The organism is Aeromonas aquatica (assembly GCF_000764655.1).
In the GTDB taxonomy this organism is placed as follows: Bacteria; Pseudomonadota; Gammaproteobacteria; order Enterobacterales; family Aeromonadaceae; genus Aeromonas; species Aeromonas aquatica.
The window spans coordinates 1-56043 of the sequence record NZ_JRGL01000128.1 but is presented as its reverse complement, the minus strand read 5'-3'; the positions used below and the strand labels follow the sequence as shown (position 1 = coordinate 56043).

At 62.5% G+C, this 56043-nt stretch carries 54 protein-coding genes (1 of these 54 only partly in view); 33 read left to right on the top strand and 21 right to left on the bottom strand.

Annotated elements, in window-relative coordinates; all coding sequences use genetic code 11:
* From LG30_RS0117180 to yejK, 5 genes are all read right to left on the bottom strand, one after another.
* Positions 1-869, bottom strand: partial view of an ABC transporter ATP-binding protein gene (locus LG30_RS0117180; protein WP_033131922.1) — the 5' portion only. Its footprint begins 268 nt before the window's first position; 869 of the gene's 1137 nt are visible here — the first part of the coding sequence; the start codon lies at positions 867-869; the stop codon falls past the left edge of the window.
* Between the two features lie 69 nt (positions 870-938).
* On the bottom strand, positions 939-1829 hold the full coding sequence (gene malG / locus LG30_RS0117175; protein ID WP_033131921.1) for a maltose ABC transporter permease MalG: 891 nt from the start codon (positions 1827-1829) through the stop codon (positions 939-941).
* Between the two features lie 12 nt (positions 1830-1841).
* Positions 1842-3494, bottom strand: coding sequence for a maltose ABC transporter permease MalF (gene malF, locus LG30_RS0117170; protein WP_033131920.1), 1653 nt, complete (start codon positions 3492-3494; stop codon positions 1842-1844).
* A 71-nt stretch (positions 3495-3565) separates the two neighbouring features.
* Positions 3566-4747 carry a maltose/maltodextrin ABC transporter substrate-binding protein MalE gene (gene malE, locus LG30_RS0117165; RefSeq protein WP_033131919.1) on the bottom strand — a complete coding sequence of 394 codons (1182 nt, stop codon included), beginning with the start codon at positions 4745-4747 and terminating at the stop codon, positions 3566-3568.
* Between the two features lie 395 nt (positions 4748-5142).
* Entirely contained in the window at positions 5143-6192 is a 1050-nt protein-coding gene (gene yejK, locus LG30_RS0117160) for a nucleoid-associated protein YejK (protein WP_033131918.1), read from the bottom strand.
* Positions 6193-6265: 73 nt separating this feature from the next.
* On the opposite strand from yejK, the gene LG30_RS0117155 reads away from it, so the two are divergent.
* The 10 genes from LG30_RS0117155 to hdfR all read left to right on the top strand — a co-directional run bounded on the left by LG30_RS0117155 (position 6266) and on the right by hdfR (position 19511).
* Complete coding sequence (locus LG30_RS0117155; RefSeq protein WP_011705556.1) at positions 6266-6493, top strand: YejL family protein; 228 nt, start codon at positions 6266-6268, stop codon at positions 6491-6493.
* 43 nt (positions 6494-6536) lie between these two features.
* Positions 6537-8384 carry a DUF3413 domain-containing protein gene (locus LG30_RS0117150; protein ID WP_033131917.1) on the top strand — a complete coding sequence of 616 codons (1848 nt, stop codon included), beginning with the start codon at positions 6537-6539 and terminating at the stop codon, positions 8382-8384.
* Between the two features lie 283 nt (positions 8385-8667).
* The gene (locus LG30_RS0117145) at positions 8668-10833 is read left to right on the top strand and encodes a TonB-dependent hemoglobin/transferrin/lactoferrin family receptor (protein ID WP_033131916.1); all 2166 of its coding nucleotides are present in this window, start codon (positions 8668-8670) and stop codon (positions 10831-10833) included.
* Positions 10833-12872 (top strand): prolyl oligopeptidase family serine peptidase, encoded by a 2040-nt coding sequence (locus tag LG30_RS0117140; RefSeq protein ID WP_033131915.1) that lies wholly within the window; start codon positions 10833-10835, stop codon positions 12870-12872. The genes LG30_RS0117145 and LG30_RS0117140 overlap by 1 nt, the downstream gene beginning before the upstream one ends.
* 35 nt (positions 12873-12907) lie before the next feature.
* Complete coding sequence (locus tag LG30_RS0117135) at positions 12908-15322, top strand: proprotein convertase P-domain-containing protein (protein ID WP_033131914.1); 2415 nt, start codon at positions 12908-12910, stop codon at positions 15320-15322.
* 79 nt (positions 15323-15401) lie between these two features.
* The gene (locus LG30_RS0117130) at positions 15402-16760 is read left to right on the top strand and encodes an Lcl domain-containing protein (RefSeq protein WP_081966233.1); all 1359 of its coding nucleotides are present in this window, start codon (positions 15402-15404) and stop codon (positions 16758-16760) included.
* Positions 16757-17314, top strand: coding sequence for an Lcl C-terminal domain-containing protein (locus tag LG30_RS0117125; RefSeq protein ID WP_033131912.1), 558 nt, complete (start codon positions 16757-16759; stop codon positions 17312-17314). The genes LG30_RS0117130 and LG30_RS0117125 overlap by 4 nt, the downstream gene beginning before the upstream one ends.
* A gap of 180 nt (positions 17315-17494) precedes the next feature.
* Positions 17495-17977: a serine protease inhibitor ecotin gene (gene eco / locus LG30_RS0117120; RefSeq protein ID WP_033131911.1), complete on the top strand. Its 483-nt coding sequence runs from the start codon at positions 17495-17497 to the stop codon at positions 17975-17977.
* 293 nt (positions 17978-18270) lie between these two features.
* Complete coding sequence (locus LG30_RS0117115; RefSeq protein WP_033131910.1) at positions 18271-18636, top strand: MaoP family protein; 366 nt, start codon at positions 18271-18273, stop codon at positions 18634-18636.
* Complete coding sequence (gene hdfR, locus LG30_RS0117110; RefSeq protein WP_033131909.1) at positions 18636-19511, top strand: HTH-type transcriptional regulator HdfR; 876 nt, start codon at positions 18636-18638, stop codon at positions 19509-19511. The genes LG30_RS0117115 and hdfR overlap by 1 nt, the downstream gene beginning before the upstream one ends.
* A 120-nt stretch (positions 19512-19631) precedes the next feature.
* On the opposite strand, the gene tyrA is transcribed toward hdfR, so the two are convergent.
* The 6 genes from tyrA to glpT form a co-directional block, all read right to left on the bottom strand.
* A complete protein-coding gene (gene tyrA, locus LG30_RS0117105) occupies positions 19632-20771 on the bottom strand; it encodes a bifunctional chorismate mutase/prephenate dehydrogenase (protein WP_033131908.1) in 1140 nt (379 codons plus the stop codon).
* Positions 20772-20900: 129 nt separating this feature from the next.
* The gene (locus tag LG30_RS0117100; protein ID WP_033131907.1) at positions 20901-21974 is read right to left on the bottom strand and encodes a 3-deoxy-7-phosphoheptulonate synthase; all 1074 of its coding nucleotides are present in this window, start codon (positions 21972-21974) and stop codon (positions 20901-20903) included.
* 350 nt (positions 21975-22324) lie between these two features.
* A complete protein-coding gene (gene glpQ / locus LG30_RS0117095; protein WP_033131906.1) occupies positions 22325-23404 on the bottom strand; it encodes a glycerophosphodiester phosphodiesterase in 1080 nt (359 codons plus the stop codon).
* An 89-nt stretch (positions 23405-23493) separates the two neighbouring features.
* Complete coding sequence (gene glpD, locus LG30_RS0117090) at positions 23494-24981, bottom strand: glycerol-3-phosphate dehydrogenase (RefSeq protein WP_033131905.1); 1488 nt, start codon at positions 24979-24981, stop codon at positions 23494-23496.
* Positions 24982-25289: 308 nt separating this feature from the next.
* On the bottom strand, positions 25290-26048 hold the full coding sequence (locus LG30_RS0117085; RefSeq protein WP_033131904.1) for a DeoR/GlpR family transcriptional regulator: 759 nt from the start codon (positions 26046-26048) through the stop codon (positions 25290-25292).
* Positions 26049-26148: 100 nt separating this feature from the next.
* A complete protein-coding gene (gene glpT, locus LG30_RS0117080) occupies positions 26149-27507 on the bottom strand; it encodes a glycerol-3-phosphate transporter (RefSeq protein WP_033131903.1) in 1359 nt (452 codons plus the stop codon).
* A 489-nt stretch (positions 27508-27996) separates the two neighbouring features.
* Here glpT and LG30_RS0117075 point away from each other — a divergent pair, with 489 nt between their 5' ends.
* Positions 27997-28845 carry an MIP/aquaporin family protein gene (locus tag LG30_RS0117075; RefSeq protein ID WP_033131902.1) on the top strand — a complete coding sequence of 283 codons (849 nt, stop codon included), beginning with the start codon at positions 27997-27999 and terminating at the stop codon, positions 28843-28845.
* Positions 28846-28874: 29 nt separating this feature from the next.
* Positions 28875-30377, top strand: a complete 1503-nt coding sequence (gene glpK, locus LG30_RS0117070) for a glycerol kinase GlpK (RefSeq protein ID WP_033131901.1) — start codon at positions 28875-28877, stop codon at positions 30375-30377.
* Positions 30378-30495: 118 nt separating this feature from the next.
* On the opposite strand, the gene LG30_RS0117065 is transcribed toward glpK, so the two are convergent.
* The gene (locus LG30_RS0117065) at positions 30496-31398 is read right to left on the bottom strand and encodes a LysR substrate-binding domain-containing protein (protein WP_033131900.1); all 903 of its coding nucleotides are present in this window, start codon (positions 31396-31398) and stop codon (positions 30496-30498) included.
* A gap of 256 nt (positions 31399-31654) precedes the next feature.
* Here LG30_RS0117065 and LG30_RS0117060 point away from each other — a divergent pair, with 256 nt between their 5' ends.
* The 7 genes from LG30_RS0117060 (at position 31655) to LG30_RS0117035 (ending at position 36703) form a co-directional block, all read left to right on the top strand.
* The gene (locus LG30_RS0117060) at positions 31655-32002 is read left to right on the top strand and encodes a GFA family protein (RefSeq protein ID WP_033131899.1); all 348 of its coding nucleotides are present in this window, start codon (positions 31655-31657) and stop codon (positions 32000-32002) included.
* Between the two features lie 238 nt (positions 32003-32240).
* A complete protein-coding gene (locus tag LG30_RS0117055; RefSeq protein WP_033131898.1) occupies positions 32241-32630 on the top strand; it encodes a DUF6404 family protein in 390 nt (129 codons plus the stop codon).
* Between the two features lie 42 nt (positions 32631-32672).
* Positions 32673-33038: a VOC family protein gene (locus LG30_RS0117050; RefSeq protein WP_033131897.1), complete on the top strand. Its 366-nt coding sequence runs from the start codon at positions 32673-32675 to the stop codon at positions 33036-33038.
* A 282-nt stretch (positions 33039-33320) separates the two neighbouring features.
* Positions 33321-33911, top strand: coding sequence for a HEPN domain-containing protein (locus LG30_RS21675; protein WP_081966231.1), 591 nt, complete (start codon positions 33321-33323; stop codon positions 33909-33911).
* Between the two features lie 178 nt (positions 33912-34089).
* A complete protein-coding gene (locus LG30_RS0117045; RefSeq protein ID WP_033131896.1) occupies positions 34090-34380 on the top strand; it encodes a putative quinol monooxygenase in 291 nt (96 codons plus the stop codon).
* A gap of 109 nt (positions 34381-34489) precedes the next feature.
* Complete coding sequence (gene dkgB / locus LG30_RS0117040; RefSeq protein ID WP_033131895.1) at positions 34490-35293, top strand: 2,5-didehydrogluconate reductase DkgB; 804 nt, start codon at positions 34490-34492, stop codon at positions 35291-35293.
* Between the two features lie 237 nt (positions 35294-35530).
* Positions 35531-36703 carry an MFS transporter gene (locus LG30_RS0117035; RefSeq protein WP_033131894.1) on the top strand — a complete coding sequence of 391 codons (1173 nt, stop codon included), beginning with the start codon at positions 35531-35533 and terminating at the stop codon, positions 36701-36703.
* A 61-nt stretch (positions 36704-36764) separates the two neighbouring features.
* Here LG30_RS0117035 and cydX read toward each other — a convergent pair whose 3' ends face one another.
* The 3 genes from cydX to LG30_RS0117020 are packed head-to-tail and all read right to left on the bottom strand — an operon-like array spanning position 36765 to position 39605.
* Positions 36765-36878, bottom strand: coding sequence for a cytochrome bd-I oxidase subunit CydX (gene cydX, locus LG30_RS0117030; RefSeq protein WP_005310033.1), 114 nt, complete (start codon positions 36876-36878; stop codon positions 36765-36767).
* A 28-nt stretch (positions 36879-36906) separates the two neighbouring features.
* A complete protein-coding gene (cydB, locus tag LG30_RS0117025) occupies positions 36907-38034 on the bottom strand; it encodes a cytochrome d ubiquinol oxidase subunit II (protein WP_033131893.1) in 1128 nt (375 codons plus the stop codon).
* Positions 38034-39605, bottom strand: coding sequence for a cytochrome ubiquinol oxidase subunit I (locus tag LG30_RS0117020; RefSeq protein WP_033131892.1), 1572 nt, complete (start codon positions 39603-39605; stop codon positions 38034-38036). The genes cydB and LG30_RS0117020 overlap by 1 nt, the downstream gene beginning before the upstream one ends.
* Before the next feature lie 120 nt (positions 39606-39725).
* On the opposite strand from LG30_RS0117020, the gene LG30_RS0117015 reads away from it, so the two are divergent.
* From LG30_RS0117015 to LG30_RS0116995, 5 genes are all read left to right on the top strand, one after another.
* Positions 39726-41141 (top strand): aminotransferase-like domain-containing protein, encoded by a 1416-nt coding sequence (locus tag LG30_RS0117015; RefSeq protein WP_033131891.1) that lies wholly within the window; start codon positions 39726-39728, stop codon positions 41139-41141.
* A 144-nt stretch (positions 41142-41285) separates the two neighbouring features.
* Positions 41286-42107 (top strand): extracellular solute-binding protein, encoded by an 822-nt coding sequence (locus tag LG30_RS0117010; RefSeq protein WP_033131890.1) that lies wholly within the window; start codon positions 41286-41288, stop codon positions 42105-42107.
* A gap of 31 nt (positions 42108-42138) precedes the next feature.
* Positions 42139-42558, top strand: coding sequence for a COG4315 family predicted lipoprotein (locus LG30_RS0117005; protein WP_033131889.1), 420 nt, complete (start codon positions 42139-42141; stop codon positions 42556-42558).
* Between the two features lie 7 nt (positions 42559-42565).
* Positions 42566-43096, top strand: coding sequence for an RNA polymerase sigma factor (locus LG30_RS0117000; protein ID WP_033131888.1), 531 nt, complete (start codon positions 42566-42568; stop codon positions 43094-43096).
* A complete protein-coding gene (locus tag LG30_RS0116995; protein ID WP_033131887.1) occupies positions 43081-43785 on the top strand; it encodes a hypothetical protein in 705 nt (234 codons plus the stop codon). The genes LG30_RS0117000 and LG30_RS0116995 overlap by 16 nt, the downstream gene beginning before the upstream one ends.
* A gap of 79 nt (positions 43786-43864) precedes the next feature.
* On the opposite strand, the gene LG30_RS0116990 is transcribed toward LG30_RS0116995, so the two are convergent.
* Both LG30_RS0116990 and LG30_RS0116985 read right to left on the bottom strand, forming a co-directional pair.
* Complete coding sequence (locus LG30_RS0116990; RefSeq protein WP_033131886.1) at positions 43865-44323, bottom strand: GNAT family N-acetyltransferase; 459 nt, start codon at positions 44321-44323, stop codon at positions 43865-43867.
* A 172-nt stretch (positions 44324-44495) separates the two neighbouring features.
* Positions 44496-45146, bottom strand: coding sequence for a tellurite resistance TerB family protein (locus LG30_RS0116985; RefSeq protein ID WP_033131885.1), 651 nt, complete (start codon positions 45144-45146; stop codon positions 44496-44498).
* A gap of 60 nt (positions 45147-45206) precedes the next feature.
* On the opposite strand from LG30_RS0116985, the gene LG30_RS0116980 reads away from it, so the two are divergent.
* From LG30_RS0116980 to LG30_RS0116960, 6 genes are all read left to right on the top strand, one after another.
* The gene (locus tag LG30_RS0116980; protein ID WP_033131884.1) at positions 45207-46058 is read left to right on the top strand and encodes a DMT family transporter; all 852 of its coding nucleotides are present in this window, start codon (positions 45207-45209) and stop codon (positions 46056-46058) included.
* Entirely contained in the window at positions 46055-46354 is a 300-nt protein-coding gene (locus LG30_RS0116975; RefSeq protein ID WP_033131883.1) for a hypothetical protein, read from the top strand. The genes LG30_RS0116980 and LG30_RS0116975 overlap by 4 nt, the downstream gene beginning before the upstream one ends.
* Positions 46355-46374: 20 nt before the next feature.
* Positions 46375-46845, top strand: a complete 471-nt coding sequence (locus LG30_RS0116970) for an acyl-CoA thioesterase (protein ID WP_033131882.1) — start codon at positions 46375-46377, stop codon at positions 46843-46845.
* A gap of 93 nt (positions 46846-46938) precedes the next feature.
* Entirely contained in the window at positions 46939-47094 is a 156-nt protein-coding gene (gene rsmS / locus LG30_RS21670) for a pleiotropic regulatory protein RsmS (RefSeq protein ID WP_081966229.1), read from the top strand.
* Between the two features lie 34 nt (positions 47095-47128).
* A complete protein-coding gene (locus LG30_RS0116965; RefSeq protein ID WP_033131881.1) occupies positions 47129-47596 on the top strand; it encodes a GyrI-like domain-containing protein in 468 nt (155 codons plus the stop codon).
* 118 nt (positions 47597-47714) lie between these two features.
* Positions 47715-48914, top strand: a complete 1200-nt coding sequence (locus LG30_RS0116960; RefSeq protein ID WP_033131880.1) for an MFS transporter — start codon at positions 47715-47717, stop codon at positions 48912-48914.
* 24 nt (positions 48915-48938) lie between these two features.
* Here the strand turns inward: LG30_RS0116960 and LG30_RS0116955 are convergent, their stop codons facing one another.
* Positions 48939-49781, bottom strand: coding sequence for a LysR family transcriptional regulator (locus LG30_RS0116955; RefSeq protein ID WP_033131939.1), 843 nt, complete (start codon positions 49779-49781; stop codon positions 48939-48941).
* Positions 49782-49905: 124 nt separating this feature from the next.
* Between LG30_RS0116955 and LG30_RS0116950 the strand changes: the two genes are divergently transcribed.
* Both LG30_RS0116950 and LG30_RS0116945 read left to right on the top strand, forming a co-directional pair.
* The gene (locus LG30_RS0116950) at positions 49906-50415 is read left to right on the top strand and encodes a nucleoside deaminase (RefSeq protein WP_033131879.1); all 510 of its coding nucleotides are present in this window, start codon (positions 49906-49908) and stop codon (positions 50413-50415) included.
* Positions 50408-51634, top strand: a complete 1227-nt coding sequence (locus LG30_RS0116945) for a cyanate transporter (RefSeq protein ID WP_033131878.1) — start codon at positions 50408-50410, stop codon at positions 51632-51634. Before LG30_RS0116950 ends, LG30_RS0116945 begins: the two co-directional genes overlap by 8 nt.
* 43 nt (positions 51635-51677) lie before the next feature.
* Here the strand turns inward: LG30_RS0116945 and rluF are convergent, their stop codons facing one another.
* The gene (gene rluF, locus LG30_RS0116940) at positions 51678-52685 is read right to left on the bottom strand and encodes a 23S rRNA pseudouridine(2604) synthase RluF (RefSeq protein WP_033131877.1); all 1008 of its coding nucleotides are present in this window, start codon (positions 52683-52685) and stop codon (positions 51678-51680) included.
* A 614-nt stretch (positions 52686-53299) separates the two neighbouring features.
* On the opposite strand from rluF, the gene gdhA reads away from it, so the two are divergent.
* Positions 53300-54646, top strand: coding sequence for an NADP-specific glutamate dehydrogenase (gene gdhA / locus LG30_RS0116935; protein WP_033131876.1), 1347 nt, complete (start codon positions 53300-53302; stop codon positions 54644-54646).
* Between the two features lie 139 nt (positions 54647-54785).
* Here the strand turns inward: gdhA and LG30_RS0116930 are convergent, their stop codons facing one another.
* Positions 54786-55154, bottom strand: coding sequence for a VOC family protein (locus LG30_RS0116930; protein WP_033131875.1), 369 nt, complete (start codon positions 55152-55154; stop codon positions 54786-54788).
* A 115-nt stretch (positions 55155-55269) separates the two neighbouring features.
* Positions 55270-55737 carry a hypothetical protein gene (locus tag LG30_RS0116925; RefSeq protein WP_033131874.1) on the bottom strand — a complete coding sequence of 156 codons (468 nt, stop codon included), beginning with the start codon at positions 55735-55737 and terminating at the stop codon, positions 55270-55272.
* Positions 55738-56043 lie beyond the last annotated feature (306 nt).

The window sequence follows — 56043 nt, the reverse complement described above, 5'->3', positions numbered from 1 at the left end:
AGCTCGACCTTGTCACCGACCGCGCCGCTGCGGGCATCGATCCGGGCACGCACGGTGTCACCTGAGGTCAGCCGAACCACACACTCCTGCTCGCCTATCTCCTGCAGCTCGCCCGCCAGGAAGTTCATCTTGGGAGAGCCGATGAAGCCCGCCACGAACTTGTTGTCCGGGTTGTGGTAGAGATCGAGTGGCGTACCGAACTGCTCCAGGTTGGTCTCGGCCTCGCCCTTGAGCGGGCTCAGCACCACGATGCGGTTGGCCAGGGTCATGGCCTCCACCTGATCGTGGGTCACGTAGATAATGGTGGAGTTGAGCTCCTTGTGCAGCTTGGCGATCTCGATGCGCATCTTGACCCGCAGCGCGGCATCCAGGTTCGACAAGGGTTCGTCGAACAGGAACACCTGCGGCTGCTGCACGATGGAGCGACCTATGGCCACCCGCTGGCGCTGGCCACCGGAGAGCGCCTTGGGCTTTCTGTCCAGCAGCGGCTCCAGCCCCAGGATCTCGGCGGCGCGCATCACCCGCTTGTGGATGTTCTCCTTGTCCATCTTCTTGAGCTTGAGGCCGAAGGCCATGTTCTCGTAGATGTTCATGTGCGGGTAGAGGGCGTAGGACTGGAACACCATGCCGACGTTGCGCTCCACCGGTGGCACGTCGTTCATGTAGCGGCCGCCTATGGTCAGCTCACCGCTGGTGATGTCCTCCAGGCCCGCGATCATCCGCAGCAGGGTGGACTTGCCACAACCGGACGGGCCGACGAAGACGATGAACTCCCCTTCCTTGATGGCCAGGTTGATGTTGCGCAGCGTGTCCTTGTGGACCGCCGGATCGTAGTTCTTGCGAACGTTGTTGAGTACTACTTCAGCCATGACGAGCTCCGCTCTTGAATCTTTGCAAATCGTGATGGCGGGGGGAGCGCACTCCCCCGGCCACAAACCTTAACCTTTGACGCCACCGGCGGTGAGACCGCCGACCAGCCAGCGCTGGGCGAGCAGGAACACCACTGTGATGGGCAGACCCGACAGCACGGCGGCGGCCGCGAAGTCACCCCACAGATAGTTCTGCGGATAGAGGTATTGCTGGGCACCGACCGCCAGGGTCAGGTTGTTCACATCCTGCAGCAGGATGGAGGCCACGGGCACCTCGGTGATGGTGCCGATGAAGGCCAGGATGAACACCACCGCCAGGATGGGCACCGACAGGGGCAGCAGGATCAGGCGGAAAGCCTGCCACGGGGTGGCGCCGTCGATGGCCGCCGCCTCCTCCAGGGAGGAGTCGATGGTCTCGAAGTAGCCCTTGATGGTCCAGACGTGCAGCGCTATGCCGCCCATGTAGGCCAGGATCAGGCCGCCGTGGGTGTTGAGACCCAGCCAGGGGATGTAGTCACCAATCTTGTTGAACAGCGCATAGATGGCCACCAGGGCCAGCACCGCCGGGAACATCTGGAAGATCAGCATCCCCTGCAGAATGGTCTGCTTGCCACGGAACCGCAGGCGGGCAAACGCATAGGCACAGGTGGTCGACAGCGCCACTATCATCACGGCGGTGATGCCGGCGATCTTGATGGAGTTCCACAGCCAGGTCAGCACCGGGAAGGGTGGCGGCGTGATGCTGCCATCGGCGTTGGTGATGGACATGCCAAGGGCCAGCTTCCAGTGATCCAGGGTCGGATCGGAGGGGATGATCTCCCCCACCGAGAAGTTGCCGTTACGAAACGAGATGGCGATGACCATGATCACCGGGAAGATGATCAGTGCGAGGAAGCCCCACATGACCAGGTGGGTTGCCCACACCCGGTATTTGACTGACTTGGGTTGTACGATTGCCATTGAGAAGCCTCCTTACTGTTGCTTGTCGGCTTTGGACAATTTCAGGTTGAGCAGTGCGAGCGCGCCGACGATCAGGAAGATGGCGGTGGCGATGGCACTGGCCAGACCGTAGTCCTGACCACCCGAGCCCTGGAACGCGATCCGGTAGGTATAGTTCACCAGCAGATCCGTGGTCCCGGCCGGGGTACTGGCCCCTATGATGTCCGGTGCCCCGTTGGTCAACAACTGGATGAGTACGAAGTTGTTGAAGTTGAACGCAAAGGATGCGATCAGCAGCGGCGTGAGCGGCTTCATCAACAGCGGTACCGTGATCTTGAAGAAGTTCTGTACCGGACCCGCACCGTCCATGGCCGACGCCTCGTAGAGGTCCTCCGGGATCGCCTTGAGCAGCCCCATGCAGAGGATCATCATGTAGGGGTAGCCGAGCCAGGTGTTGACGATGAGGATCATCACCTTGGCCAGGAAGGGGGTGGTGTACCAGTCCGGCTTGATGCCGAACGCCGCTTCCAGGAACAGGTTGATCTCACCGAAGTTCTGGTTGAACAAGCCCTTGAACACCAGGATGGAGATAAACGCTGGTATGGCATAGGGCAGGATCAGCATGACCCGGTAGAAACCGCGCCCCCTGACCTGATCCCACTGCACCAGACAGGCCATCACGGTGCCGATGGCCAGGGTGAAGAACACCGAGCAGGCGGAGAAGATCACGGTCCAGACGAAGATCTGCATGAAGGGACCCTGGATACCCGGGTCTGTCATGATGCGGACGAAGTTCTTCCAGCCCACGCTCACCACGAAACCGGGGGCCATGCCCTTGCCGACGAACTCGCCATTGGCATCGATGTACTGGTAGAAGCCGGTGTCACCGTTGGGCAGCATCAGCTCGCCGCTCTGGTTGTCGCGCAGCAGGTTGCTGTCCTTGATCACCACGCCGGACGGCAGCACGGCGCCATCCGCCAGCTGGGTGTAGAGAGGTTTTTGCGCCGCAAACTTGCGCAGGCTGCTCATGGTCAGGTGGATGTTGCCTTCCGGCAGCACCAGATCCAGCGCAGTGAGATGAGTGCGATGATCGACGATGGCGCGAATGGGGGCCGCCTGGCCGATGGATGCCCCGTTCAGGGGTTGCAACTGGACAACCTGCGCCTCGTCACGGACCTTGCCCTCACGGACGGCCAGGGCATGCGCCTTGTTGTTCAGCAGACTAAGGGGCTGGCTGATGAAGGACTGGTCATCCTGTTGCAGCAACAGCTGGAACTGATTGTTCTCGCCGCCAAGCAGGGTGAAATCGAATTCACCGCCCGCCACCTTGTAGATCTTTTTAAGATGGAATTCCCGCGCCTGCTCGAGGGAGAGCAGGTTGGCACCCGAGTAGTTGGTGAAGGCGATGCCGATCGTGTAGGCAAGAGGGAAGATGATGAACACCACCATGCCAGCCACACCGGGGAAAATATAGCGGTGGGCATAGGTCTTCTTGTTCATGAAGACATACAGACCGACGGAGACCACCACCAGATCGAGCAGGGCGAACACCCACTCACCGCTGGCATACATCATCACGGCAGCATAGCCGTTGAGAATGGCGACCAGGGCAGCGAGGGTCCACTTAAGCCAGGTGTGCTTATCCTTCGGACCGGCATAGGATTCGATAGAAGGTACTACTTCCATGCCAATTAACCTTTATTACGCCAAGAGAGATTGGAGAGAGTGGGAGGCCCGAAGGCCTCCCTGGTGCATGCTTACTGAACGATACGCTTGGCAGCGGTATCCAGGGCTTCGTCAACGCTCTGACGGCCGGAGGTGACGTTCTTGAGGGCTGTTTCGAAGGAGGACCAGAAACGGCTCATCTCAGGCACGGACGGCATCGGCTCGCCATTCTGGGCGTTCTGCATGGTGGCCTTGATGTTGGCGTCGGATTCCAGGGTCTTCTGGAAGGATTTCAACGCCACGGCGCCCAGCGGTTTGTCGGCATTCACCGGCGCCAGGCCAGCATCGGTCAGCAGGTAGTTCTCGAGGAACTCGACAGCCAGATCCTTGTTCGGGCTGGCGGCGTTGATGGTCGCGCCCAGCACGCCAACGAAGGCCTTGGCCGGCTTGCCATTCAGGGTCGGCAGCGGCGCTACGCCGTACTTGATGCCGCTCTTGTCCAGGTTGCTCCAGGCCCAGGGACCGTTGATCATCATGGCCACTTCGCCCTTGTTGAACTTGGCATCCATGACACCGTAGTCGATGCCCTTCTCCAGGTGACCGGACTTGATCATCTCGGAGATGTAGCCGACGCCGGCCTTGGCACCTGCGTTGTTCACGCCGGTGTCTTTCACGTCATAACCGGTAGCGGTCTTCTTGAAGGCATAACCGCCGTTGGCGGCCACCAGCGGGTAGCTGAAGTAAGGGGTGTCATAGGCCCACATGATGGCGCGCTTGCCATTTTTCTTCAGATCTTCGTCGATCTTGGCGATCTCTTCGAAGGTCTTCGGCGGGTTCGGCAGCAGATCCTTGTTGTAAATCAGGCTCACGGCTTCCACCGCAACCGGGTAACCGTAGGTCTTGCCATCGACGGTCATGGCATCCCAGGCGAACTGCTCAAACTTGGCCTTGGTGGCGGCGTTCGGAGCGACCGGCACCAGCAGACCGGCCTTGACCCACTCACCGTAACGGTCGTGAGCCCAGAGGAAGATGTCCGGACCATTGCCGGTAGCAGCGGCTTGCTGGAATTTCACTTCAACCTGATCCGGGTGAGCGACGGTCACCTTGATGCCGGTCTCGGCTTCAAATTTCTTGCCTACTTCGGCCAGGCCGTTGTAGCCCTTGTCACCGTTGATCCAGATGGTCAGCTGACCTTCGTCAATGGCGGCGGTGGCTGAACAAGCCACACCCAGGGTAGCCAGACCGATCAGGGATGACAGCAATTTCTTTTTCATGAGCCTTTCCTTGTATGAGTTCCGCGCTGTAAGAGCATTGTGTGCGAGATGAATATTATCCCAAGCCGCCAATGCCTCACATGACATGCCTCGCATTTTTGAAATGCAATTACGTATTTTCTTCCAGAAAGTTCTGAAAACATTTTCTTATTTCAGCGACTTATCGGGGTTTATCGCCATATTTTTGTCTGCACACAGAAAAATAATTACCGAATAGAAATAAAATTACACCAATGAAAGGGCTTTCACCCCATTGAAAACCCTTTCACACCCATTATTTTGTTTAATGTGTTAACAAAGTACCGAGTCAATTTCGACGTGCGCCAACCCCTTAAATAAAAAGACACCGGAGCGAGCCCCGGTGTCTTTTTGCTAAAAGTGATGACTGGATCACATTATGACTGGCGCAGCAGCTGATCCTTGAGGTTCGGCGGCACGCCCCTGATGGTCAGGGTATCGGTCTGCGGGTCATAAAATACACGGCTGTTCAATAACTTCTGCTCGAAGCTCAGGGTCAGGCCACCGCCGGAGCCGACGAACTTGGTCAGGCCACGCAGGGTGGATCTGTCCGCCGGGAAGCGGTCCTCGAGCTCGTACTCCTGGCCGATGAAGCTGTAGAAATCGAGGTCGCCCTCCCCCGGCAATTCTGCCGACAGCTCCTTGATTTCAATTTCCTCACCGGCACTGGCCTGCTCGGTGCAATATTTGAAGACCTGTTTCTTGTAGTCATTGCGTTCGGCGGGCTCGAGCTGACGGCTGTCGCAATAATCGTCCACCGCCTGCAGCAGCCCCTTATTCTGCACCTTGGCATCCATGCCCTCGCGAGCACCCAGCAAGTCCATGAAGAAATCCCCCAGCTTGCGGCCGACTCGCCCCTTGCTGAAGGTGATATAACGGCGTGAATCCGGCTGGGTTTTCCATTCGGTCAGGTCGATGCGCGCCACCAGATTGAGTTTGCCGATATCCAGATACTGGATATGACGCAATTCCAGCGCCTCGCTGACGGTGACACTCTCCTTGCCTTCCAGCAGGGCGAGCATCAGATAATCCACGCCGACATAGTTGTATTTGGCAAATAGCAGCACACCCTGCTCATCCAGGGCGTGATCCACCAGATTTTTCACCAGCAACTGGGTCATGGCCACCGAGAAGGGAACGAAGTCGGTCTGTTCGCCAAGCAGTTGCTCGAGGGCGATGCGAAAGGCCGGGGAAGGCTGCTTCGGAGCCTCCTCGCCGTCGGTGAGCTCGGCGACGGCCGCCTCGGGGTCAGCAAAGAAACCAAACCCCTTGCCGCCCTTGCCGTTATAGATGCGATGCAGCTCCGCCATCAACCCTTGTACCGCCTCGTCTGCGGGCAGAGTCTGGCTACGAGTGTCGGCGTGGGGTTGACCATCGTGGCCAGGCCGCAGGGAGTGAAGAATGATCTTGTCGATATCGAGACTCATGTCACAAAGCCATAGTGTTAGCCGAAAGGGTGAAGTATTATAAGGCGCTTTGAACCGAGATGAACCCAAGATTATGCCCATCGTATCAAAGTACAATAACGAGCAGTTTGACGCCCTGATGAACGATCTGATCACCGCCCTTGAGAAACACAAGGCGCCGGTGGATCTCAGCCTGATGGTGCTTGGTAATCTGACCACCAATATCATCAACGGTATGGCCCCGGCCCAGCGTCAGGCGATCACCGAGAAGTACATCCAGGCGCTCACCGCCTCGGTGGATCATCGCCACGATGCTCACTGAGTTTCTTCGTATTCTTTGATGTTTTTCAAGCAGATGGATCACTATGGTCGAAACCGGCAACCCCTATCGTGATAATGTTTCTCGCCTGATCACCTGGGGGCATTGGTTCTCCTTCTTCAACATCATTCTGGCCATGCTGATCGCGACCCGCTATCTGGGTTCCATCAGCTGGCCATCGACCACGCTCGGCATTACCTATCTCATCATCAGCTGGATAGGCCATTTCTCGTTCCTGAGCTTCGTCACCTACCTGCTGACCGTCTTCCCCCTGAGCTTCGTGCTGCCAAGGGAAAGGTCACTGCGCTTCATCTCGGCCATCATCGCCACCCTGGCACAGGTGCTGCTGCTCATCGACACCCAGGTCTTCCAGCTGTTCAAGTTCCACTTGAATGGTCAGGTGTGGCAACTGCTGCTGGATCAGGCCCAGACCGAAGAGGGCTCGATCTGGAGCATCATCTTCGTGGCAGTGCCGACCATCTTCCTGCTGCAGTTGCTGCTGTCGGCCTATGTGTGGCGCAAGATCAACAAACGCAAACGGCGCCAGTACGGCAACCAGGTCGGGCTGGCCCTGCTGGTCTGCTTCATACTGACCCATCTGGTCAACAGCTGGGCCGATGCAACCCTGTATCAGCCCATCACCATGCAGCGCGCCAACTTCCCGCTCTCCTACCCCATGACCGCCAGGAGCTTCCTGGCCAAGCATGGCTGGCTGGATCTGGAGCAGTATGAGAAGCGGGCCGAGGATCAGGGCAGCGCCGAGAACCGGTTGATCTATCCGCTGCGCCCGCTGAACGTGAGCGCGCCCGCTGAACACAAGAACCTGCTGGTGGTGGTGGTCGACTCCCTGCGGGCCGACATGCTCAACAACATCAACATGCCCAATCTGCAGCGTTACGCGGATCAGCACCTTAATTTCCAGAACCACATGAGTGGCGGCAATGACGATGTGATGGGGATGTTCAGCCTCTTCTACGGGCTGCCAGGCCACTATTACGGCGACATCCGCACCGACAAGCGCCCGCCGGTGCTGTTCGACGAGATGCTGCGCCAGGACTACCAGTTCGGCCTGTTCGGGGCGCTGGAAGACGCCCAGCAATATCAGCAGAGCCTGCTCGCCGGCCTGCGCAAGCAGGTGTTCGTCTCCGAGCAGACCGACGACACCCGTCTCATCGGTGACTGGCAGCAGTGGCTCGCCAAACGTTCGGCGGACAGACCCTGGTTCTCCCTGGTCTACCTGTCCAGCCCGGGGGATTATCAGGTGCCTGCCGATGTGAAAGGCCCCTTCCAGCCGGAACTGACCCGCTTCAACCCGGCCACCGCCTATAAGCCAGAGAACCTGCAGAAGCTGGAGAATCGCTACAAGAACACGGTGTTCTACACCGATCAGCTGCTGGAACAGATGCTGACCCGGTTGCAGCAACAGGGATTGAGCGAACAGACCATCGTCGTCATCACCTCCAATCACGGCCAGGAGTTCAATGAGACTCAGAGCAACAGCTGGGGCTATGGCAGCAACTACTCCCCCTATCAGGTGCAGGTGCCGCTGGTGCTCGCCTGGCCCGGTGCCGAGAACAAGCCGCAGCCGCAGGCCAGCAGCCACCTGGATCTGGTGCCAACCCTGATGAAGGGCATGCTGGGGGTACGCAATCCGGTGCGCGACTACAGCATAGGTCGCAGCCTGTTTGACGACAGCCCCCGTGGCTGGTTGCTGGCGGGGGATCAGAACGATTTCGCCATCTATCAGGGCAACACCATCACCCACTTCAACAAGCAGGGTGACTTCGAGCTGCTGGATCGCAACACCTATCGCCCCATCAAGCACGGCACCCCGGACATGGGCGCCATGATCCAGGTGATGAACGAGCTCAACCGCTTCTATCGCGCCCCATAACGGGCTTGACCCCGTCCCTTAAAGCCCGCCGCCTTGGCGGGCTTTTTATTGCCTAAAGACTCGCTTAGGGACTGAAAAGGCCCCCTGTCATCGTCTCCATGTTGCCCTGTTTTATCCCCCATATCCGCAAACGTATCCCTTCCACTAATGATGTATAAGTCAAAAAAGTCAGTCTGATCAAGATCATAAAAACAAAATGATAATGATTATCAGTCATTGAACCAAAAGGATTCATCTGTAATAATCCGCGCCCTTCAGGCTTAAATAATAATCATTATCAACAATGAAAAGACTACTGCACTACTGGCCCATGCTGCTGTCCGGTACAGCCTTGGCCGCCAGCGATCCGGCCAGGATCGACTCAACCGAGATGAACCCCGAGCTCAAGGCGCGCGAGACCATAGTGGTCAAGGGCCAGCGCATAGAGCAGAAATTGTCCGACGTGTCGGGCTCCATCACCGTCATCACCGAGGAGGATCTGGATCGCCAGGTCGCCACCGAACTCACCGACGTGTTCAAGAATGAGCCCGGCGTCTCGGTGACCGGCTCCGCCGGCCGGCCGCAGAACATCATCATTCGCGGCATGGGCGGCAACCGGGTGTTGATCATCAAGGACGGGGTTCGGGTCAGCGACGGCTTCGGCGCTGACGACCTCAACGACAAGGTGGGCCGCTTCAGCTTCGACCTGGACGACGTCAAGCAGATCGAAGTCGCCAAGGGCGCCGGCTCCTCCCTCCATGGCTCCGATGCCATCGGCGGCACCATCGTCATCAGCACCAAGCAACCGGAAGACTACCTGCAGGGTCAGGATGCCTATCTGAGCAGCAAGGTGTTGCAGGATGGCAGCAGCGACAAGCAGAAGCTGAGCGCCACCGGCGCCGCCCGGGTATGGGATACCGAGCACCTGCTGCGCCTCTCCGGCTGGCAGGGGCACGAGACCGCCAACTATGACGAGAGTCGCATCCCGGCGGATCTGGACGGCCTGAGCGCCTCCACCAGCTCCCGCTTCGATCTGAGCGATCACCACCTGCTGCGCCTCGAGCTCGATTACTTCGAGGACAACGCCCAGCGGGATCAGGGACCCCGCGAGGTGCCCCAGCCCGACGGCAAGTGGCAGGTGCGCCAGTACCGCGAAGACGCCTCCCAGAAGACCCAGGGCGGCAAGCTGAGCTGGGAGGCCCGCAGCCTCGATACCCTGCTGGCCGACAGCTTCACCTGGAGTGCCTACGGCAATCACGCCAAAAACACCGCCAACAAGCGCAGCCTGCTGCAAAACGATCTGCTGAGCGGCTATCCCCGCTATCGCAGCGAGCGCGAGCTCGCCACCTTCACCGAAGACAGGGTCGGCACCGAGCTGGATGTGCGCCGTGATCTGACCACGGGTGACATCGCCCACAAGCTGAGCTACGGCCTGGAGCTGGAGCGCACCAACCACGAGCGACCGGTGGAGAAGCTGAGCCTGGAGGCCGGCGTGCCGCAACCCCAGCAGTCTGCCCCCTTCAGCCGGGCCCGCACCGACAGGGCCGGCGTCTGGCTGAGCGACGTGGCAACCCTGGGCCAGTGGCAATTCACCCCCACCCTGCGCATGGATCACCAATGGCTGCAGCCGCTCGATGGCAGCAACGGCGAGAACCACAGCTGGCACATCTCCCCGAGCCTGGCCACCAGCTATCGCTTCAACGAGGAGTGGCGCAGTTGGCTGAGCTACGCCAACGGCTTCCGCGCCCCCTCCTATGACAAGGTGTACGGCAACATACCCCACTACTTCGCCCTGCCGCCGTTCGAGATCATCGCCAACACCGAGCTGCAGGAGGAGACCAGCCACAGTTTCGAGTGGGGATTGAGTGGTGAGGGACAGAACTGGAGCATCAAACCGGCCCTGTTCTACAACCGCTACTACAACTTCATCGATTGGCGTGAGGTGGGGTTGCGCCTGCGCGACGGGGTCATACTGCGCCAGTACCGCAACGTGGCCAAGGCCGAAACCTGGGGAGCGGAAGTCGCCGCCAGCTACTGGCTGACCCAGGAATGGGAAGTCGCCACCAAGCTCGGCTGGGTCGACGGGCAAGACAGTCAGGGCGAGGCGCTGCGTACCCTCACCCCGCTGGAGGGCAACACCCGCCTGAGCTATCAGGCCAACGACTGGAGCCTGGGGCTGCAGGCGGATTACGCCGCCGCCATGAACCGGGTGCCCACCTGTGGCAACAGCCTGACCAGCAGCCAGGACGACTGCCTCAAGAGCGCCGGCTGGTTCAGCTTAGGTATGACCGCCGACTGGCTGGTCACCGATGCCCTCAAGGTCAACCTCAAGCTCGATAACCTGTTCGACACCCGCTACACCCGCTATCAGGATGTGGCCGGGCTGGAAGCCGGTACCGATGCCTCCCTCTTCACCCAAAGCGGTCGCACCCTGAGTGCCAGCCTGCGCTACACCTTCGTGGGGATCTGATGCACGCTCTTTTGATCCTGGCCAGCCTGCTGGCCACCCCGGCGCCCGCCTCTGTCCATGAAGTGACCCAAGCCGCGGCGCCCCTCATCCCCGAGCGTCCACAACTGCACAAGGGAGAGATAGCCCGCTTCGACGCCTATGGCGGCTGGCGCGATGACAGCCGCAACTCTCACGAGTTGCTGACGCTGCTGCGCGAGCAGAACCGCTGGACCGAGCAACAGCTCGCTGGCCAGAAGCCTCTCGCAGCCAAGCTGCAAACCGAGTGGCAGCACCGGGAGCGGGGCGAGCCCATGCCCGTCGAGTGGCTGAGCCAGGCCGGCAGCCAGTGGCGCATGAGTGCCGATGGCAGCCTGTGGCAACGCAACGATGAGCAGGCGGAGCCCCGCCAACGGCTGGCACCGCGTCAGCCAGCCGACGGCTACTACGAGCTCGCCGCCTGGTCCCTGCACCCGAACGGGCGCTGGCTGGCCCTGGCCGAAGACAGCCGAGGCGATAGAGACTACCGCATCACCTTGCTGGACTTGGCAAGCGGCGAGACCCTGGCCACCCTGCCCCACAGAACCAGCGATCTGCTCTGGAGCCTGGATGGCAAGACCCTCTACACGGTCGCCAACGAGCGCAACACCCTGCGCCCCTGGCAACTCTGGGCCTGGCGAGACGGCAAAGAAACCATGGTGCATCAAGAGGCGGACGCCGCCTGGCTACTCAGTCTCTATCGCACCACGGACAAGCGCCACCTGATCCTGCAGAGCAACAACCACGACAGCTCGGAACAATACCTGCTGGACGGCGGCAAGGCGGCCCTTGTCAAGGCGCGCCAGCCCGGGGTCGAATACTACCTGGACACCCTGGCCGAGCGGGTGCTCATCAAGAGCAATCGGGATGGGGAGCTCGGCCTCTACCAGGCAGCCAGCCTGGCCGAGGTAGGTAGCAAACCCTGGCGACCGCTCTGGTCCGGGCAGGATCGCAGCCTCGAGAAGTGGCGCCTGTTTGCCGCCCATACCGTGCTGCAATACCGCAAAGACGGGGACGACTGGCTCGACGTGCTGGACGCCGACGGCAAGCTGACCCACAGCCTGCCGCTCACCGAAGGAGCCGGCACGGCCTGGATCCAGGGCGCCCAGGATCCTGCGAGCGAGCGGGTCCTCATTCGCCGTCAGGGCATGGCCGAGGCCCCGCACCAGCGCTGGCTGGATCTGGACTCGGGCGCCTGGCTGACTGGCGACAAGCCGACCCAGGCCTCTCCCTATCAGAGTGAGCGGCGCTGGGTGCAGAGCAAGGATGGGGTCAGGGTGCCGGTCTCCCTGGTCTGGCGCAAGGACATCAGCCAACCCAAGGCGCTGCTGCTCTATGGCTATGGTGCCTACGGCACCCCCATGCGCCCCTACTACCAGTCCCAGGTGCTGAGCCTGCTGGATCGCGGCTTCGTCTACGCCATCGCCCATGTGCGCGGCGGCGGCATGCTGGGGGAGGCCTGGTATCTGGATGGCCGTGGCCAGCAGAAGCAGCACAGCGTGGACGACTTCCTGGCGGTGGCAGACAGCCTCGCCCGGGATCCCGCCATCGATCCCGCCCGGTTGTTTGCCATGGGCGGCAGCGCTGGCGGTCTGCTGGTGGCGGCGGCCCTCAATCAGGCGCCGACCCGTTTCGCCGGCGCCGTGCTGCAGGTGCCCTTCGTCGACATGCTCGGCACCATGATGGATCCCGAGCTGCCGCTCACCCGCCAGGAGTATGCGGAGTGGGGCAACCCGGCGAACGCCGCCGATTATGCTGCCATGCGCCGACTCAGCCCCTATGACAATCTGCACGCTGCCCCCTACCCGCCACTTTATGTGACGGCAGGGCTCCATGACAGTCAGGTCCCCTACTGGGAGCCGCTCAAGTGGATAGCCCGCCTGCGGGCCCACAGCACAGGCAAGGGCCCTTATCTGCTCAGGACCGAGCTCGATGGCGGCCACCTCGCCAACCCCCGTACGGCGCAGCTGCGCGCGGCCCAGGAGTATGCCTTCCTGCTCACCCTCGCCGGGGTGAACCACTGATGCCACGCCTCATCTTTTCTGCTTTGGAGTCACCTATGAAACCCTCATCCCTGGCCCTCTGGCTGACGGCGACCCTGCTCGCTCAGCCTCTGCAGGCCGCCGAGCTGCTGTATGTCGATGCACCGCCGCTCACCACCACGCCCCAAGCCTGGCTGGAGAGCCGCCTCGGCGTGACCCTCGTCCCCGACTACGACAGGGTCAGCCTGCTCGGCCACCACCATAGCTTCCATCAATTGGTCAACGGCCTGCCGGTGGCCACCACCCAGGCCGCCGTCAGCATCGATCCGACCGGCAAGCCCTGGCGCCTCTATCACAACCTGCGTCCGCTGCAGAGCACCGAGCCCGTCTGCGACCCCGCCACCAGCCTGGATCCCCTGCTCACCAGCCTGCGTGATGCGGGTGCCGAGGTAGATACGCTGGGGCCGGTCGAGGCCTGGTACTGGCGCGACGGCGACACCCTGGTGCCGGCCCTGCGCCTGCGGGTGCGCGAGCACAAGGACGGCAACGCCAAGGCCGCCTACCAGCAGCTGTTTGCCAGCTGTGACGGCAGCCAGGAGCTCGGCCGCTGGATGGACGCCGCCACCACGGCGGCACCCTTCACCCCGGATGCGGGGGATCAGTCCGTACTGGCCCGGGTGTTTGACCCGGATCCCCGCACCCAGTTGCAGGATGCCAGCCTGGTCTGGCACGAATCCCTGGTGCTGGCAGAGGCAGCCTATCAGGACAATGTGGCCCTGCCGGTCAGCCTGCGAGGCAGTGACTATGTGCTGAGCGGCCCCAATGCCCGGGTGGTGGATGCCATGGAGCCCGCCACGGCCCCCTACAGCACCGACAACCCCCAGGCATTTCGCCTGATCCGAGACGATGCCGGCTTTGCCGACATCAATGCCTACTACCACCTGGATCTTGCCCAGCGGCACCTCAAGGCGCTCGGTTTCACCGACCTCATCCCCGGCGCCCTCGACATCGACACCGATGCGGGTTATCAGGACAACTCCCTCTATGACCCCTTCGAGCGCAGGCTGGAGCTGGGCCGCAGCGGCGTGCCCGATGCCGAGGATCCCATGGTCATCTGGCACGAGTTCGGCCACGCGGTGCAGCACCACATAGTGCCGGATCTCGGTGACGAGGCGGACTGGGGCGCCATCGGCGAGGGCTTCAGCGACTATCTCGCCGCCAGCCACCGCCAGCGCAGCGAGGCCGGTCGCAACTTCGAGCCGGCCCTGGTGTTCAACTGGGATGCCCGCTTCACCGACCGGGCCCCGCGTCAGCTGGACGATCTGCGCGCCCGCTACCACCCGGACTACAACTACCCGGCCCACAGAACCATCAACGGCAGCAACGGGGATCAGCTGTGGGGCACGCCGCTGTTCCAGGCCCTGCTGGCCTCGGTCGCCGAGTACGGTGAGGTGGCGCGGGACGAGTTCGATCGCCTGATCATCGAGTCCCACTTCGGTCTGGGCCCGGCCATCCGCATGCCGCAGCTGGCCCGCCTCACGGTGGACACCGCCGAGCGGCTCTACCCGGCGCGCCATTATGGCCGCCACCTGGAGCAGGCATTTCGTCAGCACGGCCTGCTGCAGGCCCCGGTCAACCTGGCCCTGGCCGATGGCAGCGCCATCGAGCTGGGTCAACGCCAGTCCGTGGTGCTCACCCTGAGCAACCCGGGCAACACGGCGGTGACCCTGCACGATCTGACCCTGACCCTGCCGACCGGCCTGCAAGTCGACCCCTATCAGTGGCAGGCCAGCACCCTGGCGGCGGGCGCCAGCATGAGCACCACCCTGCGACTGCTGGCCCAGAGCCCCCTCGCCTGCGGCGACGTGGCCGCCCTGCCCGTCAACCTGACCCTGACCGGTGCCAGCCCGAGCGAGCGCCAATGGCAACAGCCCCTGAGCCTGCCCATCGGTACCCCCGTCATCAGCCGGGCCAACGGCCAGGCCCTGACCCTCAAGGATGCGCAGAGCGCGGAGGAGAAAGGGTTGAGCCAGGCCAGCCTGCTGCTGGAGAAGACCCAGACCCGGGTGAGCGACCAACTGCAGCTGAGCCTGGACTTGCAACACGAGGCGCTGGACGAGCTGGAGATCTGGCTCAACTCCCCCTCCGGCACCCGGGTCCAGATCTGGGACAAGGGCTACAGCCCGCTGCCGCGCCTCAAGGGTGTCTTCCCGACCGAGCTGCAATCCTTGCAACCCCTGAGTCAGTTCATCGGCGAGCCGCTGGCCGGCCAATGGACCCTGGAAGTGGTGGACAACGCCCCCGGCAAGCAGGGTCGCCTCAATGGCTGGAGCATCAGCCAGCGCACCGGCGCCCAGTGTGGCGAGCCCATAGTGCTGCCGGATGACGGCATCATCCACTTCGACACCGCGGACAGCAGCGGTGGCGGCAGCCTCAATCTGCTCTGGTTGTTGCCGCTCGCCCTCTGGCGCCGTGTCAGTCGCCGCGGCTGAGACGCCCCTCGACATTATTAATGGCTAAAAAACAGCGAGGGGCCCAGGGCCCCTCCAAGGACAATAAATGAAGATGAGAATGACCCCGCTGGCCTGTTTGCTGGCCCCCCTGCTCACCGCCTGTGGTGGTGGCAGCACGGATGAGGCGCCGCTGGCGGCGCCGGATTATCGCCTGACGGTTGAGCTGCCCCAGGCGGGCACCCTGTGCGTCAACCTCAACCAGAACGATCGCTGCGATGCCGGCGAACCCGAAGTCAGTGGCGCCGCCGGTGCCCGTCAGCTGAGCGGCACCTCCCCCACCTTGCTGACCAGCCCCTTGCTGTTCATCCCACGCGATCCGGCCGCCCTGACCCTGACCCACCCGGCGGCGCGTCTGGATGGACAACAGCTCACCCCCACCCTCTTGAGCAGCCTGTTGCAGACCCGCATCGGCGACGGTATCCCCCCAGCCCAGGCACTGGCCGAGCTGCTGCTGGCTCTGGCCCCGCTCCAGCCTGGCCAGGATCTCGCTGCCCTCGCTCAGCTGACCGCCTTCAACCAGGCCCTCTCCGAGCTGGCGCTGGCCGCCCTCGGTGACGCCGGCACCTTGCCGGGGCTCTCTGCCGATGAGCGCCGACGTCAGATCTGGCAGGGGCTGGTCACCCTGCTGCCCGAGCTCGGCCAGCACTTTGCCAACAGCCCCGAGCTGCAGAGCCTGCAGGCCAGACTCAGTGCCGTCTTGCTGCAGCAGCAGCCAAGAGCCCTGATCACCGCCAGCGGTGTCACCACTTACAGCGACGGGGTGGACTACCTGCTGACCAGCGAGCCCGCGGATCATCCGGGCCAGGACGCCAGCCTCAAGCAGTCCCCCTTGCGCTATCGCAAGCTCGACAACCAGGGGCAGCCGCTGCCGGACAGCGCAACTCTGTGGGACTGCGTGGAGGATCTCAATACGGGTCTCGTCTGGGAGAAGAAGCTGGATGATCCGGACAGCCCGCGGGATCTGCACCGGGCCTTCGCCTGGGAATTTGGCAACTACCATCCCTTGCAGGAGGAGCTGGATTACGCCTGCCCGAACGGCGAGGCCATCTGCACCACGGAGCAATACCGTCAGTGGCTCAACAGCCAGCAGCTGTGCGGCATCGCGCACTGGCGCCTGCCCGAGGCCCAGGAGCTGATGAGCCTGCAGCATTTTGGCTCCCTCAGTCAGCAGGATGGTCAGATAGCGACCCTGGATGTGCGCTACTTCCCCGATCTGGGCACCGGGTTCAATGGCTTCGATGGCTATTACTGGAGTCAGACCCTGACCCCGTCCCGTCGCCTCGAGAGCGCACCGCTCAGCGTCATTGCCCCGCTCTTCTGGGGTGAGGATGCCGGCACCGATTACCCGACCCCCGTACAAACCCCTGACGACACCAATGCCCTGCAACTGCGCCTGGTGGCCGAGGTAACCCGATGAACAAGTTTCTCCTGACCCTGCTGCTCGGTCTGTGCAGCCCGCTGGCACTGGCCATCGCCATCTGCGACGACAACATGCCCAGAACCAGCCCCAGCTCCCGCTTCCTCGATCACGGTAACGGCACCGTGACCGACCGGGCCTCCGGCCTCACCTGGATGCGCTGCCAGCTGGGGCAAACCTGGCAAAATGACAGCTGTCGCGGCGAGCCTACCCGGCTCTACTGGCAGCAGGCGCTGCTGACCGCCGAGCGGATCCGCACCGAACCCAATCACGCCCTCCATGGCTTCGGTGGCCACCAGGACTGGCGCCTGCCCACCATCAAGGAGCTGACCAGCATACTGGAGTCCGCCTGCTACAAGCCGGCATTGAACGAGACCATCTTCCCCCGCGCCATGGCCGGTGACGGGAAAGAGGTGAATGACGGCTACGTCTATCTCTGGTCCGCCACCCCCTTCCCGGCGGGCAAGACGGTGGCCTATCTCGACATCACCAGTGGCTCCGTCGGCCTGCGGGCCCCCAGCGCCTGGGCCAAGCAGGTGTTGTTGGTGCGTTGATGGCCTGGGTGGGGGTCTCATGACCCCTACCCTGTTGCCTGTTTGTGAGGCAAGCCGTCAAAAAAGCATCAAATTACGTCATTGTGTGCCGGTAACGGCAGGTTTTGCGCCCCGCAGCGCTGGCATGAAAACGGCAGAGCGGTTAGTCTAGCGGCGTTGAAGCAATCCCATGAGGTACAGATGAAAACCGTATTGCGTTTTAGCCTGCTGGGCGCCTTGTTATTGGGTGGCCATGCCTTCGCCGCCGAACCGAAAAAATTTGATATCAGCATGTTCCCCGCCGCCGAAGTGAACCAGGAACGTGTCGTGATCCGTCTGCCGGAAGTCGAGAATGAAGCCGACATGATGGTCGAACTGCAGGTCGGCAAGAAGATGCTGGTCGACTGCAACCTGCCGCGCTTCGCCGGCAACCTGGAACAGCACAGCGTCAAGGGCTGGGGCTACAACTACCTGACCCTGGGCCAGGTCTCCGGCCCCGTCAGTACCCTGATGGCCTGCCCGGATGGCCAGAAGAAGGATACCTTCGTCCAGATCTATGGCCAGGGCTTCTTCGTGAACTACAACTCCAAACTGCCGTTCGTCATCTATGTGCCGCAAGAGTATGAAGTGCGCTATCGTCTGTGGCGTGCCGACAACCTCGCGCAGCCAGCCATGATCGAATGAGTGCCTGATGCTCGGGTACAGTTGTTCATAAACATCCAAATAAGGCGCCACATGGCGCCTTATTTTTTGGGTTTTTCGCGCGTCAATGCCGCCATTTCCTTTACAGAAGCTGACATAACTCCACTATTTTTCAGGCTTTTTTGTGGCACTCACCGCAAAATCCCGCCTCGGGATGAGCGAAACCCAGTTCGATGAAATATATTTATTAACATAGTAAAAAAATTGATTTTGCACTCTGCGACGGCCTGATGATACTTGCCCGCAAAGGTCAAACTAACCAGAATAAGAGCACTATGAGCTTCGAATCAGACAAGCGTTTCAATGACTTCAAACATTTTCCCCGTGGCCTGCGTCGCAGCGGCGAATTCACCGTGGCCGAAGCGGACAGTCTGGAAAAATACGGCACCGTCATGCTGGCGCTCTACCAGGGCAACTTGGCTCCGCGCGACGAGGTCGAGAGTGCCTTCATCGAGCAGGTCAAGTCTGGCACCGCCGGCAGCAACCCCCACGCCAAGGTGTGGTTCAAGTATCTGAAGGTGATTGGTCCCAAGCGGGTGCATCGTCTGTGCACCGTCGCCGGTGGCGCCAATGAAGACATGGGCGGCAGTTTTGAAAGCAGCGCTGGCGGCGGCGGTGGCAGCGACGAGTCCCTCGATTAATGGATACCGAGCTGCTTCGGACCTTCATCGAGGTCAGCAAGACCCGGCACTTTGGCCGGGCTGCCGAGAATCTCTACCTGACCCAGTCGGCGGTGAGCTTTCGGATCCGCCAGCTTGAGCAGCAACTCGGGGTCAGCCTGTTTGCCCGTCATCGCAACAACATCCGCCTGACCGCCTCCGGTGAACGTCTGCTGCCCTACGCAGACGCCATCTTGCACACGCTAGGCCGCGCCAAACAGGACGTGGCTCTCTCCCCCGGCTTCAGTCAGCAGCTCGCCATCGGCGCTCCCGCGGTGTTCTGGGAGCTCGATTTCAACGACTGGCTCAATCACGTCTATGCACTGGCCCCCGGCCTCGCGGTGCGGCTCGAAACCGCGTCGCGCGAGCACCTGTGCCGCCAGTTGCTGGAGCGCTCCCTCGACTTGGCCTTGCTCTCAGAGCCGACCAAGATCGACGAGATCGCCCTGCACCCCATCGGTGAGCTGGTGTTCGTGCTGGTGAGTCGGGACAGTGCCGCCAACGCCGACAGCCTGATGCAGATGCCGCACATTCACCTTGACTGGGGCACCAGCTTCGAGCCCCAATCCAGTCGCTTGCAGAGCCTGCAGAAGACACCTGTGCTGCATTCGAGCTCCGCCAGCATGGCGCTGCAGTTCGTGCTGTCCAACGGTGGCGCCGCCTACCTGCCGCGGCGGATGGTGAGCCCCTTCCTCGAACAGGGACGGCTGCACCTGGTGGAAGGAGGGCAGCCGCTCAGCCGCCCGCTCTACCTCGCCTATCTGGAGAAATCCGATCGCCGGGAGCTCATCGATCAGTTGCTGACCCTGCCGCTCGGCTGGGACGAGGCCGAGCTGCGACCGCCGTCGCTCGAGTGAAGCAAGCAGCTGCCTGGATGGCATTTTACCTGCGTATTTCTCTACCGGGTTTGCACAAAGCAGCGTAACCGCAACGAAAAAGGGGCCTGATGGCCCCTTTTGTATGGATGAGTTCTAACCTCAGCCGTGTTGTCGGCGGTCGTTGGCCTGGGCCAGCAACATGCGGCTCTCGCGCAGGAACTCGTCCGCCCGCTCGCCGAAGAAGCCGGAGACCTGTTCGAAGGCATCGATGAAACCCGCCCTGTCCCCCTGCTCCAATATCCCCAGCACCTCGCCGAAGTTCTGGTAGTAGCGGCGGATCATCGCCAGGTTCTCCGGTGACGACAGTATGATGTCGGCATAGAGGTGCGGATCCTGGGCAAACAGCCGTCCCACCATGGCGAGCTCCAGCCGGTAGATGGGGGAACTCAGAGTCAGCAGCCGATCCAGGTTGGCCTGCTCCCGGGAGAGGTGCCAGCCGTAGGCGAAGGTCGCGAAGTGGCGCAGCGCCTGGATGAAGGTCATGGCCTCGTCGTGGGCTTTGGCCTCCACCTGTTGCAGCCGCGCGCCCCAGATGGTCATCTGATCCAGCAGCCACTGGCTGGCTGCCGGGTCCCGGCCCTGGCAGCAGACGATCACCTGCTTGGCGAGGCTCGCCACGTCCGGCCCGAACATGGGGTGCAGCCCGAGGACCGGCCCCTTGTGCACCGCCAGCATGTGTGACAGCGGCTGTGCCTTCACGCTGGTGACATCCACCAGCAGGCAATCCTCGGGCAACGCACCGAGCCGGTCGATGATCTGGCAGGTGACATCGATGGGCACCGCCACCATCACCAGCCCGGCCCCGGCCAGGATGGCGTCCGCCCGCGGCCAATCGGCCTGCTCCAGGCTCTCGACTCTGTAACCCGACAGGCTGAACAGCTGACCGAACAGCCGGCCGAGCTGGCCCTGACCGCCGATGATCACCACCTTGCCGAGGGTCGGCTTCATGCACTTGAAGTGGTGTTCCTTGTCGCTTGCCGATTCCAGGATATAGGACTCGCGCATCACACGGCGCAGCACGTCCTCGATGAGATCCCCCGGCACCCCGAGGGACTCTGCCTCGGCGCGGCGGCGGGCCAGCATGCTCGCCTCCCGATCCGGCGCATAGATGGGCAGGCCGTGCCGGCTCTTCACTTCCCCCACTTCCCCCACCAGGGCCAGGCGCTCGGCGAACAGATCGATCAACTGCCTGTCCACCGCATCAATCTTGTCCCTGAGGGCATTCAATTCTTCGGCCATGTCCAATCCTTGCTGGCGCCGCTGGCGGCGACGCCTTGTGATTCAATCGATTGCAACAGATGTCAGGAGGGCGCCACCGCCGTTGGCCGTGGCGCCCTCCTGCTCCAGATGATGACAAGATACCACGGCTTAAGACGCAGTTCTGCCCTGAAGCGGCGCCGCCAGCTGACGATGGCAGCGGGCCAGCAAGTCGGCGGTGGTGTCCCAGTCGATGCAGGCATCGGTGATGGAGACCCCGTAGCGCATCTGCTCCTTGGGCTGCTCGCTGGACTGGTTGCCCTCCAGCAGATTGGATTCGAGCATCACCCCTATGATGGAGCGGTTGCCCTCCTGGATCTGGTGGATGACGTTGTCCGCCACCTTGGGTTGCAGGCGGTGATCCTTGCTGGAGTTGCCGTGGCTGCAATCCACCACCAGGCCGGGCAGCAGACCCGCCTTCTCCAACGCCTCTTCCGCCAGGGAAACATTGACCGAATCGTAGTTCGGGTGCTTGCCACCGCGCAGGATCACGTGGCCATCCGGGTTGCCCTGGGTCTGCAGCAGCGCGACCTGACCCTGCTGGTTGATGCCCATGAAGGCATGGGGGCTGGAGGCCGCCTGCAGTGCGTTGATGGCGGTGCCGAGGTTGCCGTCGGTGCCGTTCTTGAAGCCAACCGGCATGGAGAGGCCGGAGGCCATCTCCCTGTGGGTCTGGGATTCGGTGGTACGGGCGCCGATGGCCGACCAGGAGAACAGCTCCGCCAGGTATTGCGGGCTGATAGGGTCGAGTGCCTCGGTCGCGAGTGGCAGCTCCAGCTCGGCGAGCCAGCAGAGCAGCTCGCGGGCGCGGTGCAGCCCCAGCTCCACGTCAAAGGTGCCATCGAGGTTAGGATCGTTGATAAAGCCCTTCCAGCCGACCGTGGTGCGTGGCTTCTCAAAGTAGACCCGCATGACAATGTAGAGAGAGTCCTGGTAGGCATCATGCAGCGCTTTGAGTCTGGTTGCGTACTCTTTGGCGGCGTCCATGTCGTGAATGGAGCAGGGTCCACAGATCACCAGCAGACGGTGATCACGACGGTGGATGATGTCGGCGATGGTGGTGCGAGCCCCTTGCACGAAGGCCAGCGCACGCTCGGAGATGGGTAACTTCTCCTTGAGCTGGGCAGGCGTGATCATCACTTGTTCGGACTGGATATGGATGTTGTTCAGGGGGTCTCTCTGCATTTTCTCATTCTCTCTACTGTATTTAAGCCAATCGCGCCGGGTGTATTTTATTGTTTACACAAGTCAGCACTTTGTTACGCAACCGCCCTCACCTTACCAAGGAAAAACAAACAATCAAGTGAAATCAGCGGTGCAATGGCTCAGCAGGTGAATAAATGACCAGATTATTGACCTCGGCAGCCATAAAATCGGGCGTCCATAATCCCCAAAGAACAAAATATCGTAAATTTTAATTTACAACAAAGTCATTCGCATGAGTCCAGACGACTGGTTCCCTTCTTGTTTCTCTCTCGGGCATAAAAAAGCGGGGCACCTGGCCCCGCTTGCGTTCCCGTGTTGCTCTTCTTTTATTATTTGCCGTGGGCCTTGATGACCGCCACCGCCTTGTCCGGGAAATCGCTGAACACCCCGTCCACATCGGCCTGATAGAGGAAGATGTTGAGCAGGTCGGTGAAGTCTTTCGCATAGGCCGGGATCTGCCCCTGATCCTGGCGGAAGGTATAGGGATGCACTTTGAGGCCGGCGGCGTGGGCCTCCTTGACCATGCCGGTGAACACCGGCTTGCCCGGGGTGCCCGGCTCGGTGACTATCATCGGCTTCCAGGGGCCTATGCCGTCGGCGTAGCCGGCGATCGTCTTCATGGCCCCCGGCTTGAACATCCAGTCGTAGTCGTAGGGGGTCGCCTTGCCCTTGGCATCGTAGACCATGGTCTCATTCCAGTCGGTCTCGGCCATCAGCTGCACCAGCTTCAAGTCCATCCCTAAGGCAGGCATCAGCTCGGTGTCGATGCGCTTGAGCTCGTCGGCATCGAAGCTCTGCAGGTAGATCTTGCTCTCTTTATTGGTGTAGCCGTACTGCTTGAGCACCTTGAGCACGGCGCTGGAGATGTCCTTGCCCTCGTGGCGGAACAGCCAGGGGGCCTTGATCTCCGGGTAGATGCCGATGTTGTTGCCGGTGCTCTTGTTGAGCCCCTGGATCATCTCGATCTCTTCCTGGAAGGTGTGGATCTCGAAGCGGGATTGCCAGAGCGGGAAGCGGGCCGGATAGACGGGCACCTGCTTGCCATCCACCAGCTGGAACGGCTCCGTCATACGCAATGAACGCACCTCGGCCAGGGTGAAGTCCACCACATAGTAGCGACCATCCGGGCGAGCCCGGCCGGGGAAGCGCTCGGCCACGTCTGTGATGCCGTCGAGGAAGTGATCGTGCATCACCACCAGCTGGTCATCCTTGGTCATCACCAGATCCTGCTCCAGATAATCGGCCCCCATGCCGTAGGCCAGCGCCTTGGACGCCAGGGTGTGTTCGGGCAGGTAACCGGAGGCGCCGCGATGGGCGATCACTATCTTGCCTTCGTCGGCGGCCAGGGCGGGCAAGGCGAGGGCAGCCCCGAGGCCAAGGGCCACCAGGGAGAGGTGAGGTTGTTTCATAAAAACGGCTCTTTGTTATTGTAGGTAGTTGTTATAGCAGAGGTTTATTGCAGTTTATCGGCGGGCGGCAAAGGCCGCCCGCCTTGTCATCAGCTTGCCTTGGGCAGGGCGTGATGGTGTTGCTCCAGCCAGGCGTGCAGTTGCTGCTGTTCGGTATCGGAGAGGCGCAGCCCCAGCTTGCTGCGGCGCCACAGTATGTCTTCCATCGAATGGGCCCACTCGCGGCTCATCAGATAGCGCACTTCCGACTCGTACAGCCCGGCACCAAAGTGTTGGCCGCGCTCCTCGTGCAACCAGAGACGGGCATGACTGCCATAGGCCTCGGCGATGCGGCGGGCGCTGCGCTCATCCAGCCAGTCGAATTCGAGCAGGTAGGCGCGGGCCAGCTCTGTGGTGGAGCAGTCGAACTCGCCACCGGGCAGACGGCTGCTGGCGGTCCAGTCATCCCCCATCTGGCTGAACCAGGGCTTGAGCTTGTTGCAGGCGGCCTGGGCCAGCTTGCGGTAGGTGGTGAGCTTGCCGCCAAACACCGACAAGAGCGGCGCCCCATCGGATTCACCGGACAGTTCGAGGGTGTAGTCGCGGGTCACCGCCTGGGGTGAGTCAGACTCGTCATCGCAGAGCGGGCGCACCCCCGCATAGGTCCAGATCACCTCGGAGGGCGCAATCTGGCGGGTGAAGTGGGCGTTGACCACCTTGCACAGGTAATCCACCTCGGCGGCGCTGATCTTCGCCTCCCGCGGATCGCCCTTGTGTTCCACGTCCGTGGTGCCGATCAGGGAGTAATCCTGCTGATAGGGGATGACGAAGACGATGCGGTTGTCCTCGTTTTGCAGGATATAGGCCTCTTCGCGCTCATGGATGCGCGGCACTATGATGTGGCTGCCCTTGATGAGGCGGATGCCACGCGGAGATTTCTCGTGCAGGCTCTCGTCATAGAAGGTCTTGACCCAGGGCCCGGCCGCATTGACCAGGCCACGGCAGGTGACGGTGAACTGCTCGCCCCCTTCCCGCTCCAGGGTCAGGGTCCAGTGCTTGGAGCCACGCACTGCCTTGATGCAGCGGGTGCGGGTCTGCACCTCGGCGCCCTTGTCGCGGGCCATCATGGCGTTGAGCACCACCAGGCGGGCGTCGTCGACCCAGGCGTCCGAGTATTCGAAGCCCTTGTTGATGCCGCTCTTGAGGCCGTCTTGCGGCAGGAAGCGCAGACCGCAGCTGCCCTTGAGCCTGTCGCGCTTGGCCAGGTTGTCATAGAGGAAGAGGCCGGCACGGATCATCCAGGCCGGGCGCAGGTGCGGGCGGTGCGGCAAGCGAAAACGCATGGGACGGGCGATGTGCGGCGCCATGCCGAGCAGCACCTCCCGCTCCGCCAACGCCTCCTTCACCAACCGGAATTCGTAGTGTTCGAGGTAGCGCAGGCCACCGTGGATCAGCTTGCTGGAGTTGGAAGAGGTGGCCGAGGCGAGATCCTGTGCCTCGAACAACGCCACCTTCAGCCCCCGCCCCGCCGCATCCGCCGCGATGCCGACCCCGTTGATGCCGCCGCCGACGACGACCAGATCATAATGTTCGCTCATGTTCACCTACTTTCTTATTTTGTGTTTGCCATGTGGGCAATGTTTTATTTCGCTCATATTAGAACATGAAAAAATGATAAACGAACATTTTATGATGAGAATGTGATCGGGATTGTTCCGACAATGCTAAAAATGCTGCCAGTCGGTGACGGAATAGCCAGGAAGGGATGCGGCGCGCACAGGGTGCGAGACAGGGGAGATGCCGGGGCTGACCCGCGGCGCGGGTAGAGAGGATGGAAACAGGAATATGGAAGAAAAGAAGCGGCCGCCAGCGCGGCGGCCTGATGCCGGTGCGGGTTAAGGGGTTATCAGCAGATGTGGCATTCTATCTGGTGCTGGGACATCAGCCGCAGCAGCCGCTCCGGCGGCTCCTGATCGGTGAACAGGGCGTGGATCTGGTTGATATTGCCGAGGTTGACCATGGCATTGCGGCCGAACTTGGTGTGGTCGGCGGCCAGGAACACCTGGCGGGAGTGGGCCATGATGGCCTGGGCGATCTTCACCTCGTGGTAATCGAAATCGAGCAGGGAGCCGTCGTTGTCGATGCCCGAGATGCCAATGACGCCATAGTCCATGCGGAACTGGCCGATGAAGTCGCGGGTCGCCTCCCCGACAATGCCGCCATCCCGGTTGCGGATCTCGCCACCGGCGATGATGACGGTGAAGTCATCCTTGGCGGTGAGGATGCTGGCGACGTTCAGGTTGTTGGTGACGATGCGCAGTTCGCGGTGATCGAGCAGGGCGCGGGCGATGGCTTCGGTGGTGGTGCCGATGTCGATGAAGAGGGAGGAGCCATCGGGAATGTGGGCGACGACCTCGCGGGCGATGCGCTCTTTCTCCTTGAGTTGCATCACCTTGCGGGCGCTGTAGGCGGTGTTGACGGTACTCGAATGCAGGGAGGCCCCGCCGTGATGGCGCCGGATCTTGTTCTGTTCGGCGAGATCGTTCAGATCCCGGCGAATGGTCTGGGGGCTGACGTCAAAATGGGTCACCAGATCGTCGGTCGAGACGAAACCCTGCCGCGTCAGGACGTCCAGGATCTCCAGATGTCGTTGGGTTTGCTTCACGCTTGCACTCCGCTGATGGGACGAAAAAAGGCCCCGGCAATGCGGGGCCTCTCGGAGTTTACCTTATCCCCTTTGGGATCGATAAGGTCAGGATCACGTTTTATGCCTTATCGGCAGCCGCTTTCTTGGCCGCGACGGCAATGTTCTCGTGCTTGAGGGTCATGGCCAGCAAGATGATGGAGAGCACGCAAGACGCGGTCAGCACCATGAAGCCACCATCCCAGCCGAAGTGGTCAACCGTGTAGCCCAGCATGGCGTTGGCCGCCACGGCGCCACCCAGGTAACCGAACAGCCCGGTGAAGCCTGCCGCGGTACCGGCCGCCTTCTTGGGTGCCAGCTCCAGCGCATACAGACCGATCAGCATGACGGGGCCGTAGATGAGGAAACCGATGGCCACCAGCGCCATCATGTCGATGGTCGGGTTGCCGGCCGGGTTGAGCCAGTAGACCAGCACGGCGACGGTCACCAGCACCATGAACAGGATACCGGCCGGGGCACGGCGACCCTGGAACAGCTTGTCCGAGATCCAGCCACACAGCAGGGTGCCCGGAATACCGGCCCACTCGTAGAGGAAGTAAGCCCAGGAGGAGCTGTCAACGCTGAAGTCCTTGGCCTCCTTGAGATAGGTCGGCGCCCAGTCCAGCACCCCGTAGCGGATGAGGTAGACGAAGGCGTTGGCGATGGCGATGTACCACAGCAGCTTGTTGTGCAGCACGTATTTGACGAAGATCTCCTTGGCAGAGAACTCCTGCTCGTGGCTCTCGTTGTAATCCTTCGGATAATCTTCCTTGTACTCCTCGATGGGCGGCAGGCCGACGGATTGCGGGGTATCGCGCATCACGAAGAAGGCGATCACCGCGATGGCGGCGGCGGCGGCAGCCGGCACATAGAAGGCGCTGCGCCAGTCGTTGAACCAGCCCATCCCCAGGATGAACAGCGGACCTATCATGCCGCCCCCCACGTTGTGGGCCACGTTCCAGACCGCAACCACTTCGCCACGCTCTTTCTGTGACCACCAGTGCACCATGGTGCGACCACAGGGGGGCCAGCCCATGCCCTGCGCCCAGCCGTTCAGGAACAAGAGCACAAACATGATGGCGATGCTGGAGGTGGCCCAGTGCATGGTGCCCATCATGAACATGATACCGGCCGACAGCAGCAAGCCGGCGGAGAGGAAGTAGCGCGCGTTCGAGCGATCCGACACGTTCCCCATCAGGAACTTGGACAGACCGTAGGCGATGGAGACCCCGGACAGGGCCAGGCCCAGATCGCCGCGGGAGAAGCCCTGCTCGATCAGATAGGGCATGGCCAGGCTGAAGTTTTTGCGTACCAGGTAGTAGCCGGCATAACCGAAGAAGATCCCGAAGAACACCTGCCAGCGCATGCGTTTGTAGAAGGGATCGACCTTGTCGGCGGGTAGCCGGTCGATGTGGGGTGCTGGCCTGAAGAGACTAAGCATGTTCGCTTCCTTATTGTTGTTATGGGCGGTTGAGGGTGCCCCGTTCGTGCAGACAAACCAGATGAGTCCCGATTCGCAAGCGAGCCTATTGTGCTCACATGTGAACATTCAATCTGTGATGTAGGCGGAAATATTGCAGTTTTATTACAGAGAAAGTCATCGGATGAGTGAGGACTCAATAGCCGCGAGCCCTTATATAGCACGGCTTTTACATACCCCATTAGTGGTATCGCGCTCGACATAAGTTGCTTTTCGTCACATTTTCTTAGCAATGAGTGGGATCTTGTCCACATTTCCTGTGGCGGGGGTATGGTGAATTGATACAGAAGGTTTATTTTCTCTCTCGTCCAAGAACGAGCGCAAACGAGCATAACGTTTGCGCCGGCTCAAAAAACAAGAAAAAACGTTTGCGGACGCAACAAATGGAACTGAACGATAACGAGATGGAACATCAAACCTACTCTGGGTGGATATAAGGAATAACAAGTTATGAGCATACAAAGACCCAATACCCTGCTTGGCGAGTGCATCGCCGAGTTTATCGGAACCGGCCTGCTGATATTTTTCGGCGTCGGTTGTGTGGCCGCCCTGGTGCTGGCCGGTGCCAACTTCGGACAATGGGAAATCTCCATTACCTGGGGTCTGGGTGTCGCCATCGCCATCTATGTGACCGGCGGTATTTCAGGTGCCCACCTGAACCCGGCCGTCACCCTGGCGCTGATGACCTTCGCCGGCTTTGACAAACGCAAGGTTGTGCCCTTCATCATCGCCCAGGTGGCCGGTGCCTTCTGCTCCGCCGCCCTGGTCTACTTCCTCTACGGCGGCCTGTTCACCCAGTGGGAGCTGACCCACAACGTGGTGCGCGGCAGCGTCGAGAGCCTCGGCACCGCCGGCATCTTCTCCACCTACCCCAATGCCCTGCTCTCCAACATGCAGGCGTTCGCGGTCGAGCTGGTGATCACCGCCGTGCTGATGCTGGGCATCATGGCACTGGGTGACAACAACAACGGCGCCCCCAAAGGCTTCGCCGCCGCCCTGCTGATCGGCATCCTGATCGCGGTGATCGGCGCCTCCCTCGGCCCCTTGACCGGCTTCGCCATGAACCCGGCCCGTGACTTCGGTCCCAAGCTGTTCGCCTTCGTCGCAGGCTGGGGTGATGTGGCCCTGACCGGCGGTCGTGACAACCCCTACTTCTGGGTCCCCATCCTCGGCCCCATCGTCGGCGCCCAGCTGGGAACCGCGCTCTATGTGAAAGTATTGGCTCCCTGCGTGCCGGGCAACCGTGTTGCCGCCACCGAGCAAGCCGACCAACTCGCTAAAGACAAAGCCGCCGCATAAGAGTGGCCCCCTAAAACGTGGAGAACATCATGTCTGCTGAAAAGAAATATGTCGTCGCCCTGGATCAAGGCACCACCTCGTCCCGTGCCATCGTGTTCGATCAGGACGCCAATATAGTCGCGACCTCCCAGCGCGAGTTCACCCAGCACTACCCCAAGGCGGGTTGGGTCGAGCACGATCCCATGGAGATCTGGGCCACCCAGTCTTCCGTGTTCACCGAGGTGCTGGCCAAGAGCGGCCTGCACAGCGAACAGATCGCCGCCATCGGCATCACCAACCAGCGTGAAACGACCGTTGTGTGGGAAAAAGCCACCGGCAAGCCCATCTACAACGCCATCGTCTGGCAATGCCGTCGCACCGCCGCCATCTGCGAGGAGCTCAAGGCCCGCGGCCTGGAAGACTATGTGCGCGAGAACACCGGCCTGGTGCTGGATGCCTACTTCTCCGGCACCAAGGTGAAGTGGATCCTCGACAACGTGGAAGGGGCCCGCGAGAAGGCGATCAACGGCGAGCTGCTGTTCGGCACCATCGACACCTGGCTGGTGTGGAAGATGACCAATGGCGAGGTGCATGTCACCGATCCGACCAACGCCTCCCGCACCATGCTCTACAACATCCGCGATCTGAAGTGGGATGAGCGCATGCTGGACGAGCTCGGCATCCCCATGTCCATGCTGCCACAAATCAAACCCTCCTCCGAGGTCTATGGCTACACCACCCGTGGCGGCGGCACCCGTATCCCCATCGCCGGCATCGCCGGTGACCAGCAGTCCGCCCTGTTCGGCCAGCTGTGCTTCGAGAAAGGCATGGCCAAGAACACCTATGGCACCGGCTGCTTCATGCTGATGAACACCGGTACCGAGCCGGTTCGCTCCCACAACGGCCTGCTGACCACGGTCGCCATCGGTCCTAAAGGGGAAGTGAACTACGCGCTGGAAGGGGCCGTGTTTATGGGCGGCGCCACCATCCAGTGGCTGCGTGATGAGCTGAAGATCATTCACGACGCCCGTGACACCGACTACTTCGCCTCCAAGGTGGGTGACACCAACGGCGTCTACCTGGTGCCGGCCTTCGTCGGTCTGGGCGCGCCCTACTGGGATCCTTACGCTCGTGGCACCATGGTCGGTCTGACCCGTGGCGCGAACCGCAACCACATCATCCGCGCCGCGCTGGAATCCATCGCCTACCAGAGCCGCGACGTACTGGATGCCATGCAGCAGGACTCCGGTATCAAGCTGGCGGCCCTGAAGGTAGACGGCGGCGCCGTGGCCAACGACTTCCTGATGCAGTTCCAGTCCGACATGATGCACACCCCAGTGGTGCGCCCGACCCGCATCGAGACCACCGCCATGGGCGCCGCCTTCCTGGCCGGCCTGGCCGTGGGCTTCTGGAAGAGCTCCGACGAGCTGCAAGACAAGTTCAGCGTCGATCGCGAGTTTATCCCGCAGATGGATCACGCGGATCGGGACAAGCGCTATCGCGGCTGGCAAAAGGCGGTTGAACGCTCACGCCGCTGGGCCATTGAGGATTAACAGCAAGATCCTTTCACCCAGGTGAAAATGCCAAGAGGCCGACAGCGATGTCGGCCTCTTTTATTATTCTCTCTTGTGCTTCAGTGCAGAGCGGGCACACAGACGCCGGCTATTTCCCCTACAGGGAATGGTTGCCGAGCTGCTCCTTGATAAAGTCGAGCCAGACCCGCAGCCGGATGTCGCGCTGGGCATCGGAGTAGAACACCGCATTGATGGGCCGCGAGGCACCGCTGTTGCTGCGCGCCAGCACCTCCACCAGGGCCCCGCTCGCCCTGTCCTCCCCGGTCATGAAGTCCGACAGGCAGACGATCCCCTGCCCCCCCAGCGCCAGCTGACGCAGGGTCTCGCCGCTGCTGGCCCTCAGGGTCGGGGTGATGGCAAAACGGTCTCCCTGCTCCGCGCTCAGCAGCGGCCAGTGGTTGAGGTGATCGGGGTGCAAAAAGCCGAGCAGCTCGTGCCCTTCCAGCAGATCCGCCGGCTGGCGCGGGGTGCCGCGCTCGCTTAAGTACGCGGGAGAGGCCAGCAGCCGCAGCTTGGAGCGACCGAGCGGCAGGGCGCGCAGGGAAGAATCCGTCAGCTCGCCGATGCGAATGGCCATGTCCACCCGCCGCTCCATCAGGTTGATGAAGCCCTCGGAGCTGTGCAGCTGCAGCTCGATGGCCGGGTAGCGGCGGCGAAACTCCCCGATGATGGGCACCAGCCGATGCAGGATGAAGGGGGTGGCGGCATCGACCCGCAATATCCCCTCCGGTTGCTCCCGGCGCATCAGCAGGTGGCTCTCCGCCTCGCTCATCTCGGTCAGCACCTTGACCGCCCGCTGATAGAACCAGCTCCCCTCCTCGGTCAGACTGACCCGCCGGGTGGTACGATTGAGCAACACGGTAGCGAGCTTCTCCTCCAACCGCTTGATGCCACGGCTCACCACTGAATTGTCCATCCCCAGGTTCTCCGCCGCCTGGCGAAAGCTGCCCGCCTCCACCACGGCCACGAACAGGGTCAGCTCATCGGAATGGGTCTTCATTGTTGTTATCCTGGCAAGAAAGATGGGCCTTTATAGGCGTAATACCGGTTAGTTGGCAAGACGGATGAGGGCGCACGGCCCTTTACTGGCGTTGCTACAGCCCTTTGCAGACAGGTTCCCCTGCCGCTCCCGGCCTCCAAAATAGGGCCTGACTATACTGAGGCGGGTCGCTTATCGCCCCGAGACAGCGCGCCCTGGGTCAAGCAGACCGCAGTGTCGGCGCCTGCTCGGGGCTCCATCAATCAAGGAGTCGGTCATGAAATACAAGGGAAGCTGCCACTGTGGCAGAGTGGCATTCGAAGTCGAGGGGGAGCTGACCCAGGCTATGGCCTGCAACTGCTCCATCTGCCAGCGCAAGGGCTCCCTGCTCTGGTTCGTGCCGCACGACAAGCTGCACCTGCTGACCCCGGATGCGGCGGCCAGCACCTACACCTTCAACAAGCACGTGGTCAAACACCGCTTCTGCCCGATCTGCGGCATGCACCCCTATGGCGAAGGTATCGATCCCAAGGGCAACCACATCGCCGCCATCAATATTCGCTGCCTGGAGGGGGTTGAGCCGGATTCGGTGCCGGTGCAGCACTACGATGGCCGGGCCCTGTGACTGGGCGCTGAGCCAAGCCATCCGCACGCTGGGGCAATGAAGCCCCGGCGTGCGATCAGCCGTCAGGATGCCCCCTCTCCCCGCCACCGACCTTCTCGCAGACACTGCCCTCCCCTCGCACCGACGATGTGATCCTGTGCAAACACCCCAACCGAGAATCAGGCTACAATCGGCGCCCACATAAGGATGTTGAGCAGGCGTCTTATCACCAGCCCTGCTGTCACACGAAGGAAGCACAATGTCATTTGAACATCGCCTGTACGCCGCCCATCAAGAGCTGGCCAGCAAGGGCGTGAAGGAGATCAACTACAACCCGCCCCTGTGCCAGTTGCTTCGCAAATTCGGCTGGCAACTGAAACCGCCCCACTATGAGCGCTTTATGGTCAACCTGATCGCCATGGGGCTACCGGTGGGCATCATCTGGGGTCTGCTGATGTGGTTCTTCGGCTGGGAGCATGAGGTGAGCCTGGGGTATGCCCTGCGCCAAACCAGTTTCTTTGCCATCGGTGTCGGCCTGCTGATGGCCATCGCCTTCCAGATTCGCCGCCGACAGCTCAAGTTGACCCCATGGGAGGCACTGCCCCACTCCACGCCGCGGACCCAGAAGCGCTGGCAACCCAAGCAGTAAGGTGTCAGTAATGGAACATCAATCGACAAGCCAGGAAGCCATATGACCAAGGCCCATGAAAAACTGAACTATGTGGAGTTTGCCGCCCGGAATATCGCGGCCACCAAGACCTTCTTTACCGCCGCCTTCGGCTGGCAGTTTGTGGATTACGGCCCCGACTACTGCGCCTTTGCGGGGGAAGGGCTCGATGGCGGCTTCTACCGGGCGGATCTCTGCGGTCAGAGCGCCCAGGGCGGCGCCCTGCTGGTGTTCTACAGCGCCGACATTGCCGCGACCCAGGCCAAGGTGTTCCAGCATGGGGGCACCATCATTCGCCCGCTGTTCGACTTCCCCGGTGGCCGCCGTTTCCACTTCGTCGAGCCCAGCGGCAATGAGTTTGCGGTCTGGTCCGAGGCGGCCGGCGCCTGATAGAACCAAGGTGGATAGGGACAATGTAATATCCGTCTCTATCCATTCGCCAAATTAGATGCTACATCTCCCATTTATGAAAAATGCTAATTGAATTTTCAATTTGTGATCCAACCATCATCACGATAGGATGCTAGTCACTTAGCATAAGTGCACAAAAACTAATAGAACAATGCTCATCTCTCTTTACAATGAACTTAAAAAACTGAGCCGTAATATATTAACCAAGGCAACGATGAATAATCATACATAACTACCAAACCATCTTATCAGGAAGATAATATGTCAAAAGCAATTCAAGGATTCGAATATTCAATAAAAGATGCCGAAGAACTCCTAGCTCATTTCGATAGCATTAATGCGAACCCTCCACCACCAAATAGTGAGGTATTAAAGCGAGCTAGTCTTGTAATGGCTCTTACGGCTTGGGAAACATATGTGGAGGATCGTCTTGTTGAAGAAATGCACAAAAAACTCGCCATCGTGCAAGGTAGCTACCTCGGTGAATTTATTTTAAAAAAACTACATACCGATTTAAAAATATTTAATACCCCTAGCTCAGATAAAACAAAGAAGATATTTCAAGATTATCTTGGGTTTGATGTCACGGAAGGATGGAAATGGCCTAACTATGAACCAGATAAGGCAAGATCAACTCTGAATCAATGGATTAAAAAGCGTGGCGATGCAGTTCACCGCTCCAAGCCCATTAACTCAGGTATCCCATCAGCACATCTGATTAAACGTGATGAACTTGAAAAAGTTATTCGTTTTATCAAAGATCTCGTTAAAGCGACAGATAACTATGTCAATGATAAGATTGACCAACATCATGCTTCCGTTTTTGAACGACAACATCAAAAATCAGGCTAAGCGTGTGCACATAATACTTTCTTACTTAGTTGTCACCTGACACCGGTATTAAATCGGTGTCTTTTTTCTTATATCTCCCCCATTGCTGCGCTCACCTCAATAGTGTTTTGCGACAGCGCCCCTCTTATCCGCACGCCGCCGCAGGCATACTGGCTCTTGTTGTCTCGAGGAGAGTCAGATGTCCGCCCCCGTCATAGTGATTGCCCAGCTCGACGCCAAACCCGAATTTGCCGCCCAGTTTCGCGCAGTCTTGGACTCACTGATCGCGGCCACCTTGCAGGAGGCTGGCTGCCTGCGCTATCAGTTGCACCAGAGCCTGGATAACCCCCAATCCTGGATGCTGCACGAGGAGTGGGTGAGCGAGGGGGCCCTCGACGCCCACCAGCAAGAGCCCCACTTCATTGCCTTCGTGGCCGACACCCAGGGCTGGTTTGCCAGCAGCCAGGTTCGCCGTTATCACTTGGCCTGACCGCCTGCACCACTTTGCTGCCCACCAGCAGTTCGGCCGCCGACGGCGAACTGACTGATGGGTAAACCCGATAAACAAGAACGTAAAAATGCAGAACATGAGGAGTTTGATGATGAAAATGCCAAAGATGGGTCTGGGGACCTTCCGCCTGAAAGACCAACCCCTGCGCGATTCGCTGACCATGGGACTCGAGCTCGGCTATCGCCATATCGACACCGCCCAGATCTATGACAACGAGGCCGAAGTCGGCCTGCTGATGAGCGAGAGCGGTGTTCCCCGCCAGGATATCTATCTCACTACCAAGGTGTGGACCAGCGAGTTCGGTCCGGGCAAGGTGATACCGAGCCTGAAGGTGAGCCTCGAGAAGCTGCGTACTGACTACCTGGACTTGGCCCTCATTCACTGGCCCTCCCCCAAGGATGAGGTGCCGATGGCGGTCTATCTGGAGCAACTGGCCGAAGCCAAGGCCCAGGGCCTGACCCGGGAGATCGGGGTATCCAACTTCACGGTCGCTCAGCTTAAAGAAGCCATCGACATCCTGGGACCGGGTGCCATCACCCACCAGCAGGTGGAAATTCACCCCTTGCTGCAAAACCGCAAGGTGGTGGAGTTCTGCCGCGAGCAGGGCATCGCCATCACCGCCTATATGCCGCTGGCCTACGGCAAGGTGCTCGCCGAGCCCCTGATGCAACAAATTGCCGCGCGCCACGGCGTCTCGGCGGCCCAGGTGTCGCTGGCCTGGCTGCTGGCGCAGGACATGACGGTGATCCCGAGCTCCACCAAGCGCGCCAATCTGGCCGCCAACCTGGGTGCCCTCGAGATCACACTCAGTGCCGAGGAGATGGCTCAAATTGCCACTCTGGAGCGGGGCGAGCGCTGCGCCAACCCGGAGTTTTCACCTGCCTGGGATTAATCCATAAGAATATTTAACTGCATCATAAATATGTGAAAGCGGGAGGCACTGTGCCTCCCGCTTTTTTTGGTTTGGTGCGCTGCCAACCCCCTTTCCCCGCCCGATAACACCCACCTCCCCTCGGTTATTGCTGCTGATTAAGCAAAAGTAATTTGATGTCATCGTCATTTTTGCCAACAAAGCTCATCGGCATACTGGCGCCATTCTCCCGTCGGGAGTCCTATCCAAGGAGTTTGTATGCCACTGGCGTTATTTGCCCTCACCCTGAGTGCCTTTGCGATCGGCACCACCGAATTTGTGATAGTGGGGCTCATTCCCACCATCGCCGAGCAACTTCATGTCTCCCTGCCCTCGGCGGGCCTCTTGGTCAGCCTCTACGCCCTCGGCGTCGCCATAGGTGCGCCGCTGTTGACCGCGCTCACCGGCAAGTTGCCGCGCAAGTGGCTGCTGGTGGGGTTGATGGCGCTGTTCACCGCCGGCAACCTGCTGGCCTGGCAGGCTCCGGGCTACGAGAGCCTGATCGTCGCCCGGGTGCTGACCGGTCTGGCCCACGGGGTCTTCTTCTCGGTGGGCAGCACCATCGCCACCGGTCTGGTAGCCAAAGAGAAGGCGGCCAGCGCCATCGCCATCATGTTCAGCGGCCTGACCGTGGCCCTGGTGACCGGCGTGCCGCTCGGCACCTGGATTGGCCAACAGTTTGGCTGGCGCGAGACCTTCCTGGTGGTCAGCCTGCTCGGCCTCATCGCCATGGTGGGCAGCCTGCTGCTGATCCCGAGCAACCTGCCAAAGGGGGCCGCCTCCAGCATCCGTGAACAACTGCTGGTGCTGACCAAGAAGCCGCTGCTGCTGGTCTATGCCAAGACAGCGCTCGGGTACGGCGGCGCCTTCACGGCGTTTACCTTCCTCGCCCCCATCTTGCAACAGGTGAGCGGCTTCGGCGCCAACGCGGTGAGCCTGATCCTGCTGGTGTACGGGGTATCGGTGGCGTTCGGCAACATCTGGGGTGGCAAGCTGGCGGACAAGATGGGCCCCCTGCCCGCCCTCAAGCTGATGTTTGCCGGGCTGGCGCTCATCTTGCTGATGCTCACCTTCACCGCACCGCACCCGGTGCTGGCGGTGCTGACCGTGCTGGTGTGGGGTGCCTTCGCCTTTGGCAACGTGCCTGGGCTGCAGGTGCTGGTGGTGAAACAGGCGGAGATCCATACCCCCAACGCCGTTGACGTGGCCTCCGGCCTCAACATCGCCGCCTTCAACGTCGGCATCGCCTTGGGTTCAGTCGTTGGTGGCTTCGTGGTGGAGCACCTCGGGCTGATGCACACTCCCTGGATAGGCGCGCTGATCGTGCTGCTGGCCTACGGCCTGACCCACATCAGCGAGAAGCGCGAGGCCAAATTGGCGCTGGCGGTCTAACCCCCTCAAACGAAAAGGCCGACACTGAGTGTCGGCCTTTTGCATTTCCAGAGTCCGGGGCTCAAGACTCCTTGAGATCCTCGTCAGCGGCCCAGCGGGCCTCCAGCCAGAGCAGGTTGACCAGGCCGCAGAGCAGGGCAAAGCCCAGCCCCAGAATCCAGGTGAAATACCACATAGTCGAAACTCCCTTGAGTAGAAGACGGTTAGTAGAGGCTGTGGCCGTGCTGGCGAACCTGATCCGTGCTGACCTTGCCGCGCACCACCCGGTAGACCCAGAGGGTGTAACCGATGTTGATGGGCATCAGCACCCCCACTATCCCCAGCATGATCAGCAGGGTGCCCTCGCTGGAGGTGCCGTCCCACAGGGTCAGGCTGCTCGACGGATCCAGGGACGAGGGCAGCACAAAGGGGAACAGGGCGATGGCGATGGTCAGCATCATGGTGGCGCAGGCGCCGCCGCTGGCCATGATCGCCAGGCGCGGCAGGCCGCGGGCACTGGCGAGGCTGCTCACCATGGGCAGCAGCAGGCCCAGGGCCGGCACGCACCAGAGCCAGGGCTGCGCCGCGAAGTTGCTGAACCAGCCATCCGGTGCCAGCGCCACCTGCTTCATCAGCGGGGTGAGGGCGCCATTGAGATCGCCGATCTCCTGCACGCGGTAGCCTTCCATCTGGCTGAGCCAGACGCCGCCGAGGGCAAACAGGCCGCTCGCCAGGGGGCCGAGCCAGAGGCTCTGGCGGGCGCAGCGCTCGGCGATCACCCCCTGGGTCTTGCACTGCAGGAAGCTGGCGCCGTGCAGCATCAGCAGGGCCAGCGCCGTGCCCATGCAGGTCAACAGCAGCGGCCAGTTGAACTCGAAGGCGCCGTAGTGGATACGCAAATGCGAGTCGAAGCGAAACGGCAAGCCTTGCAGCAGGAAGCCCAGCGTCGCGCCGAACACCAGGGTCGGCAGCAGGGCCCCCGTCACCAGGGCCCGGTCCCACCAGCGGCGCCACTGGGCCGATTCCAGCTTGCTGCGATAGTCAAAACCGACCGGGCGCAGGAAGAGGCCTAACAGCAGGAACATGAAGGGCACGTAGAGCGCCGAGAAGGCGGCGGCATAGACCAGCGGCCAGGCGGCGAACAGGGCGCCGGCACCGGCGATGAGCCACACCTGGTTGCCCTCCCACACCGGGCCCACGCTGTTGAGCAGCACCCGCCGCTCCTCATCTGTCTTGCCGACGATGGGCAGCAACAGGCCCACCCCCAGATCGAAGCCGTCCATCACCACGAAGCCGATGAGCATGAACAGCACCAGCCCCCACCAGATCACTTTCAGGGTTTCGTAATCCATCAGAGCGCACTCCCGCTTGCCAAGACTTCACCTTGATAACGACCCGTCTGCAGGCTGGCCGGCCCTTTGCGGATCACATGACGCAACAAGAACAGCTCCACCACCAGCAAGCTGGTGTAGATGAGGCTGATGGAGATGAGGCTGAACCAGATCTGGCCCGGCTGCAGCAAGGAGACCGAGGCCGACACCGGCAACACCTCGCTGATGGTCCAGGGCTGGCGGCCAAACTCGGCCACGAACCAGCCCGCCTCGATGGCGACCCAGGGCAGCGGAATGCTCCAGAACAGCACTTTCAGCAGGCGCGGCGATTGCACCAGCCGACCCCGGCACAGTTGCAGGAAGGCCGCGGCAAAGAGCACCAGCAACACCACCCCTATGCCCACCATCAGCCTGAAACTCCAGAACAGCGGCGCCACCAGGGGCACTGAATCCGCCACCGCCTGGGCGATGGCCGCCTCGTCGGCTTTGGCAATGTCTTTGGCATGAGGGGTCAACAGCAGGCCGTAGCCGAGATCCTGGCGGTGCTGCTCGAAGGTGGCGCGGGCGGCGTCGTTGCCACCGTCCTGGCGCAGCGCCTCCAGGGCGCCATAGGCCAGCATGCCGCTGCGGATGCGCACCTCGTGCTCGGCCTTGAGATCCTTGATGCCGGTCACCGCCTCATCCAGGGAGCGAGTGGCGATGATACCCATCAGATAGGGGATCTTGACGGCCGCGTGGGTGGTCTCGGCGCTTTGATCGGGCCAGCCGAACAGGGTGAAGGCCGCCGGGGCGGGCTCTGTCTCCCACTCCGCCTCGATGGCGGCGAGCTTGACCTTCTGCACCTCACCGGTGCGATAACCGGACTCGTCCCCGAGTACTATGACCGAGAGGATGGCGGCCAGACCGAAGCCGGAGGCGATGGCGAAGGAGCGCAGGGCGAAGCGCACCTCCATGCGGCGCAGCAGATACCAGCTGCTCACCCCCATCACGAACAGGGACGCGGCCACGTAACCCGCCGCCACCGTGTGCACGAACTTGACCTGGGCCACCGGGTTGAACAGCACGGCGGTGACGTCGGTCAGCTCCATGCGCATCGTCATGGGATTGAACTCGGCGCCGACCGGGTTCTGCATCCAGCCGTTGGCGATCAGGATCCAGAGGGCGGAGAGGTTGGAGCCGAGTGCCACCAGCATGGTCACCATCAGGTGCTGACCGCGGGAGAGCCTGTCCCAGCCGAAGAAGAACAGGCCCACCAGGGTGGACTCGAGGAAGAAGGCCATCAGTCCTTCCACCGCCAGGGGGGCGCCGAAGATGTCGCCGACATAGTGGGAGTAGTAGGCCCAGTTGGTGCCGAATTGAAACTCCAGGGTGATCCCCGTGGTCACCCCCATCACGAAGTTGATACCGAACAACTTGCCCCAGAAGCGGGTGATGTCCTTGTAGATCACCTTGCCGGTCATCACGTAGGCGGATTCGGCGATCACCAGGATCCAGGACAACCCTAGGGTGAGGGGCACAAACAGGAAGTGAAACATGGCCGTGGCCCCGAACTGCAATCGGGACAGGCTTACCACATCATCCAGGCTAATCATGCAGGACTCTCTATGTTGCATTTAACAGACAGGTTTTCGCCTGCCAAGTACACCATGAGTCATGACACCTATAACAGATGCAGTTATATTGAAATACACCTAGAACAGTTTGAGCCCACCATGTCCCGCTACGGCCAGCTGGCAGCCCTGCTGCAACAACAGATAGAGCGCGGCGTCTGGCAACCGGGGGAGCGCATTCCCTCCATTCGCCAGAGCTGCAAGACCCACGCCCTCAGCCCCATGACGGTGCTGCAGGCCTATCAACTGCTGGAGAGCCGCGGCCTGATCCTGGCCAGGCCCCAGTCCGGCTACTACGTCAAGGCCGCCCCCTCCCCGCTGCGGGCCAGCACGCCGCAACAGGCCCACTACAGCGGCTCGGTGGACATCAACGATCTGGTGTTCGAGGTGTTGCAGGCGAGCAAGTCCCGGGCGCTGGTGCCCCTCGGCATGGCGGTGGCGGATCCCGCGCTCTTCCCCCACCCCCAGCTCGGCCGGGCTCTGGCCAGCTGCATGCGCCGGCTCGACCCCTTCAGCACGGTCGCAGACCTCCCCCCCGGTAACGAGGCGCTGCGCCGCGCCATCGCCCAGCGCTATGCCGGCGACGGGCTGGCGGTCGACCCCCAGCAGATCATCATCACCACCGGCGCCATGGAGGCGCTCTCCCTCGGGCTGCAGGCCCTGACCGAGCCGGGGGACTGGGTGGTGGTGGAGTCCCCCACCTTCTACGGCGCCCTGCAGGCCATCGAGCGCTTGAAGCTCAACGTGGTGGAGATCCCGGTGATCCCCGGGGTCGGCATCGATCTCGCCCTGCTGGTGGAGGCGCTGATCCTGCGCCCCATCAAGGCGTGCTGGCTGATGGGCAACGTCCAGCACCCGCTCGGCCATACGATGCCGGACGGGCACAAGCAGGCGCTGATGGCCCTGCTCAACGAACACCGGGTGCCGCTGGTGGAGGACGACGTCTACGCCGAGCTCTATTTCGGCCGGGAGCGGCCTCGCCCCATCAAGCATTGGGATGCGCGGGGAGACAGCCTGCTGTGCAGCTCCTGGACCAAGTGCCTGGCGCCGGGTTTTCGGGTCGGCTGGGTGGTGGCAGGCCCCCACGCCGAGCGCATCCAGCGGCTGCAGCTGATGTCGACCCTGTCGACCAATGTGCCGAGCCAGCTGGCGCTCGCCGACATGCTGCGCCAGGGCGGGGTGGACGCCCACTTTCGGCGCCTGCGCCACACCCTGGCCCAGCGTCAGCAGCAGATGCGGGCGGCCTTGCTGCGCCTCTTCCCGGATGAGGTGCGCATCAGCGCCCCGGATGGCGGCTACTTCCTCTGGCTGGAGTTTGACCCCCGCCTCGACGGCCGGGCCCTGCACGCCCAGGCGCTGGCCTGCGGTTTCTCGCTGGCGCCGGGGGCGCTGTTCTCCAGCCAGGGCCAGCACAACCACTGCCTGCGCATCAACAGCTCCCATCCCTGGAGCCCGGCGCTGGAGGCGGCTCTGGAGCAGCTGGCCAATCTCATTCACCGGCAACTGGACGCCGGTTAGCAACGTCCGTCAGAACCCGCCAGAGTAGCGGGCTCCCCTTCAACGCCGATCCCCCCGCCCCATAACCCATCTTTTTTTCCGGGCGGCTGCATCCAATCGCTTCCCCCCGTCGTCTCTTGCTTGAACCTCAATCAAGGAGAGACGATGAAACCCCACCCCCTATGGCCGGCCCTGCTCTGCGCGGCCCTCGTTCAACTGCCGCTGCAGGCCGCCCCAAATGCTGATCAGGCTGGCGCCTCCCCCCAGACCGCCGTTGCCCATCAGGCCGGCGACGGCGTGATCCGCCTCTATGGCCCGGGCGGGCCCGATACCGCGCTGAAACGAGCGGCCGCGGCCTTCCAGCAGGAGACCGGGATCAAGGTCGAGGTCACCGCTGGCCCCGAGTCCAGCTGGCGCGATAGGGCGCTGCAGGATGCCGATCTGTTCTTCGCTGGCGCCGAGCAATCCATGTCCGCCTACCTGGAGCGCTACCCCTTCCTCGACAAGCAGAGTGCCCACGCCTACTACCTGAGGCGCAGCGTCATCGCCGTGCAGAAGGGCAATCCGACGGGGATCCGCGGCATCGAGGATCTGATCAACCGCCCCCTCAAGGTGGTGGTGACCGAGGGGCTCGGCAGCTACAACACCTCCGGCACCGGCCTCTGGGAAGACGTGGCCGGGCGCAAGGGCTCCCTGGCCGATGTGCAGAAGCTCAGACGAAACATCGTTGCTTTCGAGCAGGGCAGCGGCGCCAGCTTCCGGGCCTTCACCGGCCAGCAGGCCGATGCCTGGATCACCTGGGTGCACTGGCCCCTGAACCACCAGGACAAGGCCGACTTCGTCGAAATCGAGCCGGAGCGCCGCATCTATCGCGATCTTGTCATCGCCAAAGCCGCGGGGGCCGACGCCAGCACCCAGCGCTTCCTCGACTTCATCGACAGCCCCCGGGGCGAGCCCCTCTTCGCCCAGGATGGCTGGACCCGTTAACCCCAACCCCATGCATCTCAGGAGACACACCATGAACAAGTTCCTCATCACCCTCGCCTGCCTGCCCCTCGCCTCGGCCTGGGCCCTCGAGACCCAGCCCCTGAACGGGGCCGAGCAGGTGCCCCTCGCCCAGATGACCGAGAACGGCAAGGCCTATCTGGTCGATGCCAAGGGCTTTAGCCTCTACCGCTTCGACAAGGATGCCCAAGGAAAATCAAACTGTTATGCTGAATGCGCCGAGAAATGGCCGCCGGCATTGGCCAGCGACAGCGAGGTCAAGGCCGGGGTCGGCAGCGCGGCCGACGCCGGGGTCGGCTTGGTCCTGCGCGACGACGGCCGCTATCAGTGGAGCTACCGTGGCCAGCCGCTCTATCGCTGGATCAAGGATGAGCAGCCCGGCCAGAGCAGCGGGGATGGCATGAAGAATGTCTGGCACCGCGTCCAACGATGAGGTCTGAGTGAATATCGACAATCAGCAGCTCGCCCACCTGCTCGCCCGCAGTCGGCTCAGGGACAAGCAGGCGTTTGAAGCGCTCTACCAGCTGACGGGCCAGCCCCTGTTCGCCCTGCTCCACGCCCTGCTCAAGGACAAGCAGTGGGCCGCGGACGTACTGCAGGAGGGCTTTTTGAAGATCTGGCACGGCCAGAGCGCCTATCCGGTCGACTATCCCTGGGCCTGGCTCTGCCAGTGCATGCGCAATCTGGCCATCGATGCCCTGCGGGCCAAGGCCCGCCACGGGGAGATCCCGCTGGAGGAGTCCTTCGAGGAGAAACCCGGTCAGAGTACGGAAGGGGGGCTTGCCCCCTCTTTTTCCCTCGAACGCTGCCTCGGGCAACTCTCCGCCGACAAGCGCAACGCCATCGTCCTGGCCTATCGGCACGGCCTGAGCCACCAGGAGATCGTCACCCACACCCAGACTCCGCTTGGCACCGTCAAGTCCTGGATCCGGCGCGGACTGGAGGAGCTCAAACTATGCCTGACCCAATGACCCCCAAACGCTACCGGGATCCCGCCCTTCGCGAGCGGCTCGCCGGCGAATACGTGCTGGGCACCCTGAGCCCGCGGGTGCAGGCCAGGATGACCCGCCTGATGGCCCGCGATCCCGACTGGTGGCAGTGGATAGCCCAGTGGCAACAACACCTGGATCCCCTGCTGCATCAACCCCAGCCCGCCCCGCCCCTGCCCCGCAGCGTCTGGCGCAACATAGAACAGGGGATCTCCCCCAAACCCAGGCCCCATCGCCTGTGGTGGCCTTTGGCCATGGCCGCTTCCCTGCTGCTGGGCCTGTGGCTGCAACCCCTGCTCCCCTCGCCCTCCGCCCCCATCCAGCCCGTGCGCTACCTGGCCATGATGTCTTCCGCGGGCGAGGAGGCTCCCTTCGTGTTGGTCGCCTACCAAGGCAAGCAGCCGGGCCAGTCCAGCATCCGCTTGCAGCAGAATCAGGCGAGCCCGCTGCACCTGCCCGCCGACGCCATGCTCTGGATGCGCGACAAAACGTCCGCCAAGCTGGTGCCCCTGGCCCCCCTCAAAGAGGTCATGGCGGGTCGCCTGATGAGCCCGACCGAGTGGCAGCAGCTCAAGGCGAGCAGCGAGTTGCTGGTGATGGCGAAGGGGGACGAACGTCCACTCTATCGCGGCCACTGCATCGAGCTCGGCCCCTGGCCGACACAGAGCTAGGCACAAATGTTGCCATCAAACCCGCGACATAAACCACGAGGCCCCATGACGGGGCCTCGTTCATCGAGAAAGGGCCCGCCTATCGGGCATAAATTTCGGACTGTCTGGTGAAACCAAGGGATTCGTAAAGGGACTTGGCCCTCTCATTGAATGACATCACCTCCAGCCGGATCTGGCTCGCATCATGGGCCTTTGCCCAGTCATCGCAGTGAGCCATCAACGCCTTGCCGATGCCGCGGGAGCGATGATCCTCATCGACTACCACGGAACCGATACGGCAGATGGGGAGCTTGGAGAGGAAGGGGACGGCTTCATTGATCTCGATCCTGGCCGTCAGAAATCCCAGCACCCGTTCGCTGTCCACCGCCACGCAGAACAGCCGTTCCTCGCAGCCTATGGCGCCCAGCAGAAATACACGCTCCTGGGACGAGGGTGGGCAAAACACCTCTGGGGCCTGCTCAAAATGGATCAATCCGATTTGCCGATTCAGTTCGAGAATGGCGTCGATATCCTGCTCAGTAGCCTTGCGTATGTTCAATGGATGCTCCCTGCAATGTCACACTTCCGAAGTCCCCCTCAACAGGGGGACGAGGGTCAATCATAACGGCAGCCAAAGCGAAAAAGAAACCCATTTGAAGCTTTTTCTGTTTTGCCGACACCAACAACAAGGCCCCTTCACGGGGCCTTGTTGTTAAAGCGATGACCGAGGCTTAGCCCGGCCCGTTCAGCTGGGCCACCTGCCGCTCTATGCTGCCCCTGAGGTTGTCGTCGAGCTTGAGGGCCCGCGCCAGCTCGTCGAGGTAGCCGCGTTCCATGAAGTGATCCACGTCGATGGCGAGCAGGGAGGCGAGGTAGACCTCGGTGGCCTGCTCCATGTCGGTGACCTCCCGGGCCAGCGCCTGGGGATCCAGCGGACGGGCGAGCTCGGCATCAATCCAGCGCGCCGCATCGCTCTGCCCCTGCTCGGTCAGGTATTGCTGGATCTTCTGACGCTCGGCGTCGTCGATGTGGCCGTCGGCCCGGGCCGCCGCCACCATGGCGCGCACCAGCAGGGTCGAGCGGGCGTCAAGCGCCTGCCCTTGCAGCGTATCGAGGGGCTGGGCAGGCTGGCTCGCGCCCCCCTGCTGGGACTGCCAGTCCTGATAGAGCTTGTAGGCGAGGCCGCCCAGGGCCGCCGCACCGCCTACCGCCGCGACCTTGCCGCCATACTTGCGCACCTTCTTGTTGCCAAGCAGCAAGGCCATGGCCCCGGCGGCCAGACCGCCCTGCGCCATGCCCTTCATCTGGGCCTTGCGGCTGTCGCCGCCGTCGTTGAGCCAGCCCTTGCCGGCACCCAGCAGTTGGTCGAGTATTTGTTTCATAGGTCCTCCTCCACGGTGGTTTTCATGCTAGGTTGGCCTGACTGAATCTGAGGTGAATGAATGCCGCTCCCAAGACTGGCCCTGCTGACCCTCTTTACCCTGCTCGCCTTCGCGGCCAACTCCCTGCTCTGCCGCCTGGCCCTGTTCGAAGAGCGGATGGATCCGGCGCTGTTCACCCTGCTGCGACTGACCAGCGGGGCCCTGGTGCTGCTCCTGCTCTGTGCAGCCCGCAGCCCCACGCCGCCCCGCCAGGGAGACTGGGGGGGCGCCCTGGCCCTCCTCGTCTACGCCGCCGCCTTCTCCTTTGCCTACCTCACCCTGACCACGGGCACGGGTGCCCTGCTGCTGTTTGCGGCCGTCCAGCTCAGCATGCTGGCGCCCCCTCTGCTGCGGGGCGAGCGCCTGCCTGCTCGCCAATGGGCCGGCTTGCTGCTCGCCATGGCGGGGTTGGTGCTGCTGTTGCTGCCCGGCATCCAGGCGCCGGATCTCCTGGGGGCGGTCCTGATGGTCACCGCCGGCATCGCCTGGGCCTGTTATACCCTGCGGGCCTCGCGCTTTGGCGATCCCGTCGCCGCCAATGCCGGCCACTTCCTGCGCGCCAGCCTGCCTGCGGCCCTGCTCTATCTGCTGCTGGGCCGGCTCGAGGCCAGCCCGGCCGCCATCGGTTATGCCCTGGCCTCGGGGGCCCTCGCCTCCGGCCTGGGGTATGCGCTCTGGTATAGCGTGCTGCCCCAGCTGGGACGCACCCTGGCCGCCAGCGTCCAGCTGCTGGTGCCCCTGCTCGCGGCCATGGCCGGGCTCATCTGGTTGGATGAGTCCTGGTCGCTGCGGTTGTTATTGTCATCGCTGGGCATTCTGGGGGGCATAGCCCTGGTCATCTCGGGACGCCCCCCGGCGGGAGACAAACCATGAAGATCGCCATACTGCTGCTCGGACTTACCTTCTCGACCGGCCTGCTTGCCGCCAACCCGGACAGGGCAACCCATCAGGCCGGGCTGGACAGAGCCTGCATCAACGCCCGCCAACAACAGACGGGGCAAGACAGGCAGCAACTCATCGATGCCTGCGTCAGGGCCGGGGGCAAGGCGACCCGATGCCAGCAGCAATACGCCAGCGTCGGCCAGCGCACCGGCAACGAGCGCCCCTATGTGTCGCCCCTGGCGCCCTGCCAGCAGGCCGAGGCTTACCGCAAGAGTGATCGGCAATGAACCGGATACAAGGAGAGAGCATGACCCCACCCCGCGAGCTGACCCTGCAGTTTCTGGCCGAGCCCGCCGACGTCAACTTCGGCGGCAAGGTGCACGGCGGCATGGTGATGAAGTGGATCGATCAGGCGGGCTACGCCTGCGCCGCCGGCTGGTGCGGCGGCTACGCCGTCACCGTCTACGTGGGGGGCATCCGCTTCCTGCGCCCCATCCAGATAGGCCAGCTGGTGGAGGTGCACGCCCGGGTGATCCACACCGGCACCACCAGCATGCACCTGGCGGTGGACGTCTACAGCCGCCACCCCACCGAGCGGGAACGCCACAAGACCACTCACTGCATCATCATCTTCGTCGCCATGGACGAGGGCGGCAAACCGAACAAGGTGCCCCAGTGGCAGCCCGTTTCGGATGAGGATCGGCAGTTGCAGCAGTACGCCAGGAAGCTGATGGCCCTGCGCGAGGAGATAGACAAGGAGATGCGCCAGCATCTGTGAGGGCTGTATGCCAGATACGCTTCAGGCCAGCTCCCGATCCGGGCGCTGCCCTGTATAATGGCCGCCATCGACAGACGAGTATCGGAGCAACCCATGTCACTGGAAAATGCCCCCCCCGAGGTCAAGCTCGCGGTGGATCTTATCGAACTGCTGGAGACCAACCGGATAGCGCCAGAGCTGGCGCTGGCGGCGCTGGCCATCGTCACTCAGGACTATCAACGCAAGCTCAAAGAAGGCAAGGATCACTGAGCGCGGCTCGGTTGCGCCCACACCAGGAGGTTACATGACAGATCCCATCCGTTTCGAGACCGGTCGCCCCATGCTGCTGGGGGGCCTGCGCCGCCGCCATGAGTTCCAGCAAGGGGACTTCGGCGGTCAGTGGCGCGACTTCGGCGCCCTGGGCCCGCTGCCCGGCCAGCTCGGGGAGCACGCCTACGGCGTCATCTGCGGTGCCGACGCCACCAGTTGCGAATACATGTGCGCGGTGGAAGTCGCGGCGCTGGAGGTCTTGCCCAAGACCCTTGGCCGGATGCGCATCGACCCCCAGACCTACGCCGTCTTCCTGCACAAGGGCCACGTCTCCACCCTGCCGCAGACCTGGCAAGGGGCGCTCGACTGGCTGGCCCGGTCCGATTATGAGTCTGCCCACAAACCGGACTTCGAGCGCTACGGCGCCGCGTTTGACCCCGAAACCGGCGGCGGTGAGCTGGAAGTCTGGCTCGCCGTAAGGCCCGGACAGGCGATCGCCTGATCCACTCAGGCACCGACCGCTCAAGCGCGGATAAATATGCATAACAACAGCTTATAAATGGGGTGACGCCGAACGAAGGCCATGCAAGGATGGAGCCCCTCTTTGCGTGAGCCTCGTGATGGATAACCCCAATTGCATCGAACGGCCAGGGCCCTGGAGCCTGTCGGCCCGGCTCATGACGCTGGCCTGCCTCATCGTCTTCATGGCCCAGATGGCCACCACGGTTTACCTCCCCTCCCTGCCGGTCGTGATGAGCGATCTCGCCATGACGAGACAAGATGCGGAGCTCTCCATCTCCCTGTTCGTGATTGGCGCCGCCCTGCCACTGCTGTTTTGGGGCGCCGCCGCCGATCGCTATGGCCGCCGGCTTCCCCTGGTCCTGTCACTGCTGCTGTTTGTCGGGATCAGCCTGCTGCTCGCCACCACGAGCCAGGGGCCGCTGTTGCTGGTCTTGCGTACCCTGCAGGGCATTGCGGCGGGGGGCGCCACCATCATCGCCCGCATCCTGATACGGGATCACTGGCAGGGGGATGAGCTGGCTCGCCGCCTCTCTGTCCTCTCCATCGCCTTCATCACCGCGCTCGGTGGCGGCCAATGGATAGGTGGGCTCATCAGTCGCTATGCCCACTGGCAGTTAGGGTTCGTCCTGGTGGCGGCCGTTGGCATGGTGGCACTGGCGCTGATGATCCGCCTGCCGCTGCAGGGCCCCAATGCCGCCGCCCCCACTACCGGCATGTGGCGGCGCTACGCCAGCCTGCTGCAACGCCCCGGCTTCCTCTGGCCCGCCTGCGCCGGGGGTCTGGGCTTTGCCATCACGGTCACCCTGCAAGAGATCAGCCCCTTCGTCCTGCAACAAGGATTTGAGCTGGAGGTCACCACCTTCGGGGCGCTGGGGCTGCTGATCGGGGTCGCCTACTTCGCGGGGGCCATGGCGGTCAATCGGCAGGTCGCCAGGGTGGGCGGCAAGCGGCTGATGAGGCAAGGGGCCGGCCTCATCTTGCTGGCCGCTGCCGGCATGGTGGTGCTGTCTATGCTGTCCGATCTACAGGGAGAGGGGGTGCTGGTGATCATGATGGGGCTCTACTGCCTCATCATCTTCGGGCAGGCGGTGCTCTTCCCCAACAGCATGGCGCTGGCGGTCAGCGATGCCAGGGAACATGGCGCCTATGCCATGGCATTGTGCGGCTTCTTGCAACAGGGGCTGGCGGGTATCGCCGCCGCAGGCGCCACCCTGCTGAGCCATCACGGCACCTGGGCCCCCGCCATCTTCGCCCTGGCCCTGGTGGCCGCACTGATCGTCCGCTTCAGGGTGCGCTAGCGCGGCTCATCTCGCGGCCTGCGCTCAGCGCGGCCCCATCACCTCGTCGCACAGGCGAATGAGCGCCTGGCTCAGCCCCTCGAGCGGTGCCCCCTTGTCCATCCCCAGGTGCAGCGCCAGCTCCACCGAGCGCACCTGGGGCCAGTCTGTCAGCGCCACCTGATCCGGCAGCAGCAACCGCGCCGGCAGCAGGCTGACCCCTATCCCCGCGCTCACCGCCCCCTGCAGGCTGACGAGGCTAGCGCTGACATAGGCGATGTGCCAGCGCAGCCCCTTGGCGTCGAGGGCCTCCGTCAGCTGGCGCCGATAAAGCCCCTCACTCGGGAACACTACCAGGGGCACCGGATCCCGCCCGCAGGCGGGCCAGTCGCGGCTGTCGACCCAGGCGAGCGGCTCGCGCCAGCGGGCGACGGGGTCCCCCTGCCCCCGCGCCTGCTTGACCAGGGCCAGATCCAGCCCCCCTTCCTCGAAACTGCGCCACAACTCGTGGCTGAGCCCGCTCTGCACCTCCAGCCGCACCATCGGATACTGGCGGGCGAAGGCGGCGAGCACCGGTGCCATGACGCCGGCGACGAAATCCTCCGGCACCCCGATCCGCAGCGGCAGGCTGGCCTCGCTGACCCGCTCCCCGGCCTGTGCCAGCAGCGCCAGGATGCGGCGCGCCAGCCCCAGCAGTTTCTCCCCGGCCACCGTGGCCACCACGGTGCGGCCGCTTCTGTCCAGCAGCGGGCAGCCGAGCTGCTGCTCGAGGCGGCGCATCTGCTGGCTGATGGTGGACTGGGTCAGGTGCACCCGCTCGCCGGCGCGGGTGAAACTGCCGGTCTCGAGGATGGCGACAAAGCTGCGCAAGAGCTGGGGATCCAGCAGGGGGCTGTCCATTTGAGGGGTTTTCCCATTTATAAAATCACTGATAGTCATTCTATCATTTAATTTCCAAATGACATGGCGGCCCGCTAGGCTGCTCCCATCCCCCTCTTTCGCAGGATCTCCCATGCCACAGGCCCATCTCCCCCAGTCCGGCACCCGTCTCGTCAACTCGCTGACCGCGCTCTGTGCTCCCACTCATCAGGAGTGGCTCGAACAGACGCTGCACCTGGCGCTGACCCACCGCCAACAGGGGGGCCGCCCCTTCGCCGCCCTGCTGGTGAAGGAGGGCAAGCTGCTGGCGAGCGCCGTCAATCGCATGCTGGAGGCGGGGGATCCCACCCGTCACGCCGAGCTGGAGGCGCTGCGCGAAGCCAGCCAGCACGGCGCCCTCAAGGACGCCGTGGTCTATGCCAGCGGCCACCCCTGCCCCATGTGCCTGTGCGCCCTGGTGATGAACGGCATCGGCGCCGTCTACTACGCCTTCGACAACCAGGATGCGGCCCCCTTCGGTTTCGACAGCACATCGAGCTATGACAAGCTGCGACTGCCCCTCAGCCCGCCGCCGCTGCCGCTGATCAAGCTGCCGAGCCCGCTCCCGGCCGCCGCCCTCTACGGGGCCCTGCCCCATGAGTAAGCAAGGATCCAGCGCCCTGCTGGTGCTGGTCATGCTGATCGGCATCAACCTGCGCCCCTTCCTCACCGCCATCGGCCCCCTGGCGGGGCAGATAGACGCGCGGCTGGCACTCGGCATGGACAACCTGGCCTGGGTGACCCTGCTGCCGCTGCTGCTGATCGGAGTGGGCGTGCTGTTCACCCCGACCCTGCGCACCCTGGCCGGCCCGCGCCCGCTGCTGGCCGCGGCCCTGCTGCTGCTGGCCCTCGGCAGCGCCCTGCGTTTCGATCTGACGAGCGGCGCCCTGCTCATCGCCAGCGCCGCCCTCTGCGGGCTGGGCTCGGCCCTGGTGCAGGGGGTACTGCCCGGCCTCATCAAGCAGGTCTTCGCCAACCGGGTACCGCTGGTGATGGGGATCTTCTCCGCCTGCATGATGGGGGGCGGCGCCCTCGGCGCCGTGCTCAGTCCCCAGCTCGTGAGCCAGCTGGACTGGTCGCGGGTGCTGGCGCTCTGGAGCCTGCCGGTTCTGCTGGCGCTCGGCTGGCTCGGCTGGCGCGTGCGCCTGCCCGTCACCCCTGCACCGCCCACGCCCGAGGGGGAGCAGCGCCTGCTCGCCCTGCCCCGCAGCTGGCTGCTGATCCTGTGCTTTGGCATCATCAACAGCGGCTATGGCATCGTCGTGGCCTGGCTGGCGCCGGCCTACATGGCGCTGGGCTGGAGTGCCCAGCAAGGGGGTGAGCTGGTGGCCTGGCTGGCCCTGGCCCAGACCCTGAGCGGTCTCGGCCTGCCGCTGCTGGCGGCGCGCAAGGAGGACAGGCGCCCCTGGATGGGGCTCGCCATCCTGCTGCAGGTGCTCGGCTTTGGCGGCCTCTGGCTGGCGCCGACCAGCGCCCCCATCCTCTGGTGCATGCTGTGCGGCGCAGGCCTTGGCGGCAGCTTCTCCCTCATCATGGTGATAGCGCTCGATCATTTGCCGGATCCACGCCGCGCCGGCACCCTCAGCGCCCTGATGCAGGGGTTTGGCTTCATGCTGGCGGCGACCGGGCCCTGGGTGGCGGCGCGCCTGCATCACTTAAGCGGCGACTTCGCCAGCGCCTGGCAGTGGCAGCTGGGCGGCCTGGCGCTGATGAGCCTGCTGGTGCTGCGCCTCAACCCCCTGCACTATCCAAGCGCGATGCGCCTGCCCGTGGCTGGCAAGACGGCCACTCCGCTGAGCGCCAAAAGCAATACACCGGCCTAGGGCCGGTGTATTGGGTGCATGGACAACCGTGTGACGGGGCGCCTTAGCGCCCCTTCTTCTGCCGTCCACCCTGGTTGGTGCGCGGTTTGCCCGCCGCGGCGGGTTTGCCGCCCTTGGCCGGAGCTCCCTTGCCAGCGGCGCCTTTAGACGCTGTCCCCTTGCCTGCGCCGCCCTTGCCCGCCGGACTCTTGTTTTCGAATGCGGCCGGACCCGGTACGTTGGGACGCCCGCCTATCTCGTGATCGTCGTCCCGGCGCGGCTTCTTGCCCTGCGCCGCCTTGGCAACCGGCTTGTTGGCAGGCTGCGCCCCCTTGGCCGGCTTCACCTCGGAGGAGGAATCCTCGATGAGCTTGAACAGCTCGATCAGCTCGTCGTCGGTGAGATCCCGCCACTCCCCCACCGGCAGCCCCTTGAGGCTGACGTTCATGATGCGGATGCGCTCGAGCTTGGTGACCTCGAAGCCGAAGTGCTCGCACATGCGGCGGATCTGGCGGTTCAGGCCCTGCACCAGGGTGATGCGGAACACGAAGGGGGCCTCTCGCTTCACCTTGCACTTCTTGGTGACGGCGCCGAGGATCGGCACCCCGGCCCCCATCCCCTTGATGAACTCATCGGTCACCGGCTTGTCGACGGTCACCAGGTACTCTTTCTCGTGATCGTTGCCCGCCCGCAGGATCTTGTTCACCAGATCCCCGTGGTTGGTGAGGAAAATGAGCCCCTGGGAGTCCTTGTCGAGCCGGCCTATGGGGAAGATGCGGGTGCTGTGGTTGACGAAGTCGACGATGTTGTCCTTCTCCCCCGCCTCGGTGGTGGAGACGATGCCCACCGGCTTGTTCAGCACGATGAACACCAGGCTGTCCGCTTCCCGCGCCTCGATCACCTGACCGTTGACCTTGACCAGATCCCCGGCAAACACCTGATCGCCGATGCCGGCGCGCTTGCCGTTGATGAAGACCTGGCCCTGCTCGATGAAGCGGTCGGCCTCACGGCGCGAGCAGATGCCACTCTCGCTGATGTACTTGTTCAGGCGCATGGATTCATCGGCCAGCATGGGTCACCTGCCAGATCATGGGGTTGAGGGGGGTTGTCGGCTGGGTCAGCCGGGTCGTCATCGGGTTAGTGTGCATAGCATTCCATCATTAAAAGGGTCAAAGCCTGCGCATTCTTCAAAAAAACGCCGCTACAGTAGCATATTGCCCCGCTCCGTTCGCCGGATACTTGCAGCCGCCCCGGATCCCGCCCCTGCCAATGGGGGTGGCAGGGCACAGGTCGCCACTCAGCCTGCGCCATCGGCGGCGCCACTTGCTCCGTGCCATTCTCCCCGAGCTGACCTCCCCGGATCAGTTTCACCGATTCATTCGCCCCCCCCCCTTTTATTGCCGGGCCGGAATGGCCACCGCCGATGGCGAGCCCGTCCGACGTGAAAAGGGAGAACTAAGACTTGCTATTTATTGACTGAAAATGCATAAAAAGATTTTCGTCAGCACGAATTATCTTGCCAAGGTTGAACGCCCACGGGCGCCATTGCGCCCTCTGTCGGCAAACATCACAGGAAACCAAATTGTTGTCCGTATTCACCTAAAACACCGAACATAAATTTGGATACGGGGCATGAATCCTTCTCTGGCATGAGGCCATTTTTACCATTCATTACAGGAGTTACAGATGAGTCATTCCCTATCCCAGGCCGATTTTCTGGCCCAGGTCGCCAAGCGCAACGCCCATCAGCCCGAGTTCATCCAGGCGGTGAGCGAAGTGGTCGCCTCCATCTGGCCCTATCTGACCCGCCATCCCCGTTACCTGCAGCACGGCCTGCTGGAGCGACTGGTGGAGCCGGAGCGCTTGGTGCAGTTCAGAGTCAGCTGGGTGGACGACAGGGGTCAGGTGCAGGTGAACCGTGGCTACCGCATCCAGCACAGCTCCGCCATCGGTCCCTTCAAGGGCGGCATGCGCTTCCACCCCTCGGTGGATCTCTCGGTGCTGAAATTCCTCGCCTTCGAGCAGACCTTCAAGAACGCCCTCACCACCCTGCCCATGGGCGGCGGCAAGGGCGGCAGTGACTTCGATCCCAAGGGCAAGAGCGAGGGCGAGGTGATGCGCTTCTGTCAGGCGCTGATGCTGGAGCTCTACCGCCACCTGGGTGCCAACATCGACGTGCCGGCCGGTGACATCGGCGTCGGCGGGCGCGAGGTGAGCTACATGGCGGGCATGATGAAGAAGCTCACCAACAGCGCCGAGTGCGTCTTTACCGGCAAGGGACTCTCCTTCGGGGGCAGCCTCATTCGCCCGGAAGCCACCGGCTACGGCCTGCTCTACTTCGTCGAGGCCATGCTGGCCCACCGCGGCCAGTCCCTGGCAGGCATGACGGTGTCGGTCTCGGGCTCCGGCAACGTGGCGCAATACGCCATCGAGAAGGCGATGGAGCTCGGCGCCAAGGTGATCAGCGCCTCCGACTCCGGCGGCACCGTCCATGATCCGGACGGCTTCACCCCAGAGAAGCTGGCCCGCCTGATGGAGCTCAAGAACGAGCAGCGCAAGCGGGTGGCGGATTACGCCCATGAGCTGGGGCTGGAGTTCTTCACCGGCCGCACCCCCTGGCACCTGCCGGCTCAGGTCGCCCTGCCCTGCGCCACCCAGAACGAGCTGGGGGAAGATGATGCCGCCAACCTCATCGCCAACGGAGTGCAACTGGTGGCCGAGGGGGCCAACATGCCGAGCAGCGCGGCCGCCATCCAGGCCTTCCATGCCGCCCGCGTGCTGTTTGCCCCAGGCAAGGCCGCCAACGCGGGCGGCGTCGCCACCTCCGGCCTCGAGATGAGCCAGAATGCTCAACGCCTCTCCTGGAGCCGGGAAGAGGTGGATGCGCGCCTCAAGGGGATCATGAACAGCATCCACGCCACCTGCGTGCGTTACGGTCAGGATGGCGAGTCCCACGTGAACTACGAGTCGGGCGCCAACATCGCCGGCTTCGTCAAGGTAGCCGACGCCATGCTGGCGCAAGGGGTCTGTTAACCTCTCAAGGTGCGGCATCAACACAACAACGGCAGCCCATGGCTGCCGTTGTTGTCTGGTGTGATCCTGAGTCTGGCACCCGGCCGTCACCGGCCTGTCCTATCCCTTCTTATCAGCACGCTGGGCGACGAGGTTCAGCTTAGCGATAACGGCTGATCTCGATCAGGTTCTGATCCGGGTCCAGGCAATAGACCGACTCGATGGGGCCGCAGGCACCGCTCTTCATCACGGGCCCCTCCACTATCTCGACCCCCTGGCTCTCGAGCTGGGCCATCACCTGATCCAGGGGCCAGCGGGTGATGAGGCAGAGATCCCCCGAACCTACCTGTGCCCGGTTGCGCGGCTCCTGCCCCAGCAATTGCAGATTGATCTTCTGGTTGCCAAAGCGCAGGGCCCGGCGCCCGGCCCCGAAGGTGATGGGCTCCATCTTGAAGGCGCGGCTGTAAAATCCCACCGCCCGCTCTATGTCGCTCACCGTCAATACCAGATGGTCGATATGGCTGATCATGCTTCTTCCCTGTGGTGGTGATCGCCGCCCCATAATAGCCCGTCCCCTTGGCAGAGACTGTGCCTTGGCGCACATCAAATATTCCTAACCATTTATTTTATCAGGGAAATACGCCTTATCGTACGGCGGCACAGGCCTTGTCGCGCTGGGCAAGCAGGGCTTCGTCCTCGCTCTCCATGGCCGCCAGAATAGCCTGATTGCAGGCCCGCTCCGCGAGCTTCGCCGGGCTCTGCTTGGCATCGGCGATCTCCGCAATCATGGGGCGATAGCCGATGGCGGCCGAGCAGTACATGGTGCGGTACTTAGGGAGCTGCCAGCTACTGTCATCCTGACGCGACAATTCGTCGCACAACCTGCCAAACAGGGCGGCAGCCTTGACGGTGCAGCGACTGAATCGCTGTACGTCCTGCTCATGGGGGCGGCAAACGCTTTTTGGCTGGATCTGCCAAAACTGGAAGGCAAAGGGAACCTGCTCCCCCTCATACTCCACCACCAACGCCTTGGGCTCGGTGCCATAGATATCCGACACCTGTTGTTGCACCAGGTTGAGATAGGCCGAAAAAAGCCAAGAAACCGGATCCATTACCACCTCCCTGTGGTTGCCCTATCGACCTGCACAACGGAAAACCGGAGCGATTTTCAAACGAGTAACAGGCGATAACAGCTTACTGATTTAGTTGTAAAAAATGATACTCTTCTCACCACCCTTATGTACAACGTTCAAGGTCAGTGTGCGATGCAACAATGCGGCATTTATGAACAGCTCATCACTCAACTGCTGACATCTAGACTCGACCGGGAGCGCTTTTACGTAGGGGAACGTCAACTTGAACCGGCTGAGGCAGCCGTCTGGTTATCACGGTTTCTTAGGGCGTTGTTTCCCAAATCA

Excerpts from the sequence above, each read along its gene's own strand:
- LG30_RS0117015 (WP_033131891.1), top strand. The coding sequence starts at position 39,726 with ATGTCCCGCTACGGCCAGCTGGCAGCCCTGCTGCAACAACAGATAGAG.
- LG30_RS0117065 (WP_033131900.1), bottom strand. The coding sequence starts at position 31,398 with ATGAAGACCCATTCCGATGAGCTGACCCTGTTCGTGGCCGTGGTGGAG.
- LG30_RS0117045 (WP_033131896.1), top strand. The coding sequence starts at position 34,090 with ATGTCCGCCCCCGTCATAGTGATTGCCCAGCTCGACGCCAAACCCGAA.
- yejK (WP_033131918.1), bottom strand. The coding sequence starts at position 6,192 with ATGAGTCTCGATATCGACAAGATCATTCTTCACTCCCTGCGGCCTGGC.
- LG30_RS0116995 (WP_033131887.1), top strand. The coding sequence starts at position 43,081 with ATGCCTGACCCAATGACCCCCAAACGCTACCGGGATCCCGCCCTTCGC.
- malE (WP_033131919.1), bottom strand. The coding sequence starts at position 4,747 with ATGAAAAAGAAATTGCTGTCATCCCTGATCGGTCTGGCTACCCTGGGT.
- LG30_RS0117010 (WP_033131890.1), top strand. The coding sequence starts at position 41,286 with ATGAAACCCCACCCCCTATGGCCGGCCCTGCTCTGCGCGGCCCTCGTT.
- LG30_RS0117130 (WP_081966233.1), top strand. The coding sequence starts at position 15,402 with ATGACCCCGCTGGCCTGTTTGCTGGCCCCCCTGCTCACCGCCTGTGGT.
- LG30_RS0117005 (WP_033131889.1), top strand. The coding sequence starts at position 42,139 with ATGAACAAGTTCCTCATCACCCTCGCCTGCCTGCCCCTCGCCTCGGCC.
- LG30_RS0116980 (WP_033131884.1), top strand. The coding sequence starts at position 45,207 with ATGCCGCTCCCAAGACTGGCCCTGCTGACCCTCTTTACCCTGCTCGCC.
- tyrA (WP_033131908.1), bottom strand. The coding sequence starts at position 20,771 with ATGGCCGAAGAATTGAATGCCCTCAGGGACAAGATTGATGCGGTGGAC.
- LG30_RS0117155 (WP_011705556.1), top strand. The coding sequence starts at position 6,266 with ATGCCCATCGTATCAAAGTACAATAACGAGCAGTTTGACGCCCTGATG.
- LG30_RS0117150 (WP_033131917.1), top strand. The coding sequence starts at position 6,537 with ATGGTCGAAACCGGCAACCCCTATCGTGATAATGTTTCTCGCCTGATC.
- malG (WP_033131921.1), bottom strand. The coding sequence starts at position 1,829 with ATGGCAATCGTACAACCCAAGTCAGTCAAATACCGGGTGTGGGCAACC.
- LG30_RS0116985 (WP_033131885.1), bottom strand. The coding sequence starts at position 45,146 with ATGAAACAAATACTCGACCAACTGCTGGGTGCCGGCAAGGGCTGGCTC.
- LG30_RS0116925 (WP_033131874.1), bottom strand. The coding sequence starts at position 55,737 with ATGGATCCGGTTTCTTGGCTTTTTTCGGCCTATCTCAACCTGGTGCAA.
- LG30_RS0117100 (WP_033131907.1), bottom strand. The coding sequence starts at position 21,974 with ATGCAGAGAGACCCCCTGAACAACATCCATATCCAGTCCGAACAAGTG.
- rluF (WP_033131877.1), bottom strand. The coding sequence starts at position 52,685 with ATGCTGGCCGATGAATCCATGCGCCTGAACAAGTACATCAGCGAGAGT.
- LG30_RS0116975 (WP_033131883.1), top strand. The coding sequence starts at position 46,055 with ATGAAGATCGCCATACTGCTGCTCGGACTTACCTTCTCGACCGGCCTG.
- LG30_RS0117125 (WP_033131912.1), top strand. The coding sequence starts at position 16,757 with ATGAACAAGTTTCTCCTGACCCTGCTGCTCGGTCTGTGCAGCCCGCTG.
- eco (WP_033131911.1), top strand. The coding sequence starts at position 17,495 with ATGAAAACCGTATTGCGTTTTAGCCTGCTGGGCGCCTTGTTATTGGGT.
- LG30_RS0116930 (WP_033131875.1), bottom strand. The coding sequence starts at position 55,154 with ATGATCAGCCATATCGACCATCTGGTATTGACGGTGAGCGACATAGAG.
- LG30_RS0117075 (WP_033131902.1), top strand. The coding sequence starts at position 27,997 with ATGAGCATACAAAGACCCAATACCCTGCTTGGCGAGTGCATCGCCGAG.
- glpK (WP_033131901.1), top strand. The coding sequence starts at position 28,875 with ATGTCTGCTGAAAAGAAATATGTCGTCGCCCTGGATCAAGGCACCACC.
- LG30_RS0117135 (WP_033131914.1), top strand. The coding sequence starts at position 12,908 with ATGAAACCCTCATCCCTGGCCCTCTGGCTGACGGCGACCCTGCTCGCT.
- LG30_RS0117145 (WP_033131916.1), top strand. The coding sequence starts at position 8,668 with ATGAAAAGACTACTGCACTACTGGCCCATGCTGCTGTCCGGTACAGCC.
- cydX (WP_005310033.1), bottom strand. The coding sequence starts at position 36,878 with ATGTGGTATTTCACCTGGATTCTGGGGCTGGGCTTTGCCCTGCTCTGC.
- hdfR (WP_033131909.1), top strand. The coding sequence starts at position 18,636 with ATGGATACCGAGCTGCTTCGGACCTTCATCGAGGTCAGCAAGACCCGG.
- LG30_RS21675 (WP_081966231.1), top strand. The coding sequence starts at position 33,321 with ATGTCAAAAGCAATTCAAGGATTCGAATATTCAATAAAAGATGCCGAA.
- LG30_RS0117115 (WP_033131910.1), top strand. The coding sequence starts at position 18,271 with ATGAGCTTCGAATCAGACAAGCGTTTCAATGACTTCAAACATTTTCCC.
- LG30_RS0117055 (WP_033131898.1), top strand. The coding sequence starts at position 32,241 with ATGTCATTTGAACATCGCCTGTACGCCGCCCATCAAGAGCTGGCCAGC.
- glpQ (WP_033131906.1), bottom strand. The coding sequence starts at position 23,404 with ATGAAACAACCTCACCTCTCCCTGGTGGCCCTTGGCCTCGGGGCTGCC.
- LG30_RS0116960 (WP_033131880.1), top strand. The coding sequence starts at position 47,715 with ATGGATAACCCCAATTGCATCGAACGGCCAGGGCCCTGGAGCCTGTCG.
- LG30_RS0116945 (WP_033131878.1), top strand. The coding sequence starts at position 50,408 with ATGAGTAAGCAAGGATCCAGCGCCCTGCTGGTGCTGGTCATGCTGATC.
- LG30_RS0117140 (WP_033131915.1), top strand. The coding sequence starts at position 10,833 with ATGCACGCTCTTTTGATCCTGGCCAGCCTGCTGGCCACCCCGGCGCCC.
- LG30_RS0116950 (WP_033131879.1), top strand. The coding sequence starts at position 49,906 with ATGCCACAGGCCCATCTCCCCCAGTCCGGCACCCGTCTCGTCAACTCG.
- glpT (WP_033131903.1), bottom strand. The coding sequence starts at position 27,507 with ATGCTTAGTCTCTTCAGGCCAGCACCCCACATCGACCGGCTACCCGCC.
- LG30_RS0117035 (WP_033131894.1), top strand. The coding sequence starts at position 35,531 with ATGCCACTGGCGTTATTTGCCCTCACCCTGAGTGCCTTTGCGATCGGC.
- LG30_RS0117020 (WP_033131892.1), bottom strand. The coding sequence starts at position 39,605 with ATGATTAGCCTGGATGATGTGGTAAGCCTGTCCCGATTGCAGTTCGGG.
- LG30_RS0116970 (WP_033131882.1), top strand. The coding sequence starts at position 46,375 with ATGACCCCACCCCGCGAGCTGACCCTGCAGTTTCTGGCCGAGCCCGCC.
- LG30_RS0117050 (WP_033131897.1), top strand. The coding sequence starts at position 32,673 with ATGACCAAGGCCCATGAAAAACTGAACTATGTGGAGTTTGCCGCCCGG.
- dkgB (WP_033131895.1), top strand. The coding sequence starts at position 34,490 with ATGATGAAAATGCCAAAGATGGGTCTGGGGACCTTCCGCCTGAAAGAC.
- glpD (WP_033131905.1), bottom strand. The coding sequence starts at position 24,981 with ATGAGCGAACATTATGATCTGGTCGTCGTCGGCGGCGGCATCAACGGG.
- malF (WP_033131920.1), bottom strand. The coding sequence starts at position 3,494 with ATGGAAGTAGTACCTTCTATCGAATCCTATGCCGGTCCGAAGGATAAG.
- LG30_RS0116965 (WP_033131881.1), top strand. The coding sequence starts at position 47,129 with ATGACAGATCCCATCCGTTTCGAGACCGGTCGCCCCATGCTGCTGGGG.
- rsmS (WP_081966229.1), top strand. The coding sequence starts at position 46,939 with ATGTCACTGGAAAATGCCCCCCCCGAGGTCAAGCTCGCGGTGGATCTT.
- cydB (WP_033131893.1), bottom strand. The coding sequence starts at position 38,034 with ATGGATTACGAAACCCTGAAAGTGATCTGGTGGGGGCTGGTGCTGTTC.
- LG30_RS0117060 (WP_033131899.1), top strand. The coding sequence starts at position 31,655 with ATGAAATACAAGGGAAGCTGCCACTGTGGCAGAGTGGCATTCGAAGTC.
- gdhA (WP_033131876.1), top strand. The coding sequence starts at position 53,300 with ATGAGTCATTCCCTATCCCAGGCCGATTTTCTGGCCCAGGTCGCCAAG.